Here is a 45185-nt window from a genome sequence, read left to right on the forward strand (position 1 = left end):
GGCTTTTGCTGGTTGCCGGATTTTATGGTGACAGACTATATTGCCCGTGGCACTCTGGTACAACTGAGCCTGAACCAAAGCAGCGAACGCATAGCAACCATATCGCTGGTAGCGCCCAAAGAAGAAACGCTTGGCCCCGGCAGTAAACAATTACGCCAGTTAATTCTGGCCGCTCATCAAAAATCCTGAGGCAATTATGCAACAACAAGAACTGAATAACTTAATGCAGGCCGCGGCCGCAGACGCGGTAAAATATGCCGCAGAAGAGCACCAATTAACGCTGGATCACAGCATAGACAGCCTGCAGCAAATTGATGTTTTGCTGGCAGAATTACACAGCAGGGAACAAAAGCAGCGCCATTCGGCCGAGGTAGTGTTTACCTTATGTAACATTATCGGTGCTTATATTGGCGAGTTATTTATCGCCAATGTTGGCGGCCACTGGCAACATGATCAGAGCGACAGCGAAGCGCCTTTTGTTTATATACGGCTGAATGACAAAGAATTTCCATTTGCTTCAGTGTGTTACCACAAGTTTACCCGCGACAACAGCATCAGTTTATATGACTATGTAAAGCAAGCTATGGCAAATGCTATGCAGTAAGGCTTTTGTCGGCGGCGTTAAGCAGGTAAAATGCCGCCAATTTTTAGCCTTTCCACTTTCAGTCATTCGAGGATTGCCGTGAGCGAGCAGAAAACATCGTTAAGCTACAAAGACGCCGGAGTTGATATTGACGCAGGTAATGCGTTAGTTGAACGTATTAAAGGCGCAGTCAAACGCACACGTCGCCCTGAAGTTATGGGTGGTTTAGGTGGTTTTGGCGCCCTGTGCCAAATTCCGGCCGGTTATAAAGAACCGGTGCTGGTATCAGGCACTGACGGTGTAGGCACCAAGCTGCGCCTGGCGATGGATTTAAAACGCCATGACGGCGTAGGCATTGATCTGGTGGCCATGTGTGTTAACGATCTGGTCGTACAAGGTGCTGAGCCGCTGTTCTTCCTCGACTATTACGCCACAGGTAAGTTGGATGTAGATACTGCCTCAGCAGTCGTTAACGGTATCGCCGAAGGCTGTTATCAGTCCGGCTGTGCGCTGGTAGGCGGCGAAACCGCAGAAATGCCGGGCATGTATCACGGCGAAGATTACGACATCGCCGGTTTCTGTGTTGGTGTGGTGGAAAAAGCAGATATTATCGATGGCAGTAAAGTACAACCGGGCGATCAATTAATCGCCATGGCATCTTCCGGCCCGCATTCCAACGGTTTTTCGTTAATCCGTAAAGTATTGCAAGTCAGCGGTCAGAACCCGGATACTATGCTCGAAGGTAAATCCCTGGCAGATCACCTGCTGGAGCCTACCCGCATTTATGTGAAAAACCTGCTTAGCCTGTTTAAACAAACCCCGGTGCATGCTTTGTGTCATATTACCGGCGGCGGCTTCTGGGAAAATATTCCACGCGTATTGCCGGAAAATACCAAAGCTGTTATTGATGGTAAGAGCTGGCAGTGGCCGGCCATTTTCAACTGGCTGCAACAGCAGGGTAATATCAGCCGCCACGAAATGTACCGCACCTTTAACTGTGGTGTTGGCATGCTGGTAGTGGTACCACAGGACAAACTGCAGCAGGCCATCAGCATACTGCGTGATGCCGGCGAAACAGTGTGGCACCTGGGCGAAATCCAGTCTGCAGCGGCAGGTGATGAGCTGGTTATTATTAACGAATAAGGCAACCGATGAAATCTATCGTAGTACTGATTTCCGGCAGCGGGTCAAACCTGCAGGCCATTATAGACGCCTGCAGCAGTGGTTTTATCCCTGGTAAAGTCAGTGCCGTGATTTCAAATAAAGCTAATGCCTACGGGCTGGTACGCGCCAGTGAAGCCGGTATCAGCACGCAGGTACTAAGCCATAAAAGTTACACCAGCCGCGACAAATATGATTTGGCACTGGCTGATGCTATTGAGCAGCACAAACCAGATTTGGTGATATTAGCCGGCTTTATGCGTATTCTTACGCCGGCTTTTGTACAACATTTTAACGGCCGCCTGCTTAATATTCACCCTTCGCTTTTACCAAAATATCAGGGCTTAACAACTCATCAGCGCGTCATTGATGCCGGTGATACCGAGCATGGTTGCAGTGTACACTTTGTTACCGAGCAGCTTGATGGTGGCCCGGTTATTTTGCAGGCTAAAGTGCCGGTATTTGCCGATGATGATGCGCAAAGCCTTGCCGAGCGGGTACATGAACAGGAGCACCGGATTTATCCGTTGGTTGTACGCTGGTTTTGCCAAAACCGTTTACAACAGCACTCAGATCAGGCATGGTTAGACGGCAATGTATTAGCAGCCAACGGTTATGCCAATGATGAAGACGAAGACTAACTGGCGCTTATGGGCGCCTTTTGTTGTAATAACGACACTCTTTTGCAGCGCAACCCGTGCTGAAACCGTACCGTTAAGCAGTTTTAATGCCGATTACTTAGTGTATCGTGCAGGTAAACAACATGGTGAAGCCAACCGCTATTTAAAAACCACAGAACAAGGCTATCAACTGGGTTACAGCAGTGATATCAGTTGGATGATATTCTCTGATAACCGCCAGGAAATATCTGACTTTACCGTAACCGATGGTGCTATTCAGCCATTGCGCTATGTTATGACACGCTCCGGCACTGGCCCAAACCGCTACTACGAGCTAAACCTCGACCCAGTTGCCAAAGTATTAAGTGAAGGCAAAGCGCGTAAGCCAAAAGCAACACAATGGCAGAGTGACTGGCTGGATCAGATAAGTTATCAGATGCAACTGGTACTGGATTTACGCGCCGGCAAAACCGAGTTTACCTACAACGTGCTAAACCGGCACGGCGACAGCAAGCCTTATCACTATAAAGTGGTGGCCGAAGAAATGCTGCCGCTGCCTTATGGCAATATTAAAACCTTACGTATCGCCCGCATTGAAGAAAACAGCGATAAGCAGATTTACGCCTGGGTAGCGCCAGAGCTGGATTACTTGCTGGTGCGTTTATGGCGCGGTGAAGATAATGTTGAGCAGTTCGACGTACAACTGCACAAATTGGATCTGACACCCTCAGTTCAGGCCAGCGGTTCACCATAGCGAAACAGCTGGCTTTCTCCGGCAGCCATCTTATGTCATTGTTCATTATTGGTCAGTGGCCCGGTAGCAATAATAGTGACCACATCATTCGGTGTGGTTTCAAGGCTAAAATCAATATCCACATCAACATCCGACAGCCGGGAAATACCAAAAGGTGCCCGCCCCGCTCTTTTAAGCCTGTAAAACTAAATCAAATATCCGTTGGCACATTAACCAACATACCAAGTAATTCACACATCCGCGTCCTTAGCTGAGTTAAAGTGCTGCGGCGAAATTGAGCCAAACGGCTATGCTTAAACGTAATAACCTAAGAGTTGCAGCGAAAGTTGACAATCACTTTGTGCAACCACTGCTTTTAGGCTTGCAACTTTAGTTAAAGCGTTTTACTCTAACCGCATAGTGGTCAGACCTCTCACTGGGAGAAAAAAATGGAAGGGTTAGTTCTTTGTGCGGTACTTATCGCCGCAATTGGCATACTGGCGTATAACCGCGCCAGCTTAACAATGTTTACCGCCGTTATCGCAGTAATACTGGCAACAGGCACTGCATTAGATGTTGTTGGCGCAGTAAGCTGGATAGTATTTTTATTGATTGCGCTGCCGCTGAATATTGCCGCAGTGCGCCAGCAATACCTTACTAAACCACTGCTGAAAGTGTACCGGAAAATCATGCCGGAAATGTCCAGCACTGAGAAAGAAGCTATCGACGCCGGTACGACCTGGTGGGAAGCTGATTTATTCCGTGGCAACCCGGACTGGCACAAAATGCATAACTTTCCGGTGCCGCGTTTAAGCGCCGAAGAGCAGGCATTCCTTGATGGCCCTGTAGAAGAAGTACTTGCCATAATGGATGACTGGCACACCACACATGAACGTGCTGACCTAACCCCTGAAGTCTATCAGTATTTAAAAGACAAAGGCTTCTTCGCCATGATCATCAAAAAAGAATATGGTGGCCTGGAGTTTTCGGCTTATGCGCAATCCTGTGTGCTGCAAAAACTGACCAGCAAGAGCATGGTGTTATCCAGCATCGTTGGTGTACCTAATTCATTAGGCCCGGGCGAACTGTTGCAACACTACGGTACTGATGAGCAGAAAAAACATTACTTACCACGCCTGGCTAAAGGCCTGGAAGTGCCCTGTTTTGCCCTGACCAGCCCGGAAGCCGGCTCAGACGCCGGTGCTATTCCTGATACCGGTATTATTTGTAAGGGCCAGTGGGAAGGCGAAGAAGTCATTGGTATGCGCCTGACCTGGGACAAACGCTATATCACGCTGGCGCCTATTGCGACTGTGCTGGGTTTAGCATTTAAACTGTATGACCCGGAAAAACTGCTGGGTGATAAAGAAGAGCTGGGCATTACCTGTGCGCTTATTCCTGTTAGCACGCCGGGCGTAAAAATTGGCCGCCGTCACTTTCCGCTAAACGTGCCGTTTCAAAACGGCCCTACCCAGGGTAAAGATATTTTTGTGCCGCTGGATTACATTATCGGTGGCGCGAAAATGGCCGGTCAGGGCTGGCGTATGCTGGTAGAGTGTTTGTCTGTTGGCCGCGCTATCACCCTGCCATCGAACAGCACCGGCGGTATTAAAGCCGTAGCTATGGCCACTGGCGCTTATGCCCGCATTCGCCGCCAGTTCAGATTGCCGATTGGTAAAATGGAAGGTGTGGAAGAAGCGATGGCCCGTATTGGCGGTTATGCCTATATGGCTGATGCATCTACCACGATGTCAGTTGGCTCAATAGATTTAGGCGAGAAGCCATCAGTAATTTCAGCCATTACCAAATACCATATGACAGAGCGGATGCGCCAGGCCATCATTGATGCGATGGACATCCACGGTGGTAAGGGCATTTGTATGGGCCCTAACAACTATCTGGCGCGCGGTTATCAGGGCGCTCCGGTGGCTATTACGGTTGAAGGCGCCAATATTTTAACCCGTAATATGATTATCTACGGTCAGGGTGCTATTCGTTGCCACCCTTATGTACTGGCCGAACTGCAAGCTGCCCAGTTAGACGATCAGGGCGCAGCAGTAACGGCATTTGATAAAGCGCTGTTTGGCCATATTGGCTTTGCTATCAGTAATTTCTTCCGTACCTTCTGGTTGTCATTAACCGGCGGTGCTTTTAGCAGCGCGCCTTATGGCGATGCAACAGCAAAATATTATAAGCAAATGAACCGCTTTAGTGCCGCATTAGCGCTGATGTCGGATGTTGCTATGGGTACTTTAGGTGGTGATTTAAAACGTCGCGAGCGTATCTCTGCCCGTCTGGGTGATATTTTAAGTATGTTGTATCTGACATCAGCAGTGTTAAAGCGCTACAACGACGAAGGCCGTAAAATTGACGATTTACCGCTGGTACAGTGGGCCTGTGAAGACAATCTGGCTAAAGCCCAGCTGGCACTGAATGAGCTGTTTGATAACTTCCCGAACCGTGTAATCGGTGTGGTATTAAAACGGGTGGTATTCCCGTGGGGCCGCACCTTACGCAAAGCGTCAGATGTTATTGAGCACAAAGTTGCCCGCATTATGCAAACACCGGGCGAAGCACGTTCACGCCTGGGCCACCATTTATACCTGAAAAACGAACCGTTAAACCAGTTAGGTTTAATGGAGCAGGCATTGCTGGATGTTCTGGCGGCTGAACCGGTGTTTGATAAGGTTACCCATGCTGCTGGTAAGCGTATGCCGTTCTATCGTCTGAATGAAGTTGCTGAGTTAGGTTTGCAGCTAAAAGTGATTAGCGAAGCCGAAGCAGAGCAGCTGCGGGTTGCAGAACGTGGCCGTTTATTTGCCATCAATGTTGATGACTTTGACCCTGAATATCTGGCTGCAGATAAAACCCTGACCCAGCAAGGGGCTGGTGCAGTAGAGAAAGATCAGGCTGCCTAAGTTAGTTTTTAATTAATAAAAAACGCCGGTTTTCACACCGGCGTTTTTTATTTGCAGCAATAAACTTAGTTAAAGTTCACCACTAATTCAGCTGAACAGCTGGATGTAGCCTGCTGACAAATTTTATAGGTCACGCTTGGCGCTTCAGAGCGGAAGTTATCGTTAATACGCCCTGGTGCGGTTAAATTACGTACCGCTTCATTGTCACGATACAGAGTTAACCCTGTCGCATCGCCGCTCCAGTTCAGTTGCACTAAGCTCATGCCAAAACGGGCACGCACAGTGCGTAGCAGTTCCAGGTTGGCGTCCAGTGGGGGTAAAGCACCTGCCAAGTTAAACGATACGATTACCGGATCATGATCTGACGAGCGGTATGCATCAGCTGCATAATAGTCAAGTTGCTGCTGGGGTGATTTAAACTCAATGTTATAATCCAGCGCTATTGGCTCGTCGGCATTAATATTCCACTTAGTCGCATCTGCCAGATACTGCAACGCCATATCATTAAGCAAGGCGTGATCCAGTGAGCCCGATAAGCCAGAGAACACATAACCATGGCCAGGCACTTTGCCTAAGGCTTCAAACACGTTGATATAACCGGCCTGTGCCAACTTAGTGATAGGATCTTCTTTGGCATAAGCGTTTAAGTCACCCATTACCACTGCCGGAATATCGGCAAAGTGCTCTGCAGCAAAAATACCGATTGCCTCAGCTGCACGGGTACGTGTCAGGTTGCAGTTACCCTGGCCATCGCCGGTATCCGGATCTGCAGCACCGCACGAAGAGCCTTTAGATTTTAAGTGGTTAACCATCACGGCAAACTCAGCGTTATTCTCTATCAGGTTAAAACGCTGTGCCAGCATAGGCCGGTTACTGCCATCATCAAACAAAGCCACGCCCTGGCCGTCTTTAGCTGAATTTACTGAATCAAGGATCAGCAGCTCGCCTGCAGGTTGTACCTGATCAGCTCGGTAGATTAAACCTACCGCTATTTCATCTGTACCCACCGGGCCTGCTGCACTAACATACTGCCAACTGCTATTGCCGGAAGCTGCACGTAAACCCTGCACCAGATCAGCGATAGCAGACGTTTGGCTGTAACCATCGTTTTCAATTTCCATCAGGCCAATAACGCTGACATCCATTGCCACCATAGCGGCGAGAATTTTAGCCCGCTGGCGTTCAAACTCTACGGTGTCATCCGCACCCCGTGCCGTCGGGAAGCCGCCACCTGTGCCATTACCATTAAAGTAATTCAGCACATTAAAGCTGGCCACTTTAACATTGCCATCGGCAGAAAGTTCCGGCGCGGCAGTGCGGGGGTTGCTGTGGATAAAACTAACGCTTTGCGTTGGCATAATGCGGTATTCATTAAAACCGTAATGCACGGTACCGGTAAGGTTAAGCACCGTATCACCGCTACGCACTACATTTGCCGCCGACAAACCGCCGGTGGGATAAGGCACGGTTTCAGGGTTTTGTGAGCTGTTGGCATCATCTAACACAATTTTATTCAACGCATGCTCTGCCGCCAGTGTAATAGCATCGGCACCCGGAGCTACAACCTGAGTCGGCGTATAGCGGCGGCCATTGGCTAATGTCAGTTCACCAAAGCGGCCCAGAGTAAAGGTATCGTTTACTGTTAATGGCTGCTCAAAGCTAACCAGCATGCCTTCTACGGCTTCAAGCTCAGCCAGGCTGCTAACCGGCAGGCTTAACGGGGTAGGCGCCGGTAATGGGCTGCTACCACAATCAAGACTGGCAGCAACATTGGTCAGTTGCGTGTGGCCGTTAAACTCAGCTACTGTTGCCAGTAAGCGTACACGCTGGCCTTCTGCTACCGCTATATCGGTAGTATTTACATAAACAAACACCCCTTCTGAGCTGGCCGGATCATTATCCTGTTCTGCAGCAAGGGCCTGAATATTGTAGCCGCGTAAACCAGATAGTGTTTGCGTTACCACAGCCTCAACCTGCACCACTTCGCCCACCAACGGGCTTGCCATGCCGGTACCCTGAATAGCATAAATCGGCGTTGCCGGTTCGCCACAGGCTAATATCGGCTCTGGTTCTGGCTCAGGATCCGGCCCGGGGCCCCCGCCTTCACCATTAAATAAGCCGATGTCACTGAAATCGTCCTGGGCAAAGCCCAGCCACTGCTCAGCCGGGTCAAAGCTGTCATTTGGGTTGGCATCATAACTAACGGCGGCACGGCGCAGCGTATCATTCGCGGTGGTAATACTGCCTGAGCCCCAAGCAGAGCCTGGGTCAACGCCTAACTGGCCTATTGAGTCCAGCACGACACCATTTTTTCTCAATATAATAGTATCGTCACCATTCCACAGGCTTTGTGTTACCTGCAAATCCGTTAATGCTAATAACTCTGCTGCCGAGTCGTTATCGGCAATAACAAAAGTTGCCCCTGCAGCAATACTGCCAGTAAGGTTAATTGTCGTACCTGCGCTAGTATTGCCATTAAAATAGACCTGAATACTGTAAGTATCTAATGCAATTGCGCTATTGGTTGGGTTATATAACTCCAACGCTTTATTGTTGCCAGAGCCTTCTACATATTCGGAAATAAACAATTCGGCATTTACTGCCGGTGCCAATAACATGGCAATAGTTGCTGATAGCGTCCTGATTTTCATGTGTTCTCCCTGGAGGTGTTATTAAGGACATCTGAATATAAAGCGCTTTTATGGCAGATTCATTAACTTTATCTGCTTAATTTCGCTTATTTTCTTACATCTAACCGTCAATAAAATTTACACCACACTAACCAACTGTTTTACATCAAGATGTAAATTAAATAGACGTAAAGCCATCTAATTTTAAGGCACTACTTCCATCTGGCGTCAGGATCAGGTTTACTGTGTCAGACCATAATTAACGGAGCCCGATATGTTTAACGTAAATCAATATTTTGATGGCAAAGTTGCCTCTATTGCCTTTCAGGGCGAGCAGTTACCGGCAACAGTGGGTGTAATGGCACCGGGCGAATATGAGTTTGGTACCAGCAAGGATGAAGTGATGACAGTGATAAGCGGAGCGCTTACCGTGTTACTGCCGGGAGCAAACGGCTGGCAAACCTTTAGCCGCGGCCAGCATTTTTCTGTGCCAGCCGACAGTAAGTTTCAGTTGCAGGTAGCAGTAGATACAGCGTACCTTTGCACCTATGCCTGATGAGGTAACAAGGATCAACTATGCGCGGTATGCGCTCTGCTGCAAAACAACCTGAACCCGCGAAAAGACCTGAAGCAACCAGCCTGAAACAGACATTGGCCATGTTATGGCCTTATCTGTGGCAATTTAAATACCGCGTATTGCTGGCTTTATTGGCATTAGTTGCCGCTAAAGCCGCCACCCTGCTAATGCCACTGGCACTGAAACACATTGTCGATGCACTCGATCAGGGCCAGCACAATTTGCTGGTTGTGCCTCTGGCTATGTTATTGCTGTATGGTGGCCTGCGCTTTGCCAGTGTGTTTTTTGGCGAAGTACGCGATGCCCTGTTTGGCCGGGTAACCGAGCATGCCATGCGCAAGCTGGGCCTGCGGGTATTTCAGCATCTGCATAGTTTAGAGCTGGCGTTTCACCTGGACCGGCAAACCGGCGGTATTAGCCGTGATATTGAGCGCGGCACCAATGGCCTGAGTTTCTTAATGCGCTTTTTAATGTTTAATATCGCGCCAACCTTATTTGAAATTCTGGCAGTAGCGCTGATTTTCGCTACCCTGTTCTCGCCGCTTTACTCTGTTGTTACCGTGCTGGCTGTTGCGGTGTATATCTTTTTTACTGTGGTTATTACCGAATGGCGCAACAAATACACCCGCGAAGCCAACCAGGCCGATAACACCACTAACAGCCGCGCCGTTGACAGCCTGCTGAACTATGAAACGGTAAAGTATTTTAATAACGAGCACTACGAAGCACAAACCTATGACAGCTTTCTGGCAAAGTGGGAGCAAGCCCGCTTAAAAAACCGCTTAAGCCTGCTGGCATTAAACTCGGGCCAGGCACTGATTATTGCTGCGGCTATTACCGCACTAATGTGGTTAGCCGCCGATGAAGTGGTTAGTAAACAGCTGACGCTGGGCGATTTAGTGATGGTGAATGCTTATATGATCCAACTATTTTTACCGCTTAACTTTTTGGGTTTTGTTTATCGCGAAATCCGCCGGGCGTTAACAGATTTAGAAAATATGCTCGGCTTACTTAAGCGCAAACCGGATATTACCAACGTAGCGGATGCCACCACTCTCAAGCTTGCTAACGGCAGTATCCGTTTCCAGCAGGTCGATTTTGCTTACCAGAATGAACGCCCTATTTTGCAGCAGTTAAGTTTTACGGTACCACCCGGCAGCAAGGTTGCGATTGTGGGCGCCAGTGGCGCCGGTAAAAGCACTATCGCCCGGCTGCTATACCGCTTTTACCGTATCAGCGGCGGCAGTATCAGCATTGATGATCAGGATATCAGCACAGTTACACTGGACAGCCTGCGCCGTGCTATTGCCATAGTGCCGCAAGACACCGTGCTGTTTAACAGCAGCATACGTGACAATATCCGCTATGGACGCCCCGATGCCAGCGAGCAGGAGGTTGAACAAGCGATAGACTTAGCCCACCTGCGCGGCTTTATCAACAGCCTGCCGCACGGCGATGCTACTCAGGTAGGCGAGCGCGGGCTAAAAGTATCTGGTGGCGAAAAGCAGCGTATAGCTATTGCCCGGGCTATTTTAAAGAAATCGCCGATTCTGGTATTTGATGAGGCCACTTCAGCGCTCGACTCAACGTCCGAGCAAGCCATATTACAAGCCATGCGCGAAGTAGCCCGCAATCATACCAGTGTGGTAATAGCACACCGGTTATCTACTATTACTGATGCCGACAATATCATCGTATTAAAGCACGGCCGGCTGGCTGAGCAAGGCAGCCACAACGAATTGCTGGCCGCCAACGGTGAATATGCACGGATGTGGCAGTTACAACAAAAACAACAAAGCTAATTGTAACTGCCAACAGGCCAGCGCTAATAACTATGCAGTTTTGGGCCCACTGATATAACGATATATCAATGCCCCTGCTATAGCGCCAACTATCGGAGCTAACCAGAACAGCCATAACTGCATAACGGCCCAGTCACCAACAAACACCGCCACACCGGTGCTACGCGCCGGGTTAACCGAGGTGTTAGTTACCGGTATGCTGATCAGGTGAATAAGCGTTAAACACAGCCCTATGGCTATCGGCGCAAAGCCCTGCGGGGCACGTTTATCAGTTGCGCCCATAATGACAACCAAAAATAGCATGGTCAGCACCACTTCCGTCACCAGTGCCGCCTGCAGGCTGTAACCGCCGGGCGAATGCGCGCCATAGCCATTGGAGGCAAAACCTGCCGATACATCAAAACCAGCTTTGCCGGTGGCAATGCAATACAGTACAGCACCAGCAGTTATAGCCCCCAACACCTGTGACACTATATAAGGCAACAACTGATTCGCCGCAAATCGGCCGCCGGCCCATAAGCCAATTGATACAGCAGGGTTTAAATGGCAACCCGAAATATGGCCAATGGCATAAGCCATGGTTAATACCGTTAAACCAAAAGCTAACGACACGCCGGCAAAACCAATACCTAACTCCGGAAAGGCCGCAGCCAATACAGCGCTGCCACACCCGCCCAGCACCAACCAGAAAGTACCGATAAACTCCGCGACATAAGATCTCATAGTGTTTTTCCTTGTTTTAATTAACCATCTTCCAAAATCGCAAACAGCAAACCAGCACACCGAGACAACCTGGTTACTGTCATACAACACATTGAAAATACTCTGAACACTCAGAAACAGCAAGATAGAAACAACTCAGCGGCATCGACTTATCAACCGCAAAACCATGATGACAGATAAAGCAGTCTATCTTGCTGATAGATAAAAGATTGGCCGCTGAGTCGGCCTGAAGAGCGGCTTTATAAACCTGCCAATTCTTTTGTAAGCAGCTTTGCTGAAATCTCTTTGCAGCCGCTTACGTTTTGCCCGGCCCACAAAGGCGAGAAATCGCCGCGGTCCAGGCTCTCAGCCTTCGCACGCAGCGGGGCAATGGCAGCCGATGCTAAAGGAAAATCAGGGGCTATATGATTTATTGGCCCAAGTTCACACATTAAGCGGTTCACGATCCCACGAGCCAGCCCCCCACTAAACAGGTTGGTAAGCGCAGTAACCCGAGCAGAATCTTGTTTTAAGGCTGTGCGATGCACTGCCGTTGTTGTGGCTTCGTCGCACAGTAGATACGCTGTGCCGATCTGTACAGCACTGGCCCCCAGCTTTATAGCAGCGGCAACTCCTTGCGCGTCGGCAATACCACCAGCCGCGATGACCGGAACACTCACCGATCGCACGATCTGCGGAATCAACGCAAAAGTGCCTACCTGGGTAACAATATCTTTTGATAGAAAAAAACCACGATGTCCACCCGCTTCGATCCCTTGAGCTATAATGGCATCAACTCCGTGCGCTTCTAACCACAGAGCTTCATCAACAGTTGTGGCGGTAGACAGGATTTTCCCGCCCCATCCGCGTATCCGTTCAAGCAGCTCAGGTTCTGGCAAGCCAAAGTGAAAACTTACAACCGGTGGCTTAAACTCCTCAAGCACATCGGCAGCTTCAACACTAAATGGTGAGCGCCCCGATTGCCTGGCTATTGTGTTCACATCAATGCCGTACTCACTGAAATACGGCGAAAGTGTCTGCCGCCAGTTTCTTTCGGCTTCATTGTCAGGTGTGGGAGGCTTATGGCAGAAAAAGTTAACGTTGTATGGTTTTGTGGTTTGACTGCGGATTTTTTCCAGTTCATTGCGCAAACTCTCTGTGCTTAGCATCGCACATGGGAGCGATCCGAGGCCTCCGGCATTGGAAACTGCAACGGCGAGCGCATGCCCCTGAACACCTGCCATTGGCGCCTGAATGATCGGCAACTCTATGCCAAGAAGTTTTCGTATGTTCATAGCGTCTCTCAATGATTAGGGTCAGATAAAATTTAAACATAATTTTTCAGGATTTTAGTTTTTATCTGCCCCCGTTTATTAGTCGCCGGCTTATTCCCCGGTATAACTATTCAGAATGGTTTCCAGTATTGCTTTGGCTTCTAATGCCGCATCAAGATTTCCCCCGACATGAGCCGTTGAGATTGCTCCCTCCTTCAGCAAAACCACCAGGTTTCTGATCTCCTTTTTTATTCCCTCTGGAAGGGACAATTTATCAACATGCTCTTGAATCAACTTTGTTATGCCAGCCTTGTGCTCGCCACAGGCCCGGTGGATCGCATTGTCCCGGTCGCCATACTCAGCACAGGCATTGATGAAGAAACAGCCGTGGAAGTGGTCGATATCCGGCACCCGACTGTGAAACCAGTCATCCAGGGCGTTGAAAAGCTCCAGTAAGGCAGATTTGCCCACAGAAACACACTCCAGTCTCGATATAAGCCAAGCCTGGTAGTTACGATCACGGTAGCGGACGGCCGCCTCCACCAGATGCTCTTTGCTGGGAAAATGATGATAAAGCGTCTTCTTGGCTATACCGGATTCCGATAATACCAGGTTCACCCCGACAGCATGGATACCCTGGGTGTAGAACAATTTAAAGGCGGTACGAACCAGCAGTTCTTGTTTATCCATAGTTATACCCAAATCACACCTGACTTTTTGCATCTTGACACAAGTAGACAACACTGTCTACTATAGGTAGACCAATCTGTCTACACATGGAGATTTTACCTATGCACCAACGCCTGACCACTTCACGCTTACTTGTCCCACTGATAGCAGGCCTCGGAGCAATGCTGTGTATTACCGCTCTGAGCAGTCTGGGTGGCGACGACAACTCCACTCTTTGGTTGATGGCTCCTTTTGGCGCAACCATGGTAATCCTATTCGGATTGCCGGAAAGCCCGCTGGCACAGCCCAGAAACATCATCGTCGGTCACCTGTTAACCACTGCGATCGGCCTTTCTGTGGCGGCCTTGGCAGGCGTTTCACCCTGGTCTATGGGGTTGGCAGTAGGACTAGCGGTAGGCTTGATGCTGGCAACCAATAACACTCACCCACCGGCAGGGGCCAATCCTTTGGTCGTAATGCTCGCGGGCGAACAATGGGATTTCCTGGTGATGCCAGTGGCTGCGGGAGCCTTTCTGATTGTGGCGTTCGGGGTGCTATACCATCGGCTTATTTCCGGGCAAAGGTATCCGAATCGGTGGCTGTAAATAGCTCCTTTAAATCAAGCTGAGCTGTTAAATCCGAAATAATACCGGAGCCCGGCTTGCTTATTCACATAACGCTTAAAGCTGCGGCTGCGAAGCAGTCCGGCAGCCTTTACTTGTAATGCTCTTTGTTGAGAGTGTATTCAATTTCACCACTATTAAAGTCTTCGAGAACTGCATGAACAAAATCCATTGCATCTACAGAAATGGATAGCTCTTGTTTATTTAATTGCCACAGAACAGTAACACTTTTGATTTTTAGCTTTTCAGTTGTAGGCAAAACTATATAGGCGTTCTCTGGTTCAATTACTTCAGTATTTGGAGTATTTAGCTGACCCAAGTTAGCTACAATCTTTGAGTCCAGCCATTCCCCAATAAAACTAACTACCCCGCCATCTTTAATTGAAGAGTCGTAAACATTGAATGATATTTGACTGCCGTGCATATCAAAGTATGCCTTTGTATCTGTATCTTTGCCGTCAAAGGCCAGCTTCATATCTAAATATTGATTCTGATACAGTTCACCATTCACATTCACAATTTGGATACATCCATCCCAATCAGAACCTTGTGGAGGCCTAATTTTCTTCAGGTTGATTTCATAATGACAGCAAAAATCAATTACACCGGATTGAAAGCCTTGTGTGGTGACAATTAACCCCTGACTACTAGGGATATCACTTAGCAATCCCAACATATTTCTTGCGTGTATAAGAGAAACAGGCTTTGTATAGTATTTGCATTCGATTAAGACTTTATGGCTTACACCTACGTATCGATACTCCCAGAAAACATCTATTTGATGCTCAACACCAGATTTCCCTTTTATCTTTACATCGTGCCGTACAGCAATATTCTCTACACCTTCGGATTCAAGAATTGCCTTATAAATTTTTTGAGTCAGTAACTCGTAATCTTTAGATGTTTCACAAAGTTCCAATACTTGCTCCTTGAACTTAACATTTTATTCTTGAGCATGCTCATTTCCTCAATTCCTATAGAGGAAACACACCAAGGTAGCGCATTGAAAAATAACTACAAATACCTGACCTTGATTATCATGTTCTAGAAAAATAAGCATGCGTTATATTTCTGCGCCACACTGCATTAAATACCTAACTTATAGGATGTAAATATATTCAGCAACCTGCTTATTAATGTTTGCCAGCACTAAAGTGCTATGGTGCATTTTTCGCCAACTGCTTAGCTTAGTTTGCAACCCAACAGGAGCTAACACCATGTATAACTATAAAAAATATCTGCTTACCACCCTTTTTACCGTTTTGGCCAGTTGCAGCCTTATGCTGCAGGCGGCCTGTGTTGATGCGGTGGTGCTGGTGCATGGCAATACCGCCACGCCAGCAAGCTGGGATAACACCTATAACTACTTACTGACCAAAGGCTACAGCAGCAGCGATATTTACCGGCCGGACTGGGGTTCGAAAAGCTGTGCCGCCTGCAATGACCACAGCGGCAGCGAAGAAACACCGGTACGCAATGCACTGCAACAGGCCTTAGCCAATTCCTGCACCGGCAAAATAGATGTCATCGGCCATTCAATGGGCGCTACCCTGGCGGCACAGCAAATAGACAAGCTGGCGATAGCGTCACAGGTAAACAGTTTTGTTGGTATTGCCGGCGCGTTTCGCGGCTTATTAAGTTGTGGTGTTTACCCGTACAATGTATGGAGTTCTACCTGCGGCAGTGCGGGTTTATCGGTGTCGAGCCCGTTACTGGATAGCTTGTACGGCACAAGCTTTGCTCAGAAAGTGTATTCAATCAAAAGTTACAGCGATCAGGTGGTGTGTGGCAGCGGCAGCTGTTTGGTATACGGTATTCACAGCAGCAGTATATGGGGTGAAAATGCCAGCTATAACTACGTGCTGGGGCATTTGGGCCTGCAAACCGACACCGCGGCACAGCAATACCAGCTGATTAAATAGTGCTCTGAATCAGCCGGGCCGGTTTGCTTTTGCTGCCCCCTAACCTGTCAGCCACTGTTGCAATTGCAGCAGTGAGCTGACTTCATGCTTCGGCGTTATGCCTTGTGGCCGCTGTGCACAATGGCGGTTTAACCAGCAGGTGTCGATGCCGGCGTTAATGCCGCCTTGTATATCTGCATGCGGGTTATCGCCCACCATTAAAATATGCTGTTTTGGCGGGTGACCCATTAAGGCAAAAGCATGGTTAAAAATATCAATATGAGGTTTGGCTACACCCACCTGTTCAGAGATCACCAGCGGTGAAAATACATCGGCAAAACCGGTGCGTTCAAGGCGGATTTGCTGCAACTCAGTAAAACCGTTAGTAATAATACCCAGCTTAACCCGACCTTTTAAGGCCGTTATCAGCTCAGTAGCGCCCGGCAGCGGCGTGCAAATATCCGCCATTGCCAACATAAAGGCGCTGTTCAGCGCTGAAGCACTGGTATTAAGTTTGTCGGCCCAGGGCGTAAAACGGTTCACCTGCAGCTGCTTAGCGCTTATTTCACCTTGCTGGTATTGCTGCCACAGCGGCAGGTTAATTGATTGGTAATACTGGTATTCGTCTGCATTAAACTGATATTGCTGGCGGGAAAACATTAACTGCAACCCTTTGAACGCATCGAAATGAAACAAAGTTTCATCGGCATCAAACAAAATCCACTGGTAACGCACTGCTGCCCCCTTAGCAAAAAATAGCGTCATAGTTTATCAGCTTTACCACTTGCTATATATGCTTTGGCTCATGCCGCAGGATTTGTTACGCCGGTTATAAACACTTACATTTTGTCGCTGGGCAGGCAGTGCTAACGAGGTTATTCTTGCGTTGTATCAAAGCACGCGACATGGCAGTTATATAGTATGCCGGTTGCGTGGTACCTTTTGTGGTAATTGGCCGCTCAGAGTCCCAACCCTTTGAGCGGCCATTTTTTTAGCTGGTGCTATCTTGCTGTAGTTGCAGCACTACCTTTTCACACAGCTGATGGCTGCACAGCGCCGCCTGATTCATCGCCGGGTTAGTACCACCTTGCTGCAACTTCAGCACAAAAGCCTGCAGCATGTTAACAAAACCGCGCTTATACAAGGTATTTTGCCAGTCATTAAAGCCAAGTAACTGCTGCTGGTTATTAGCGGCGTAATGCCCCTGCACCAGATTATCAATTTGCCAGTGCTGATTTGCGCCAAAGTATTCCAGCCGCTCAAAACTATTTCCGGCTATGCGGTTCATTGATACAGAAAACGCCGCGCCCTGATATTGCCAATGTACCTGAACACTAGCCAGTTGCCGGCCGGTATAACTGCCATAAACCTGCGGCTTCAACTGTGCCGGGTTTTGTATACCACCGGCATAAAGCGCAAAGTCCAGCAGATGAATAAAATCATCATAAATAAAAGTGCGGCTATCCGCTGGCAGGTTATAGCGGTTTTTCTGATAGTGCAGTTGTATTGGCGGTGTGGCTAAAGCAGCCTGATATAAGGGTGCATAACGGCGGTTAAAACCAACAAATAATGGCAGGTTTTTCTGCTGCGCCAGTGCCAGCAGTTGCTCACATTCAGCCAGGTTGTAACTGAGCGGTTTATCAATAAACACCGCGATACCGGCCTGCAATAATTGCGTGGCGATAGCAAAATGGCTGTCGGTGCTGCTGTGGATCATTACAGCGTCAGGCTTAGCAGCAATTAGCTGCGTAAGCTCTGTGTAGCCTTCTTTAATACGGTACTGCTGCATTAGCTGGTGCAATACAGCCGCCTGGCGGGTGCACAGCAGTGGTGTAATGCCCGGCATAGCCGCTATTAAGGGTAAATAGGCTTTTTGCGCAATATCGCCAAGCCCCAACAACGCTATTCTCATGCTGTAACCTTGTTTATTTGCTTTGCCGCCAGATTACGCTAAAGCAATAAGCCGCAGCAAGCGCGGCACCAATTACAACAAGCCGTCTGCTTAAAATTGTTTCAGCGGAATTTTTATATAGCTAACACCATTGTGATCTGTCTTTGGTAACTGGCCGCCACGGATATTCACCTGCACAGAGGGATAAATTAACCTTGGTACCGCGAGGGTTTTATCGCGGGCTTCGCGTTTTTGCACAAACTCCTGCTCAGGCGTATCGGCTTTAACATGGATATTCTGTGTTTTTTGCTCCGCCACACTGGTTTGGTATCTTAGTTCGCGGCCATTAGGCTGATAGTCATGACAGATAAAAATACGCGTATCATCCGGCAGCTGATAAATACGCTGCACGGAGCGATATAGAATATGTGCATCGCCACCTGGGAAGTCACAACGGGCGGTACCGGAATCTGGCATAAACAGTGAGTCACCAACAAACAGGTTGTTTGCAATCAAATAACTAACACTGTCGTTGGTATGACCCGGGGTATTCATTACCTGCGCGGTTACACTGCCTATGCTAAAGCGCTCGTTATCTGCAAATAACTTGTCAAAATAGTCACCTTTGGCTAGCAATTCGTCGTCATTAAGGTTAAACACCAGTTTAAAGGTTTGCTGTACTTTGCGAATGCCCTCACCTATTGCCACCGGCGCGCCGGTTTTAACATGCAGATAATGTGCTGCAGATAAATGATCGGCATGGGCATGGGTTTCTAAAATCCACGCTACGGTAAGATTTTTGGCGGCAATATAGGCCAGTATATTGTCAGCGTCTGTTGTGCTAATCAGGCCGGCGGCAGCATCGTAGTTCAGCACAGGGTCAATAATGGCGGCGGCATTAGTGCTGTTATCCGTGACTACATAGCTAAAAGTTGAACTGTCTTTATCGAAAAACATTTCAATATGCACGTTATTAGCAGCCATACTCACCTCATAAATTAGAAATATCTAAATTTCATTGCAGCTTAGCGAAAACCACATTAGAATGCAATTAATGTTATAAGCATATTCCAATAAGTTATATAGGACAAACACATTATGCTGGCCTTACTTGGTGCAATAGTGATTGGTTTAAGCCTGGGTCTGTTTGGCTCCGGCGGCTCTATACTGACTGTGCCAGTATTGTTGTATCTGCTGCATATGTCACCTCAGTTGGCTATTGCCTCTTCGCTGTTGATTGTAGCCGGTATCAGCATGTTTGGCTCAGTGCGTAATGGCTTGCAACGGCTGATTAGCTGGCGTCATGTTATGTGGTTTGGTATTCCGGGAATGGCCGGTACTTATGGCGGCGCCTGGCTGGGCACTTTAGTTGATGCCCGCTGGCAGCTGTTGGTCTTCGCCATGCTGATGCTGGTCGCCGCAGTGATGATGTGGCGTAGCAATATTGGCGGACCTGGCAACGGCAAAGCGTTTAAACCGGTAAAAATTGTTATTGATGGCCTAATTGTCGGGGCAATAACCGGCTTTGTTGGCGTAGGTGGCGGCTTTTTAATAGTACCCGCATTAGTGCTACTGGGCGGTTTATCTATGCCAGTTGGTGTTGCTACCAGCCTGGTTATTATTGCCATGAAGTCCTTTGTCGGTTTTGGTAAATACTATTGGGTGATGGCTGCAGACGGCACCGTATTTGACTGGCACACAATAGCCCTGATGATTGTTGCCGGTATTGCCGGGAGCTATGTTGGTGCTGCCGTTGGCAAACGCTTACCTAAACAGCAGCTTCAACGTGCCTTTGCGGTGTTTTTAGTGATTATGGCGGTAGTAGTAATCTATCAATCTGTTATTTAATTTCAACAAGCAGGAGCGTCAGATGAAAACGTCACAGCAGTTAATAGCCGAGGCAAAAGCAGCCATCAACGAAGTCAGTATTGCAGATCTTAGCAGCGCGCTTAAAACCGATAGCGAAACCGTGCTGATAGATGTACGCGAACCGGCAGAATTTACCCAGCAGCATATAGCGGGTGCGGTAAATTACCCACGCGGTGTGCTGGAAATGAACATTCATAACCACCCGAAAGTAGCGGCCAGTGGCTGTGCGCAGGACATGGCGCTGGCGCAGTTAGCACAAAGCCCGCTGTATTTAATTTGCCGCTCCGGCGCTCGCTCGGCATTAGCGGCAGAAGCATTGCAACGCATGGGGTTTACTCAGGTGTATTCGGTAGCCGGTGGTATACAAGCCTGGCTGGATGCCGGTTTAACTGTTAAATAAGAGCTGGAGCAGACAATGGAAAACTTCACCCCGGTTGAAGCCCTGATTGGCGGCGCCATGATAGGCTTGGGCGCGCTGATTTTATTGGTATTTTATGGCCGTATTGCCGGTATTTCCGGCATCGCCAGTTCAGCCTTATTTACCCGCGAAGGCCGCAGTTGGCGGCTGGCATTTATAGCCGGTATTGTCGCCGGCCCGATACTACTTAGTGCAGTAATAACTGATTTTAGCTACAGCACACCAGAGCTTAGCTGGCAGATTATTGTTGCCGGCTTATTGGTAGGTATTGGCACCGGCTGGGGCAGCGGCTGCACCTCAGGCCATGGTATTTGTGGCGTAAGCCGATTATCGCCACGCTCTATCACTGCTACTGTGCTGTTTATGTTAAGCGGCATGCTGGTTGCCACCCTGCTGCGTTAAGGAGACTGCCATGCCGATTATTTTCGCTTTTATCGCCGGGCTGATGATGTCAGTCGGTGTTGCTTATTCACACATGATAGACCCAAACAAAGTACTGGGCTTTTTAACGCTGAATGCTAACTGGGACCCAAGTTTACTATTGGTAATGGCAGCAGCACTTGCCGTATATAGCTCTGGCTACTGGCTGTTTATCGGCAAAGCCAAACCGGTGTATGCCCAAAGCTTCAGCTTACCCAATAACAAAGCTCTGGATAAACCACTGGTAATCGGTGCCCTGGTGTTTGGCGCAGGTTGGGGTTTGGTGGGTTATTGTCCCGGCCCGGCACTGGCCGCAATCAGCTCTGGCAGCCTTGGCACACTGGCCTTTATTGCCGCTATGGTTACAGGCTGGTTTATTACTAAGTATTGAATATGGCAAAAAAAAATCATAAATTAAGCGGTTAATTTCTTTTACTACCTCACCTTCACTAAATCAGCTGGAAAAAGTGAACTTTATCAACCACACTCTGCAAGCTCCCCCATCCTTGGATTAAGGTGTACCCATGTTCCAAAATATCTCTGTCAGAACAACTCTTTTTACTATTTTAGTGCTTTTTAGTGTGTGTTTGGCATTACTCAGCGGATATTCCTGGTTAACCGCAAAAGCTGGCAAAGATGACATTTCACAACTATATGATCTGTCGGTACGTCAGGTTAACCCGATAAGCGATATTTACAGCCTTACTCTGCGTAGCCGGTTAGCATTGGCAGGCGGTTTTATTGAGCTACAGGCTGGCCAGGCCGACAAGGCAAGTACCAGCGCGCAGCGCGCTGCCGTTTTTCTCAAAGATGCCAGAGAAAAGCTGCCTGCAGTACTATCGGCAGGCAGAGATACTGAGAATCAGGAACTTATTTTAAAATTAGAGCAAGCCTTTCAGCAGTATTTTTCTGCTATCGAAAAAACAGCAACCGAGCTACAAAGTGGTGATCAGGCACGCTATATCACTGCCAATCTGCAGGCCCGCGATACTAATGTAATCTGTTATGAACTGATGAAAACCTTTATGGACCGGGCGCAGATAACCAACAATAATCAAATGGAAGATGCTGCTAAACGTTATAGCACAACTACCTTAATGAGCTTATTTTTCGTAGCCGCTGCAGTGGTAGCGTTATTTATCAGTTGGCTGATTATAAACAGAACCCTGATCCAGCCACTAAGCCTGGCAGGCACTCATTTTGATCGCATGGCAAAAGGTGACTTAACTACCGATATTGCAGTACAAAGCGATAATGAAATTGGTAAACTCTTCTTTGGTTTACGTCATTTACAACAAAGCCAGCGCGAGACAATTGGCGAAATCAGTAACACTGCAACACAACTGGCCTCGGCCGCCGAGGAGTTAAGTGTCATTACCTCTGAAAGCTCTAATGGCCTGGATTTGCAAAATGCTGAGCTACAACAAGCAGCCACCGCAGTAAATGAGATGACAGCCGCGATAGACGAGGTTGCCCGTAATGCGCTAACTACCTCAGAGGCATCTAAACAATCTAACGAGCTGGCAGTAGTGAACTTGGCTGAGATCAAACTAACCATTAAGCAAACTCAGGATATGGCTGCAGAAATGAAAATTTCGGCGCAATTGGTTCAAGACTTATCAGTTCAGGCCAAAAATATTGGCCAGGTGCTTGATGTTATCAGAGCGCTGGCGGAACAAACAAACCTGCTGGCACTTAATGCAGCCATAGAGGCAGCCAGAGCAGGCGATGCGGGCCGCGGCTTTGCCGTAGTTGCTGATGAAGTAAGGGCATTAGCACACAGAACCCAGCATTCAACCAGCCAGATAGAGAGCCTGATCAGTACAATACAGCAAGGCACATCTAAAGCAGTCCAGTCTATTGAGTCCAGTTCAACCTTAGCCGGTAACACGGTACATATGGCAGATAAGGCCGGACAAGCCTTTCAACAAATTTGTGATTCTGTCAGTACTATTAACGACCGGAATCTTCTTATTGCTACGGCCTCAGAAGAGCAAGCCTATGTAGCAAGAGAAGTAGATCGTAGCCTTGTAGCCATAAGAGATTTATCATTGCAAACCGTTGCCGGAGCCACCCAGACAAACGAGGCGAGCCAAAGCTTAACCACCATGGCCAGCCGTCTGATGGACATGGTTAAAAAATTCCGGCTATAACTGTTAACCTCGCTTTGTGACAGTCGTCAAAGCAACATTCAACACAGGCGTAGTTATTAAAGAAAATTACAACTAGAAAACCAAACAGGTGTTTTTATGAAAATGAACAAACTTGCTGCTACCATTCTGATAATCCTGCCGGTCGTGTCTATAGCTCACGCGGCTGACTATAAAATCTATGGCCTGGCACATGTGTCGGTTGATCATCTGGATAACGATCAGAGCAGTGGCCTGAATATCTCCAGCAACTCCAGTCGGTTAGGTGTTCAGGTTAGCCATGAAGTCGAGTCCGGGCTAAAAGTACTGGCACAGATTGAAACACTGGTAAGGATAGAGGAAGGTGATACTGGCAGTGATTACTTTGACGCACGAGACAGTTATGTTGGCCTGCAAGGCCGCTTGGGCTTAATCCGCATTGGTTACTTTGATACACCGATGAAAAAAGTACGCTCTCGTACCGATTTTTTTGGTGATAAGGTTGGTGATGCCCGTAATATTGTCGCCGGTGGAGGCGTTAATCTTGATAAACGCTTCAGAAATGGTATCCACTACCAAAGTCCGGTGCTGCACGATATGACCTTTGATTTGCATTACTCCTCCAACGACTCCACTGGCAGTACTGCTGAAAATGAAGATGACGCCATCAGTAGTTCCATTACCTACAATGCTCATGGCCTGATCCTACTACTGGCTTATGAGCGCCAAAACCAGTTAGCTGATGCCCAAGGTGCTGAAGTGGAGGCATTTAAAGGCCTGCGCGTGGGTGCTCGCTATAAAATAAACGATCTGTGGCAAGTATCTGCATTGGCACAGCAAACAAAAGATTTCAGAGGCGGTGACCGTGATGCCTGGGGCTTCGGTGTGTCATACAAACTAAATGCGTATGATATCTCTGCACAATATTACCGCTCCGGTAATGGAGACACTCCCGACAGCGACGCCAATATGCTGGCTCTTGGCGTGGAACGTGCTTTTGACAAATCGCTGAGTGTATATGCTGCAATTGCCCTAACCGATAACAGTGAAGCGGCTAGTTTTAACGTTTCTGCAGGAGGCCATGGTAAACGTCTGACCATAACCCCTGCCGCCGATCCTTCAGCCATATCGGTAGGCGCAATCTACAGATTTTAATGGTGTTGTTTTGGTAGCAGATAACACTCTGCTACCATTTTTGGTAAAGTTTGTGCCAGATCAACACCAGTGCACAGCAACAGTCGCGGCTGGCAAAAGGCTATGTTATGCTAATTTCTATTATTATATTCTGGCAGGACTTGCGACCTTATGACTGGTTTTACCTCTCTTTACCTGTTTATTGAACGCACTTTCTTTGGCACTTTAAGCCGTAAAATTATTGGTAATATCAGCTTTTTAGCGTTGTTTTTCCTGCTGGCGCTGTATCTGGCGTATCCTGCCTCCGGGGCTGACAGCCACTGGTGGTTATTGCTGGTGCTTGGCGTATCAGCCTTTGTGTTTACTATCGGCTATATGCACTACCTGATTGTACGGCCGGTTAAAGCTCTGGTGTCGGCACTGCATGACACCAACCGTAAAGGCACAGATCTTAACCACCGCCTGCCCGCTTTTACTTATGATGAATTTCGTACTCTGTCAGAAGAGTACAACCAGTTTGTCAGCCAGTTGGGAGTGTTGCTGGGCGATATTCACCAGCAGGCCGGCGAAACCCATTTGGTTAACGAGCAGGTATCCGGTGCGGTAAAAAGTACCCGCAGCCATTTACAGGATACCGAAAAGCGTAGTGGCCAAATTCGCCGTGAAAGTGATGAAGTACTGCAATACTTATCCGATATCGTGCAGCATGGCGATCAGGTGGGCCAGGTTTCCGGCGTCGCCGTAGATAAAGCCAGAGTAGCCAGCAACCAAATGCAGCAACTAACCGGCCAGTTATCAGGCATTGTCACACTGCTTAATAGCTTTGGCAGTACTATCAACGGCTTGCACAAAAACTCAGAAAATGTGCGGCAAATTCTGGTGATGGTAGAAAACTTTTCCGATCAAACCAACCTGCTTGCACTCAATGCCGCAATAGAAGCCGCCCGCGCCGGTGATGCCGGCCGTGGTTTTGCCGTGGTAGCTGACGAGGTGCGCACGCTGGCGGCGAAAGTAAATGACGCCACCAAGCAAATTTCCGGCTTTTTAAATGAAATGGAGCAACTGGTGGGCGACACCCGCACCGAATCGCAAAGCCTGAACCAGCAAGCACAACAAGCACAGCAGCAAATTGATAGCACCAGCGCCGAATTCAGCCAGTTGCAACAAGAACTACAACAAGCCAAAAGCGGTATTCAAAACATTAATAACACCGTACTTGAGCTGGAGCAACGCTACCAGCAAACGCATCAGCACTTATCGGCTATTGAACAGGTTACCGGCGATGCCTATAACCAAATGGCCTCTATTGATCAAGCGGCAAAAGATCTGTTGTCCGGCACCGCCCGTACTCAGCAGCAACTGGCACGTTTTGCCCGCAATCAGCAATAAAACCAGCCATGGTTACATCAGTTTCGGCTACGCCAAACACTTGATTAGCCGTCGTTGTCCGCTGTGATGATAAAACGTTAAGCTGGCTATATTTGCTTACAGTTGCTTACTTGCCGCTATTTATAGCTGCCGGTATATTCCTGTCTAACGCTATACTGCACTGAGTTTATTGTTGCTGCCAAGGATTTTTCATGTTTAAAAAGCTTTCTTTGTCTCCTGTTCTGATTGCCGTAGTTTTAAGTCTGGCTCTTATTTTTTGGCTGTTTAGCGGCGACAATTACAGCGCTAAAGCAGATGCACCTGCTGAGCAGCAAATCCCTGTTGTTGAGTTGTCGCAAGTTGAAGCACGCTGGTCAGATGCCGAGCCCTATCAGGCGAAACAAATTGCCCAGGGACAGGTGTTGCCCTGGCGTACCGTAAGTATTAAATCGCAGCGAGCTGGTACCGTTGAGGCGTTACTTAAACAGCAAGGCGATACCGTTAAACAAGGTGACAAACTGCTGCGCTTGTCAGACGAAGGCCGCACAGCCTTACTGGCGCAAGCGCAGGCTAATCTTAAGCTGCGCAAAAGCGAGCTTGAGAGCGCCCGTACACTGGGTAAATCAAAATTTTTATCGGCCACTGAGCTAACCAGGCTGGAAAGTGAACTGGCTCAGGCTGAAGCTGAACTGCAAACTGCCCGGCTTGCAGTGACACAAACAGAACCTGTCGCGCCGTTTAACGGCGTGGTAGACCGCCGCCATATTGAAGTAGGAGATTTAATTCAAACCGGTACCGAGCTGATGCAACTGGTACAAATTGACCAACTTAAAGTAACAGCCCAAATTCCACAGCAGCATATTTCCGCATTAAAACAGGGCCAGGATGTTACCTTGCGCTTGCTTGAAGGCCGTGAATTAAGCGGCGAGCTTAGCTTTATCAGCTATGCTGCCGACACCGCCACCCGCAGTTTTTATATTGAAGTCACCGTAGCCAACCCCGAGCTACTGCGTATTGCCGGTGGCAGTGCCACGGTTGAAGTACAGCTTGAGCCCGTGCAGGCGCACCGGATCTCCCCCGCCCTGCTGAGCCTGGATACCAGCGGCCATCTTGGTGTGTCAGTTGTCGACGAACAGCAACAGGTGGTGTTTTATCCAGTGGCGATATTAAGTGCTGATAACGACGGCGCCTGGGTTAGTGGCTTGCCACAGCGGGCGCAAATTATCACTCAGGGCGCAGGTTTTGTCCGCACTGGCGATAAGGTTCTGGTTGCCGGAGCCAAGCCATGAACAGCATCATTCAGGCGGCTATTCAGCGCAGCCGCGCCAGCTTAATGCTACTGCTGTTTCTGTTTATTGCCGGTATTACTGCTTACCAGTCTATTCCCAAAGAAGCCAACCCGGATGTGGCTATCCCGATGATGTACGTGTCGATGTCGCTTGATGGCATCAGCCCCGAGGATGGCGAGCGACTGCTGGTAAGGCCTATGGAGCATGAACTGCGCTCATTAGAAGGCATTAAAAAGATGACGTCTACCTCCAGTGAAGGCCATGCCTCAGTAATGCTGGAATTTGATGCCGGTTTTGATGCCGACAAAGCACTGGCCGATGTGCGGGTTAAAGTAGATGCCGCCCGGGCCAAACTGCCCAGCGAAGCTGACGAACCTACAGTAAATGAAATTAACGTTGCCCTGTTTCCGGTGTTGTCCGTCGGCTTATCCGGCCCAATATCAGAAAACCAATTAGTCTTTATTGCCCGTCAGTTACAGGAAAATATTGAAGCTATTCCTGAAGTGCTGGAAGTCGATATCGGCGGCGACCGCGAAGACTTGCTGGAAATAGTGGTAGACCCTCAGGTACTGGAAGGCTATGGTTTGGATTACCAGCAACTGTTCACCTTGGTATCAAACAATAACCGCCTGGTTGCTGCCGGTAGCTTAGATACCGGTGCCGGCCGTATGGCGATGAAAGTGCCAGGTGTTATTGAAAATTTAGACGATGTCTTGTCAATGCCCATTAAGGTAGACGGCGATACCGTGATCACCTTTGGCGATGTGGCAACCATCAGCCGCAGTTTTAAAGATCCGCTCGGTTTTGCCCGTATTAATGGCCAGCCGGCAGTGGTACTGGAAGTAAAAAAACGTAGCGGTGCCAATATCATTTCCACCATAGAGCAAACCAAAGTACTGATTGAGCAAGCCAGCAAAGCCTTTCCTGAAGGCATGCAGGTTGACTACATTATGGATCAGTCTACTGAAGTGAAAAACATGTTGTCCGATCTGCTGAACAACGTGTTAACCGCTGTGGTGCTGGTACTGATCCTGATTGTGGCCACCATGGGTGTGCGCTCTGCAGTATTAGTAGGCATTACAATTCCGGGTGCGTTTTTTGCCGGTATTTTGCTGATTTATGCGCTGGGCTACACCATGAATATTATCGTGCTGTTCGCGCTGATTTTAGTAGCCGGTATGTTGGTAGACGGCGCTATAGTCGTCAGTGAACTGGCTGATCGTAACCTGGCTGAAGGGCAAAAACCGAAGCAAGCCTGGGCCAATGCCGCCGGACGGATGGCCTGGCCTATTATCGCCTCCACCGCCACCACTGTTGTAGTATTTATGCCGCTGCTGTTCTGGCCCGGTGTGGTAGGTCAATTTATGAAATACCTGCCTGCCACTGTAATTTTGTGTTTGCTGGCATCGTTATTTATGGCGCTGATTTTCTTACCGGTAATGGGCGGGCTCAGTAAAGCGCAGCCCCCGGCCCATGAAGTCGCGCAAAGCCGACCGGGTAGAGCCTATCGCGGTCTGCTGGCACGCTTGTTACGCCACCCGGGCCTGACCTTTGCCGGTATGCTTGGCACTATGGTAGTAATCTTTTTTGCTTACGGTAAATATAACCATGGCCTGGAGTTTTTCCCATCGGTAGAGCCTGAATCAGCCCAGGTTTGGGTGCGCGCCCGTGGTGATATGTCTATTTATGAAAAAGATATTTTGCTGCAAAAAGTAGAGCAGCGCCTGCTGGGGCTGTCAGAGGTTAAAGCACTCTATGCCCGCTCACTTGCCAGTAGCAGCGGCGAACTGGCACCCGATGTGGTCGGTACCTTGCAATTTCAATTTATTGACTGGTACGACAGACGCCGCGCGGCAGATATTCTTAGCGAAATGCGCGAGCTGACCAAAGATATCCCAGGCGTTATTCTGGAGTTTCGTCAGCAGCAGGAAGGCCCGGCTTCCGGCAAACCGATAGAGCTGCAGGTCAGTGCAATGGAAGCTGCCGCAACTGAAGAGGCAGTAACACAAATTATCAGCCAAATGCAGCAAATGGGCGGCTTTGTTGATATTGAAGATGACAGGAGCTTACCCGGTATCGAGTGGCGTATAGAAGTTGACCGCGCTGCAGCTGCCCGTTTTGGTGCCGATGTGCTAACCGTAGGTAATGCCGTACAGATGATCAGTAACGGCTTGTTGCTGGCTAAGTTTCGCCCGGAATATGCCAGCGATGAAGTCGATATTCGGGTGCGTTTTCCTGAAAACTGGCGCTCTTTAGATCAGTTGGGCCGGTTAACTATTCAAACTCAGCGTGGTCAGGTACCGCTGAGCAACTTTGTTAAACTGGTACCAGCCCCGAAAACCAGTATCATTAAACGCATTGACGGCAACCGTGCTGTAACGATAAAAAGTGATTTGGTACCAGGAAATCAGGTTGGCGAGCGCTTACAAGCACTGCTGGGCAGTGATATTAAGCTACCCGACAACGTACATATTAAAACCGCCGGTGAAAGTGCTGATCAACAAGAAGCCATGACCTTTCTGATGGGCGCTTTTGCTACCGCTATCTTCCTGATGCTGATGATTTTACTGGTACAATTTAACAGCTGGTATCAAAGCCTGCTGATTTTATCTGCCATTATCTTCTCTACCGCCGGTGTTCTGCTTGGCTTGCTGGTTAACGGCCAGAGCTTTGGCATAGTTATGGTGGGTATGGGTATCATTGGCCTTGCCGGTATAGTGGTAAATAACAATATCGTCTTAATTGACACCTATAATCAACTACGTGACAGCGGCTTGTCAGCTATTGATGCAGCACTGGAAACCGGCTGCCTGCGCTTACGCCCGGTGTTGTTAACGTCAATTACTACAGTATTGGGCTTATTGCCAATGGTACTGGCGGTGAATGTTAACTTACTGGAGCCCAGCCTGGGCTTTGGCGCGCCGTCAACCCAGTGGTGGACACAGTTATCCAGCGCTATTGCCGGCGGGCTAACCTTTGCCACCCTGTTAACTTTGTTTTTAACCCCCTGCATGCTGGTTCTGGGTGAAAAACTGCGGCCACGCAAAACCGAACCAGATGCTGAACCAATCAGTAGCAGTGACGATATTGCGCTATTGCTGAAAAAGCGCGCCTGATACTGCAATAATCACGGTGCCGCGGCGGGCATGTTTATTTTCGCCCGGCACCTTCTTATGGTTGCCGGCTAATCGTTTGCTACCTCTGTGCCAAGGGTTACTGTACCCTCAACGCCGCAGATAATTGCTGTTCAATATCACTAAAGCTGGTTGGCCTGGCATACAGATAGCCCTGACCGAACTCGCAACCAAGCTCAGCCAGCAGATCTTGTTGCTTTGTCGTTTCAATACCCTCCGCTATTACAGCTACACCAATTGCCTGCGCCATAGCCAGCATAGCTTTAACCAGGCTAAGGTTATTACCATTTTCCAGCGCCTGGACAAAGGTTTTATCTATTTTAATAAAATCAATCGGTAAAGATGTAAGGTAAGATAAAGAGGAGTAACCGGTACCAAAATCATCAATCGCAACTTTAATACCGGCACTGCGAAACGCATTCAGGTTTTCCAGAATAGCAGGCGAATTATCCATCGCTACGCCTTCGGTTATTTCAAGTTGCAAACACTTTGCAGGTAACTCCATCAGTTGCAGTTTGGTAATAACATAGCTGTGTAGCGCCGGGTCGGAAAAGTGTTTAGCGGTAATGTTTACTGCAACAGGCTGTGGCTGCAGACCGGCCTGACGCCATAATTTTATTTGCTGTAACGTTCTTTTAATTACCCAGCAATCGAGCTTTTTGCCCAAATTTACCGCCTCGGCCACTGCCACAAAAATGTCTGGTGCAACAAAACCAAGTTCGGCATCATGCCAGCGCACCAGGGCTTCATAGCCCACCAGCTTTTTACTTAATAAATGATACTTTGGTTGCAGCACTACGCTAAGTAAATCCTGCTCCAGCGCACGGCGTAAGCCTTGCTCTATTTCCAGTTGCCGGGTGAGTGCATTGTGAATATCTTCATGATACATCCTCAGCGGCAAGGCTTGCTGTTTGGCTTCAAACATGGCTGACTCAGCCTGGCGGATCAGCACATTTAAATCGGTGTCATCGTCCGGGTAGCAGCTAATGCCAATACACACCGAAGGTGAAATTTTTTGGCTGGCCAACCAGTATGGCTCTGTGCATTTTTCAACCAGATACTGGGCAAAGGGCAACACGCTGCCGGACTCTTCAACGGGCAATAACACGATATAATCGTCTGCCCCTGGTCTGCAGGCAAAAGCCCCCGACGGCAACATACTTTGCAGCCGACTTGCCGCTTCTATCAGCATTAAATCGCCAAAATCATGGCCGTACTTCTCATTAATAAGCCGAAAACGATGGCAGTCAATAAACAGTATCGCGTAAACCTGGGTTTTGTCCTGGCGCCGGTTAAATTGCTCAATTAACCCATCGCGATTTAACAAACCGGTCAACGCATCAAAATTGGTAAGAAACTTAGCATGATTTTTTGCCTTTACCTGCTCGGTAATATCGATGCCGACCCCCTGAATTTCATCAGCAGAATCAACCTTCCCAATTAGCGTGCTAAATGTCCAGTCGATCCAGTGCACGCTATTGTCGGGCCCCAGCATCCGTACTAATAACGAAATTGTTTGTGGCAACCCGGCCTGACGCAGTTGCTCCAGTAGTGACTCAACATTATAGCGCTCGTCTGCATGAATAAATTCAAAGATAGAGATACCCAGCACTTGAATAATCGGCTGATTAAGTTGACGGCAGAAGGCATTATTAACGAAGGTAAGACGCGAATTTTTGCTTAAACGACAGATAAATTCTTTTTGGTTTTCAACTATATCGCGATAACGCTGCTCAGCAGATGTTAAGCGCTGCAATACCGCTTTAAACTCAGATAAATCGTGGCATACTCCGACAAACAAGCGGCCATGCTCAGTACGCGATTCTCCCACCGACAAATGCATTGGAAACACTGAGCCATCTTTGCGCTGCGCCGGCACATCCCGGCCAATGCCAATAATTTTAGCCTTACCACCACCTTTAAAGTTTTGCAGGTAGCTATCATGCTGGTGACCATGCGCCGATGTCATTAGCATGCTGACATTCCGGCCAATCACCTCATGCTTTTTGTAACCAAAAAGCTGTTCAGCACCGCGATTAAAGCTTTGTACTATGCCCCACTCATCAATAGAAATAATACCATCTACTGCAGCCTCAAGCAGCGCATCCTGCATAGACCGTAAACTAAGGTGCGCTTTAACACTGGCCTCATATGCCGTTAAATCATGGCAAATACCAACAAAATAACGTTTAGCGCTGACTTTAGCTTCACCAACAGAAAGGTGCATCGGAAAAATACTGTTGTCTTTACGTTTACCCTTCACATTACGACCGGAGCCAATAATCTTTGCTGCCAGACCGTGCTCGACATAATTAGCCAGATAACCGTCATGCTCACTATGAAACGGTTCCGGCATCAACATACGTACATTATGGCCAATACACTCGACTGAGCTATAACCAAACAGCTTTTCTGCCGAGGGCGAGAAAAAACAAATTAAACCTTGCTGATCAATAACGATAATCGCATCAACAGCAGAATGCACTATTGCATCCTGCAGCTGGCTTAGCTCAAAAGTATCCATACCTGGCGTAACCTTGTTGTTAAGAGCAAATTCAAGAAAAAGCTACTCTACGCTATAGTTTTTTGACAAGTGTTACAACTTTAGAAGTGAAGTGGCTGTTTTTCCACTGTGGCAATAAAAAGAGTATCTCAGCCCATTTCAGGCCGGGGCTACACGGGGAGTTAGCTTTCGCCAGCGGTAATAATTGTGCAGGATGAGACAGAAAAAACGGATTGCCCTGCCAGGCAATCCGTATATCGTATTTAAATATAAGCGACTCTAGAATATACGCTTTTTAAAAAGCGTAGTTAAAACTAACGCTAACATTACGTGGCGTACCGTAGCGATACTGGGTGTAAGCACTGCCGAACGCTGTCATGTAGTTGTAGTACTTTTTATCAAACAGGTTGGCAACGTTAAGCTGCAGGTTCATATTGTCGGCAATATCATAGCGGGCCATCAGGTTTGTTAACGAGTAAGCCTGCTGAGTTAACTGCACACCACCGCCTGCAGCAGAGGTTTCGCTTTGCCAGTTAATACCGCCACCAATGGTCAGCTCTGGCAGTAAATCGACAAACTGATAAGTCGTAAACAGCTTAAACTGCTTACGTGGGCTATCGGTATTCACTTTAGTGCCAAAAGCGTCTTCAGCTTTAAACTGCGAATAACCCGCGCTGATATTCCAGCCTTCCAGTGGCTTACCTACTACTTCGAGTTCAAAACCTTTGCTCTGTGTCCCGTCTGCGCCATAGTAAGCGGTTTGCTGCTCGGCTGTTGGCACAAAGTTTGGGTCTATTACAGCCAGGTTCTCTTGATCAATCTGAAACAGGGATACAGTAGTGTGCAACAAATCATTTAAGAAGGTGCTTTTCAGCCCCACTTCGTAGCTTTTACCTTCAACCGGGTCAAGCAAATTGTTGCTGGCATCCCTTCTGTCCTGTGCTTTAAAAATCTCTGTATAGCTGGCATATAAACGGTGCTGCTCAGTTAGATCGTACAATGCACCTACATAAGGTACAAACACGCTATTGTTGCCGTAATCTTCAGCCGCGCCATACCAAAGTCCTTGCCGATCCCAGCTGGACATACGCCCGCCGACAATAAACTTCAGTTGCTCCGTAACAGACAAACGGGTGGCCGCATAAACCCCTTCCTGCTTAATAGTAACGTCTTCGGCTCTTACCGGATTGGCTTCCCATTCTGGCTCTGCCAGACCACTCCACTGGTAGAAATTGCCCACATCAACGCGATCATAACCACCACTCATATCACCACCGATAGGGGTATACGAGTCAGTTGCAATATCCTGCTTGCTGGAAATGGCACCGATAACAAACTCATGCTGCTGGTTAAACAGCTGATAGTCACCTTTTAGCTGGATGTCAAAACTATCTTGTTCCGTTTCGCCATAGGCACGGTAACGTTGAGCATTGAGTCCTTCGCCGGTTTCTTTATCCATGGCACCATAGAAATATAACAGTTTAGAGTCTTTTTCGTATTCCATGCGGTTGTAGTTGGCTACCAACTGCCAGCCATTACTAAATGCATGATTGAGGTTAACAAAATAGTTGGTATTAGAGGTGTCCCAACGGGTCCAGTCGGTGCCGGTGGTTTTCGACACATCCCAGTCAATAAAAGTACCGTCACTAAAAACAGCAGGTAACGCGCCCCAGGTTGCCGCTTTAGGATCACGATTCTGATAACTTGCGCCTACCCTTAGCAAGGTTGCAGCAGATAAGTCAGCTTCCAGCACGCCGTATAACACGTTGCTGCGCTCTTCATACTGATCCCAGTAAGACTCAGTATTCAGGTATTTACCCACTACACGGCCACGTATAGTGCCACTGCTGTTAAGCCCACCGGCAACATCAGCAGTAACCTGCTTTTTATCCCAGCTGCCAGCAGCGACATTAACATAACCGGTCAGATCGGTACTGTTCGCATGCTTTCTTACCAGGTTAATTGAAGCCGACGGATCGCCAGCGCCTGTTAGCAGGCCTGTGGCACCACGCACAAACTCGACCCGCTCGTAAATAGCAACATCCGCTACGGTCTCACCGGAATCACCGGCCAAACTCCAGGCCAGCGGCACACCGTCAATCTGGTAATTGGTAACTTCAAAACCACGCGATTTAAAAGAGCTGCGTACGTTATCAAGTTCAGTAGAAGATACACCAACGGCATTTTTTACCGTTTCCAGCACGGTATTAATATTCTGATCACGCATCCGTTGCTCTGTGATGATACTCACAGACTGTGGCGTTTCACGCAGTGTCAGCCCAAGGCCGGTAGCAGTATCAACAACTTCATTTACTGTGTAAGAACCTTTAACTTCAAGCCTTTCTATTGCTTTGCTGTTTTGTTCTTCAGCAACAGCAACAGAAGATGTGGCTGCGATTGCCAGAGATACTGCTGTTGCGACTGGCAATAACCGGAATTGAATAGTAGACATGGGAACAAACCTTTGACTGCATGAGGAAGTTGCATTTTATTTTAAATAGCAACGATTATCAATAAGGTTTGTATTAATGATCTGAAAGCGGGCTTAGCGTTAAGAGCAACCCCCGAAGATACAGCTATCAACGGGGCCTGTTTTTTTACTTATAACAATGTAATACGGGCAAATTTGCGTTTACCCACCTGATAAATTTCAGCGCTGCCTTTAACTACTTCCAGTTTGCTATCTTCTATTTTGGTTTCGCCATTCAGTTTTACCGCACCTTGCTTAATCATGCGGATAGCTTCAGAAGTACTGTCGACCAAACCAGCTTCTTTTAGCAGGTTGGCAATCGGCATAGAGCTGGCATCACAGCTTACCGTAACGTCGGGAATATCTTCCGGCAAGGCGTTTTTACTAAAGCGCTGGGTAAAATCCTGATGCGCAGCTTCTGCTGCAGCATCATTGTGAAAGCGGGCAATAATTTCTTTTGCCAGCATAATTTTAATATCACGCGGATTAGCACCGTCTGCAACCTGCTGTTTTAACGCAGTTATTTCCTCAACCGGTTTAAAGCTAAGCAAATCGTAGTAACGCCACATCAGCTCGTCTGAAACAGACATAATTTTGCCAAACATATCGTTAGGTGCATCGGTAATGCCGATATAGTTACCCAAAGACTTCGACATTTTCTGCACGCCGTCCAGGCCTTCCAGTAATGGCACCATCATTACTGTTTGCGGGCGCTGGCCTTCGTCTTTTTGTAACTCACGGCCCATCAGCAGGTTAAAGCGCTGATCGGTTCCGCCCATTTCAACATCGGCCTGTAAAGCAACAGAATCCCAGCCTTGTACCAGCGGATATAAAAACTCATGAATAGCAATTGACTGATTATTACCAAAACGCTTTTTAAAATCATCACGTTCCAGCATACGCGCAACGGTCTGGCGCGATGCCAGCTTAATCATACCGGCTGCGCCAAGCTCACCCATCCACTGTGAATTAAAGGCCACCCGGGTTTTGGCCGGGTCGAGAATTTTAAACACCTGCTCTTTATAGGTTTCAGCATTGGCTAACACATCTTCACGGCTTAACGGCTTGCGGGTCACGTTTTTACCGCTCGGATCGCCAATCATGCCGGTGAAATCACCAATCAGAAAAATCACTTCGTGGCCTAACTGCTGAAAAGCACGCAATTTGTTGATCAAAACGGTATGGCCAAGGTGTAAATCTGGTGCAGTTGGGTCAAAGCCTGCCTTTATTTTCAATGGCTTGCCTTCTTTCAACTTGGCTATTAGCTCTTCTTCCAGCAGAATTTCTTCGCAGCCGCGTTTTAACTCAGCTAAAGCCTGCTCCCAATCTGCCATTTTAGTCTCCTGATTTTTAACCTGATTGCGCAAAGAAACCGCATTCTATAGCATGTTCAGCCTTGGGGAAACGCACAAAAGTCTGGTGTCAGGCAAAAAAACCGTATATGCTCGGTTTTTGTGCATTTCCTGAGCCAAGATAAGTATTATGCGCCAATTAGTAACCAAAATACCCAAACAACACCGCGTCTTAATTGTCGCCACTTCGGTGTTCTTATCCATTATTTTATTACTGCCCTCAGAACAAGCCTCTGCATCTAAAGGCAGTAAAAGCGAAAGCCTGGAAATAGGTAAACGCTACAGCCTGGATGTTCCGCAAAGCGTTGAAGATTTAACTCTTGAGCAAGCTATCTCTGAGTTACCTGCTCTGCCGGAAGAAGATCTGTCATTAAACTGGTCGGTACTGCAAGTACAAAAAGGTGATGCGCTGTCAGCTTTGTTCAAAAAAGCTAATATCAGCCAACAGGTTATGCTGGACGTTCTGGCACTGGGCAACAGCGTAAAAACCCTGACCCGGTTGTTTCCGGGCGAGCAACTTGAATTTGGTTTAAATGAAAACGGTGAGTTAGAGGAACTGCGTTATGCGCTGAACCATTTAACTACCCTGCGTGTTAGCCGTAACAGCGACGGCAGTTTTATCGCAGAAGAGCTGAAAAAAGAAGTTGAGCTGCGCAGCCAGTTTGCCAGTGCAGAAATTCGCAGCAACTTCTGGAGTGCAGGCATAGAAGCAGGCCTGAGCGAAGCACAAATTATGAGCCTGGCTGGTATTTTCGGCTGGGATATCGACTTTGGTTTGGATATCCGCGGCGGCGACAGCTTCAGTGTGCTGTACGAAACCCAATATGTTGATGGTGAGTTTATCAGTAACGGCAATATTGTTGCTGCCCAGTTCCAGAATCAGGGGCATGTGTATCAGGCCGTACGCCATACCGATGGTAACTACTACAAACCCGATGGCGCCAGTATGCGCCAGGCGTTTTTACGTGCACCGGTCAGTTTTCAGTATGTTAGCTCAAACTTTAACCCACGCCGCCTGCACCCTGTGCTGGGCACTGTTCGCGCCCATAATGGCGTAGATTACGTTGCCCCGGTAGGTACGCCAATAATGGCAGCAGGTGATGGCCGTGTTATTGCCTCAGCCTACAATAAACTGAACGGCCATTATGTATTTGTCCAGCATGCGAATAATATCGTCACTAAATACCTGCACTTATCCAAGCGTTTAGTCGCTAACGGCGCTAAAGTGCGTCAGGGTGAAGCCATTGGCCGCTTAGGTGCCACTGGCCGCGTTACCGGCGCGCATTTACATTATGAATTCTTAGTGTCTGGTGTGCACCGCAACCCCAGAACAGTTAAGTTGCCACAAGCTACACCGCTGCAAGGCCAGGAAAAACAACTGTTCAGCCAGCAAGCACAGCAAATAATTGCACAGTTGGCGACTAAAGAGCGGGTGTTACTGGCGAAAACTGCCACAGACGCTACCGCAGCACCTTAATCTGATAACTATTAAAAAAGCCCGGTCAATAAACCGGGCTTTTTATTTGCGCTTATCCTAACCAACCAGTGCCAATAAAATACCAGCTGCAACGGCAGAGCCGATTACACCTGCCACATTAGGCCCCATCGCATGCATCAGTAAGAAGTTGTGCGGGTTGGCTTCTAACCCTACCTTGTTTACTACCCGCGCTGCCATTGGCACCGCAGATACACCCGCCGCACCAATTAACGGGTTAATTGGCTGCTTGGAAAACTTAGCCATAATCTTTGCCATAATAACGCCCGACGCAGTACCTATAGCAAAGGCAACCGCACCCAACACCAGAATACCCAGTGTTTGCAGCGTTAAGAACTTATCAGCACTAAGCCTGGACCCTACGGCAAGGCCAAGAAAGATGGTCACAATATTAATCAGCTCGTTTTGGGCTGTTTTACTTAAGCGGTCTACTACGCCGGATTCACGCATCAGATTGCCCAGACAAAACATACCGATTAGCGGCGCAGCACTTGGCAGCAATAAAATAGTCAGCAGCAAGACCGCCAGCGGAAAAATAATTTTTTCTTTCTTGCTGACAGTACGCAATTGCACCATCTGGATATTGCGTTCGGCTTTAGTGGTTAAGGCCCGCATAATCGGCGGCTGAATAATAGGCACCAGCGCCATATAAGAATAAGCCGCTACTGCAATTGCGCCGAGTAGATCAGGCGCCAGCCTTGAGGCAAGGAAAATGGCAGTAGGGCCGTCGGCACCACCGATAATAGCAATGGCAGAGGCTTCTTTGAGGGTAAAACTTAAACCTGGTACTGCATTTAGCGCAACAGCGCCTAATAAGGTAGCAAAAATACCAAACTGCGCAGCCGCACCTAATAGTAGCATTCTGGGGTTGGCAATTAAGGCACCAAAATCAGTTAATGCGCCAACGCCCATAAAAATCAGCAACGGAAAAATACCAGTGCCAATACCCACCTCGTAAATCATATACAGCAAACCACCCGGATCCCCCATACCGGCCAGCGGAATATTTGTCAGTACAGCACCAAAGCCAATAGGCAGCAGCAACAGGGGCTCAAAGCCCCGAGCGATAGCCAGATAGAGTAATAAAAACCCGACCAGCATCATTACTACCTGACCGGCAGTAAAATTAACCAAACCGGTAGAAGCAATTAGGGTTGCAACAGCGTCCATGAAAATTCCTCAGTTCAGTTTAGTCAAAGCTAATCAGCACATCGCCAGTGCTAACTGCATCACCGGCCGCAACATGAATATTGACTACAGTACCGTCAGACACTGCCCGCACTTCGGTTTCCATTTTCATTGCTTCCATAATAATCACCACATCACCGCGCTTAACCTCTGCGCCAACTTTGGTGACAATTTTCCAGATATTACCCGCCAGTGGTGCATTTAACGTTGCACTGCCGGTAACGGAGGCACTGCCGGGGATATTTTCTGACACCACAGGTTTAACTGAGCTCAGCTCACCGGTTGGTGCCACCTCAACTTCATATACCTTGCCATCAACCCGTACGCTGTAGCTGGCAGGACCACTCTGCACTGTCTTGGCTTTGCTGGCCGCCTTTTTGCTATCAGTACTTTCAACCTCTGGCACCGGTTCAAACGCCGCCGGGTTGTCGCGATTTTTCAAAAACTTTAAGCCTACCTGTGGAAATAACGCATAGGTCAGCACATCATCAATCTGCTGATCTGCCAGGCGGATATTTTCGCTTTTCGCCAGGCTGCTAAGTTCATCCTGCAGTTTATCCAATTCTGGCTGCAGCAAATCAGCCGGACGGCAGGTAATGGCTTTGGCGCCAGCTAATACACGCGCCTGCAGCTCTGCATTCATAGGGGCTGGCGTAGCGCCATATTCGCCTTTTAAAACGCCGGCTGTTTCTTTGGTAATACTTTTATAACGCTCACCGGTAAGGACGTTTAACACAGCCTGGGTGCCAACAATTTGTGATGTTGGCGTAACCAGCGGTAAGAACCCCAGATCTTCGCGCACATGGGGAATTTCTTTTAGCACGGCATCCAGCTTATCCAGTGCGCCTTGCTCTTTTAGCTGGCTTTCCATATTGGTTAGCATGCCACCTGGTACCTGCGCCAGTAAAATACGGGCATCCACGCCTTTTAGTGAACCTTCAAACTGAGCATATTTTTTCCGCACATCACGAAAATAAGCGGCAATCTCAGCCAACAGTTCTAAATTCAGCCCGGTGTCGCGCTCGGTACCTTCCACAATCGCGACCATGGTTTCAGTAGCGCTATGACCATAAGTCATACTCATTGACGATATCGCTGTATCCAGCATATCAATGCCGGCGTCTATCGCTTTTTGGTAAGTGGCTGTGCTTAAACCTGTAGTTGCATGGCACTGCATGGCCAACGGAATTTTGGTGGCTTCTTTAATACGGGTAACCAGCTCTTCACACTCGTAGGGTTTCAGCAAACCGGCCATATCTTTAATGCATACCGAATGACAACCCATGTCTTCCAGTTGCCGCGCCATATCTACCCACATATCAATAGTGTGTACCGGGCTGACCGTGTAAGAAATAGTGCCCTGGGCATGAGCCCCCACCTTAATAGCGGCCTGCACCGCAGTTTGCAGATTACGGATGTCGTTCATGGCGTCGAAGATACGAAACACATCAACACCATTTTCATGTGCACGCTCTACAAAGGCAGTTACTACGTCATCAGCATAGTGGCGGTAGCCCAATAAGTTTTGCCCACGCAGCAGCATTTGCTGTTTGGTGTTTGGCATGGCTTTTTTCAATTCGCGGATACGATGCCAGGGGTCTTCGCCAAGATAACGGATACAGGCATCAAAGGTAGCGCCGCCCCATGATTCCATTGACCAATAGCCCACTTTATCCAGCTTGGCTGCAATAGGCAGCATATCTTCCAGCCGTAACCGGGTTGCCAGTAATGACTGATGCGCGTCACGCAGCACAAGTTCAGTAAGTAATAATGGCTTGCTCATGCCTGAGTCCTCTTATTGTTGTTGGCGATATTGATGTATAGCACCTGAAATAGCGGCAATAACTGCCGGGCTTGGGCCATTGCTGCCACTCTCTGCTCTGGCAGTTTTATCGGTTGGTTTTACCGGGAAATAACGCTGCATCACGCTGCTTATTATCTGGACAACAAACACCAGCAATAATAAGAATGCAAACACCGCCACCATGCCAATTAGCATCAGGCTTGCGGCTTCCCATAATAATTCTGCGACCATAGCCGATTCTCCTTCAGTTGGCTGCACCTTGCTGACAAAACACAGGTATAGTCAGAATAGTTGAACACTGCCGGCTCAGCCTGATTTTCTCCGGCCGACCCAGCATTATGCGCAGTTAACTTTAGTAAGCTAAATAAAACTCAGTGATAGCTGCTATTTATGCTAACAATTTGCATAACATTACTACACTACACGTAAAGACATTCAAATGTCTAGACATCTGAAAACAATTGATAGCAGTTGCTTACCACACTACGGTAATAAGCAACTGTGAATTATGCTGCAACAGCAAGTTGCCGGCTGATTTGTTGGCTAAGCTGTTGCACTGCCTGCCCCAGCGCTTGCACCAAAGCAGGATAGCCATCATCGGCTAACGCGATACGAATAGTAAATGGTTGTGAGCCTGGCTGAGCACTTACAGCAAAGCGGCCACTTACAATGGCATGGCCATCAGCCAGACCATGAAACTGATCCAAGTGCACAGAAACACGCACGGTGTCGGGCCGGGCCTGCAGTACAGCAGTATAACCTGAAGCTTGCGCAACTATTCTGTCGCGCAGCTGACGCTGCAATTGCTGATCCAGCGCCTCTGCCCACAAGTGTTGGCGTGCTGTTACCATTTCAACCTCAGATAACTGCAACACCAAGCCACGGCCATTCAGGTAACTGGCTACCTGCACCGGTTCAACATAAAGAGATTTCGCTTCAGCCTCTGCACTACCTGCCATTACCGGCGCCGCGGGCAACTGATAATAGCTGCTGCCAGGCTGGCTGGAACAACCTGTTAAAAGTAAAAACAGCGCCGCTGTAATATACCTCATTGTTTTGCCCTCTTCGGTTCAGGATCAGTAGGAGTATCAGCTTCAAACACCAGAGCATTACTTTGTTGATTTAACGTATGTAATACCGGTTGCAGCTCGCGCAGCACCTGATCTAATGTTTGCAGGTTACCGTTGAGTCTGTCGTAAGCCACTGAACCAGGACTTAACCCGGCCAGCATCTGCTGTAAATCCTGCAGGCTTTGCTGCAGCTGTGCCGGTAACTGTTGCACCTGTGGGCTGGACACCAACGCATCAAGCTGAGCAATCATTTTGCTGGCGTTTTGCAGTAACACCTCGGTGCTTTGCATAGTTTGTTCACTTTGCACCAGCAACTGTTCAACCGGCAGGTTGTTAATTTTATCCAGCGCCATCAGTACTTTCTGTTCAATATTACTCAGGCCGCTACGGGCAGTTGGCAGCATCGGGTAACCGGCACTCTGGCTCAGCGCCAGTTGCTGTGCCTGCATGGCCTGTTGCTCAACATCTATTATCGTATCCTGATTGATATCCAGATCAATATAGAGCGCGCCGGTTAACAGGTTGCCGGTTTTTAATGTCGCATGCATACCTTGTTGTACCGCCTTCTCCAGTTCCTTACGCAGTTGCGCTAAGCTAAGATTCTCATATAACCGCCCGGCTTCAATGCGAATAAGCACCGGTATACCCTGCTGCAGCGACACCTCAAACGGTTTATCAATAGAAAAAAAGAATGGCACGCTGGTAACCGTACCCACCCGCACTCCACGGTATTCTACCGGTGCTCCGGTTTTTAAACCCCGCACTGATTCTTCAAAAAACAGCAGGTATTCAACAAATTCACTGTATAAACCTTCCTGAATACTTTGTTTATTCGGAAACAGCTGAAATTCGCTGCCATTCTCAACCGCCCCACCGGCAGGCCAACCCTGCATTAAATCAAAGCTGACGCCGCCACTGAGCAAAGTAGTAGCTGAGCCCACATCAACCTGTAGGCCTTCAGCAGACAAATCTAAAGAAAAACCACTACTAAGCCAGAAACGCACATTCTCTGATACCAGTACATCAAAAGGTGCGCGGATATATAACTGATATTGTGTACGGCGCAGCGCCAGATCAAATTCACTGTCTTCTACGGTGCCAACCTCATAACCGCGGTACAACACCGGATCGCCAACGGCAAGGCCACCGCTATCGGCTGTAGTTAACACCACCCGCACGCCTGGCGCATCAGCCGGAGCGATGGGTGGCGCATCCAGCAAGGGGTACTCAAGCTGCTCTTTTTGTGCATCGCCTGGTTGCAGCTCTATATACACACCCGACAACAGGGTATTGAGCCCGGTAATGCCGCCGCGGCCAACCTGTGGCTTTACCACCCAAAACTGTGAACCGGTATTTAGCAACGGGCTAACATTGGGCTTCATCCGCGCTTTAATGATAACTTGCTTTAAATCATCGCTAAGCTCAACCGACACCACCTGGCCTACATCGACGCTACGGCTTTTAATCTGGGTTTTCCCCGCAACAATACCCTCAGCGTCAGCCGTTAATAAGGTTAGTAAAGCGCCTTGCTGCTGATAATGGTTATACAGCATCCAGATACCTATCAGCACCGCCGCTATTGGCACTACCCAGATTGGCGACCACTGTTTTATCCGGCTTACCTGTGCACTATGTTGTTGCGTCAAAACGGGCTTCCTTTTGTTCGGTCAATGGGTCCCATAGTAATCTGGGGTCAAAACTCAGTGCCGCCAACATGGTCAGGATCACCACTGCAGCGAACACTAAAGCCCCGACACCGGGATATACACTCATTAATAAATCAAAGCGTACCAAGGCTGCCATAATGGCGACAACCAATACATCCACCATAGACCAGCGCCCTACCCAGTCAACCAAACGGTAAATCTGGCTGGAATGACGCTGGCGGCGTGAAAACGGCAAACGGGTTAAATAGCACAACCAAAACATAATCAGTATTTTAGCTACCGGCACTATAACACTGGCGATCAGTATAATAATGGCGACCGGGTAAGCGCCATCCTGCCACATTAATATCAGGCCACTGATAATAGTAGAATCGGTGACCTCACCAAATGAGACGGTACGCATTATCGGTAGCAAATTTGCCGGTATATATAATATCGTTGCGGCGACTAACAAGGCTATCGTGTTTTGAATACTGGCAGGCTGGCGTATCCGTACCTTGGTGTTACACCGGCTGCAATGACTTTGTGCCAAGGGTACTAAGGCAGTACACACCTGGCACAGTTTTAAATTTTGCTGTAGCCCGGTTTTGCCGGCACGCGCCTCAACCAGCGGTATAGGATAAGGTGCAATTTTCGACCACAGCTCGCACCGGTCAATCACCTGAAAAGTGCGTAAATGCAGCAGACAAAACAGACAAAAAGCCCAAAAACTGGGCCCCAGTGAAATATCAGCATCAGCCACCAGTTTAACAAAACTGATAATCAACCCCATCAGAAAAATATCGACCATGCTCCAGGGCTTTAGCATGTATAGCACCCGAGCCACCCAGGTACGGGCCGGCAGCGTATACAACATCCCCAATTTCAAATACAACACCGCCAGCATGCAGGTAGCAGGTACCGCCTGAATTAACAACCAGATCAGAATAGCCAACCACTGATGATGTTCAGAAAACAATACCGAGGACGTATCGAAAAAACTCATTTCGTTGCTGTTGCCGGCTGCAAACATGCTGACAAAGGGGAAAAAATTGGCCAGCAGTAACATAAATAATGCGCTACCGGCATACAGCACCGGCCGCAATACCGGTTGCGGATGACGCGCGTCCAGATGCAGGCCACAGCGGGAGCAGCAGGCTTCTTCCCCCGGTGCCAACTCAGGCTTTACCTGAACCAAATCACAATGCCGGCATAATGCCAGCTCGCCCTGCAGCGGTTGCTGCGCTGCCGGTGGTACCGGTTGTGATAAAGGTACTGCTGCAATATCAGATATCATCACGTGTCAGGCTTACCTGTTATAACGCGGTGACATGGTTCTAGCAAAATAAAGCTGAACTCTGCCTGAGCGAAAACCATATAAATTCGGACACAATTTATAGCATAATCACAAGCACTTAGCGATGCAGCCAAGGCAGATAAAGGTCGTAAATATTAGTTGCTACTTAGCAGACAGTTGGCATACAAATCCTGCTGAAACAGATGAACATTGCTGCAGCTATAAATGGGGTTAACAAAATTGCAGAAGCTGAAATGAAAAAACCCGCTACGGCGTTAGCCGTAGCGGGTTCTTCGTATATGGTGGACGCAGGAGGATTCGAACCTCCGACCGCTCGGTTCGTAGCCGAGTACTCTATCCAGCTGAGCTATGCGTCCAGGGTGTAACTGTTACAGCACAATTATTTTAAAGCACAGTGCACGATGCTTCCCAAATCAGATGGTGGACGCAGGAGGATTCGAACCTCCGACCGCTCGGTTCGTAGCCGAGTACTCTATCCAGCTGAGCTATGCGTC

37 protein-coding genes, 1 tRNA gene and 1 pseudogene (1 of these 39 cut by a window edge) are annotated in these 45185 nt (G+C 48.3%); 20 read left to right on the forward strand and 19 right to left on the reverse strand.

The features are described from left to right. The 5 genes from MJX74_RS14015 to MJX74_RS14035 all read left to right on the forward strand — a co-directional run. A protein-coding gene (locus MJX74_RS14015; RefSeq protein WP_240223439.1) for a LysR family transcriptional regulator crosses the window boundary here: on the forward strand, positions 1 to 189 show its 3' portion. 708 nt of this gene lie to the left of the window's left edge; 189 of the gene's 897 nt are visible here — the last part of the coding sequence; the start codon falls outside the window, past its left edge; the stop codon is at positions 187 to 189. A 7-nt stretch (positions 190 to 196) separates the two neighbouring features. Next, positions 197 to 604, forward strand: a complete 408-nt coding sequence (locus MJX74_RS14020; protein WP_240223440.1) for a hypothetical protein — start codon at positions 197 to 199, stop codon at positions 602 to 604. A 78-nt stretch (positions 605 to 682) separates the two neighbouring features. Beyond that, positions 683 to 1726 carry a phosphoribosylformylglycinamidine cyclo-ligase gene (gene purM / locus MJX74_RS14025; protein ID WP_240223441.1) on the forward strand — a complete coding sequence of 348 codons (1044 nt, stop codon included), beginning with the start codon at positions 683 to 685 and terminating at the stop codon, positions 1724 to 1726. An 8-nt stretch (positions 1727 to 1734) separates the two neighbouring features. Beyond that, on the forward strand, positions 1735 to 2385 hold the full coding sequence (gene purN / locus MJX74_RS14030) for a phosphoribosylglycinamide formyltransferase (protein ID WP_240223442.1): 651 nt from the start codon (positions 1735 to 1737) through the stop codon (positions 2383 to 2385). Beyond that, positions 2366 to 3118 carry a DUF3108 domain-containing protein gene (locus MJX74_RS14035; protein ID WP_240223443.1) on the forward strand — a complete coding sequence of 251 codons (753 nt, stop codon included), beginning with the start codon at positions 2366 to 2368 and terminating at the stop codon, positions 3116 to 3118. The genes purN and MJX74_RS14035 overlap by 20 nt, the downstream gene beginning before the upstream one ends. A 35-nt stretch (positions 3119 to 3153) precedes the next feature. Here MJX74_RS14035 and MJX74_RS21780 read toward each other — a convergent pair. Beyond that, a pseudogene (locus MJX74_RS21780) lies at positions 3154 to 3267 on the reverse strand (class II glutamine amidotransferase); the annotation flags it as partial. A 279-nt stretch (positions 3268 to 3546) separates the two neighbouring features. On the opposite strand from MJX74_RS21780, the gene fadE reads away from it, so the two are divergent. Further along, positions 3547 to 6015 carry an acyl-CoA dehydrogenase FadE gene (gene fadE, locus MJX74_RS14040; RefSeq protein ID WP_240223444.1) on the forward strand — a complete coding sequence of 823 codons (2469 nt, stop codon included), beginning with the start codon at positions 3547 to 3549 and terminating at the stop codon, positions 6013 to 6015. 65 nt (positions 6016 to 6080) lie between these two features. Here the strand turns inward: fadE and MJX74_RS14045 are convergent, their stop codons facing one another. Beyond that, a complete protein-coding gene (locus MJX74_RS14045) occupies positions 6081 to 8666 on the reverse strand; it encodes an ExeM/NucH family extracellular endonuclease (RefSeq protein WP_240223445.1) in 2586 nt (861 codons plus the stop codon). Positions 8667 to 8919: 253 nt separating this feature from the next. Here MJX74_RS14045 and ppnP point away from each other — a divergent pair, with 253 nt between their 5' ends. Further along, positions 8920 to 9201: a pyrimidine/purine nucleoside phosphorylase gene (gene ppnP, locus MJX74_RS14050; protein ID WP_240223446.1), complete on the forward strand. Its 282-nt coding sequence runs from the start codon at positions 8920 to 8922 to the stop codon at positions 9199 to 9201. A gap of 20 nt (positions 9202 to 9221) precedes the next feature. Continuing rightward, entirely contained in the window at positions 9222 to 11024 is a 1803-nt protein-coding gene (locus MJX74_RS14055; RefSeq protein ID WP_420851409.1) for an ABCB family ABC transporter ATP-binding protein/permease, read from the forward strand. A 30-nt stretch (positions 11025 to 11054) separates the two neighbouring features. Here the strand turns inward: MJX74_RS14055 and aqpZ are convergent, their stop codons facing one another. The 3 genes from aqpZ to MJX74_RS14070 form a co-directional block, all read right to left on the reverse strand. After that, positions 11055 to 11747 (reverse strand): aquaporin Z, encoded by a 693-nt coding sequence (gene aqpZ, locus MJX74_RS14060; protein ID WP_240223447.1) that lies wholly within the window; start codon positions 11745 to 11747, stop codon positions 11055 to 11057. A 239-nt stretch (positions 11748 to 11986) separates the two neighbouring features. Next, complete coding sequence (locus tag MJX74_RS14065) at positions 11987 to 13021, reverse strand: NAD(P)H-dependent flavin oxidoreductase (protein ID WP_240223448.1); 1035 nt, start codon at positions 13019 to 13021, stop codon at positions 11987 to 11989. A gap of 90 nt (positions 13022 to 13111) precedes the next feature. Next, positions 13112 to 13690: a TetR/AcrR family transcriptional regulator gene (locus MJX74_RS14070; RefSeq protein WP_240223449.1), complete on the reverse strand. Its 579-nt coding sequence runs from the start codon at positions 13688 to 13690 to the stop codon at positions 13112 to 13114. A 101-nt stretch (positions 13691 to 13791) separates the two neighbouring features. Here MJX74_RS14070 and MJX74_RS14075 point away from each other — a divergent pair, with 101 nt between their 5' ends. Then, on the forward strand, positions 13792 to 14274 hold the full coding sequence (locus MJX74_RS14075) for an HPP family protein (protein WP_240223450.1): 483 nt from the start codon (positions 13792 to 13794) through the stop codon (positions 14272 to 14274). Positions 14275 to 14383: 109 nt separating this feature from the next. On the opposite strand, the gene MJX74_RS14080 is transcribed toward MJX74_RS14075, so the two are convergent. Then, positions 14384 to 15211, reverse strand: a complete 828-nt coding sequence (locus MJX74_RS14080; protein WP_240223451.1) for a restriction endonuclease — start codon at positions 15209 to 15211, stop codon at positions 14384 to 14386. A 298-nt stretch (positions 15212 to 15509) separates the two neighbouring features. On the opposite strand from MJX74_RS14080, the gene MJX74_RS14085 reads away from it, so the two are divergent. Next, positions 15510 to 16214, forward strand: coding sequence for an esterase/lipase family protein (locus MJX74_RS14085; RefSeq protein WP_240223452.1), 705 nt, complete (start codon positions 15510 to 15512; stop codon positions 16212 to 16214). Between the two features lie 39 nt (positions 16215 to 16253). Here MJX74_RS14085 and yjjG read toward each other — a convergent pair whose 3' ends face one another. From yjjG to MJX74_RS14100, 3 genes are all read right to left on the reverse strand, one after another. Then, a complete protein-coding gene (gene yjjG / locus MJX74_RS14090) occupies positions 16254 to 16958 on the reverse strand; it encodes a pyrimidine 5'-nucleotidase (RefSeq protein ID WP_240223453.1) in 705 nt (234 codons plus the stop codon). A gap of 226 nt (positions 16959 to 17184) precedes the next feature. Next, a complete protein-coding gene (locus MJX74_RS14095; RefSeq protein ID WP_240223454.1) occupies positions 17185 to 18105 on the reverse strand; it encodes a Gfo/Idh/MocA family protein in 921 nt (306 codons plus the stop codon). A 90-nt stretch (positions 18106 to 18195) separates the two neighbouring features. After that, positions 18196 to 19068, reverse strand: a complete 873-nt coding sequence (locus MJX74_RS14100) for an MBL fold metallo-hydrolase (protein WP_240223455.1) — start codon at positions 19066 to 19068, stop codon at positions 18196 to 18198. 114 nt (positions 19069 to 19182) lie between these two features. Here MJX74_RS14100 and MJX74_RS14105 point away from each other — a divergent pair, with 114 nt between their 5' ends. The 9 genes from MJX74_RS14105 to MJX74_RS14145 all read left to right on the forward strand — a co-directional run bounded on the left by MJX74_RS14105 (position 19183) and on the right by MJX74_RS14145 (position 29827). Further along, positions 19183 to 19932, forward strand: coding sequence for a sulfite exporter TauE/SafE family protein (locus tag MJX74_RS14105; protein WP_240223456.1), 750 nt, complete (start codon positions 19183 to 19185; stop codon positions 19930 to 19932). A 22-nt stretch (positions 19933 to 19954) separates the two neighbouring features. After that, positions 19955 to 20353: a rhodanese-like domain-containing protein gene (locus tag MJX74_RS14110; protein WP_240223457.1), complete on the forward strand. Its 399-nt coding sequence runs from the start codon at positions 19955 to 19957 to the stop codon at positions 20351 to 20353. Positions 20354 to 20368: 15 nt separating this feature from the next. After that, complete coding sequence (locus MJX74_RS14115; protein ID WP_240223458.1) at positions 20369 to 20773, forward strand: YeeE/YedE family protein; 405 nt, start codon at positions 20369 to 20371, stop codon at positions 20771 to 20773. A gap of 10 nt (positions 20774 to 20783) precedes the next feature. After that, positions 20784 to 21182, forward strand: coding sequence for a DUF6691 family protein (locus MJX74_RS14120; protein ID WP_240223459.1), 399 nt, complete (start codon positions 20784 to 20786; stop codon positions 21180 to 21182). Between the two features lie 133 nt (positions 21183 to 21315). After that, positions 21316 to 22944, forward strand: coding sequence for a methyl-accepting chemotaxis protein (locus tag MJX74_RS14125; protein ID WP_240223460.1), 1629 nt, complete (start codon positions 21316 to 21318; stop codon positions 22942 to 22944). 96 nt (positions 22945 to 23040) lie between these two features. Beyond that, positions 23041 to 24075: a porin gene (locus MJX74_RS14130; protein ID WP_240223461.1), complete on the forward strand. Its 1035-nt coding sequence runs from the start codon at positions 23041 to 23043 to the stop codon at positions 24073 to 24075. Between the two features lie 150 nt (positions 24076 to 24225). After that, entirely contained in the window at positions 24226 to 25443 is a 1218-nt protein-coding gene (locus tag MJX74_RS14135; RefSeq protein ID WP_240223462.1) for a methyl-accepting chemotaxis protein, read from the forward strand. A gap of 191 nt (positions 25444 to 25634) precedes the next feature. Continuing rightward, on the forward strand, positions 25635 to 26711 hold the full coding sequence (locus MJX74_RS14140) for an efflux RND transporter periplasmic adaptor subunit (RefSeq protein WP_240223463.1): 1077 nt from the start codon (positions 25635 to 25637) through the stop codon (positions 26709 to 26711). Beyond that, positions 26708 to 29827, forward strand: coding sequence for an efflux RND transporter permease subunit (locus MJX74_RS14145; RefSeq protein ID WP_240223464.1), 3120 nt, complete (start codon positions 26708 to 26710; stop codon positions 29825 to 29827). The genes MJX74_RS14140 and MJX74_RS14145 overlap by 4 nt, the downstream gene beginning before the upstream one ends. 97 nt (positions 29828 to 29924) lie before the next feature. Here the strand turns inward: MJX74_RS14145 and MJX74_RS14150 are convergent, their stop codons facing one another. The 3 genes from MJX74_RS14150 to tyrS all read right to left on the reverse strand — a co-directional run bounded on the left by MJX74_RS14150 (position 29925) and on the right by tyrS (position 36152). After that, positions 29925 to 32369: a sensor domain-containing protein gene (locus MJX74_RS14150; RefSeq protein ID WP_240223465.1), complete on the reverse strand. Its 2445-nt coding sequence runs from the start codon at positions 32367 to 32369 to the stop codon at positions 29925 to 29927. A 274-nt stretch (positions 32370 to 32643) separates the two neighbouring features. Beyond that, a complete protein-coding gene (locus tag MJX74_RS14155) occupies positions 32644 to 34800 on the reverse strand; it encodes a TonB-dependent siderophore receptor (RefSeq protein WP_240223466.1) in 2157 nt (718 codons plus the stop codon). Between the two features lie 149 nt (positions 34801 to 34949). Then, a complete protein-coding gene (gene tyrS, locus MJX74_RS14160; RefSeq protein ID WP_240223467.1) occupies positions 34950 to 36152 on the reverse strand; it encodes a tyrosine--tRNA ligase in 1203 nt (400 codons plus the stop codon). 148 nt (positions 36153 to 36300) lie between these two features. Between tyrS and MJX74_RS14165 the strand changes: the two genes are divergently transcribed. Beyond that, a complete protein-coding gene (locus MJX74_RS14165) occupies positions 36301 to 37647 on the forward strand; it encodes a peptidoglycan DD-metalloendopeptidase family protein (RefSeq protein WP_240223468.1) in 1347 nt (448 codons plus the stop codon). Between the two features lie 57 nt (positions 37648 to 37704). Here the strand turns inward: MJX74_RS14165 and MJX74_RS14170 are convergent, their stop codons facing one another. The 7 genes from MJX74_RS14170 to MJX74_RS14200 all read right to left on the reverse strand — a co-directional run bounded on the left by MJX74_RS14170 (position 37705) and on the right by MJX74_RS14200 (position 45047). Continuing rightward, positions 37705 to 38835, reverse strand: a complete 1131-nt coding sequence (locus MJX74_RS14170) for a sodium ion-translocating decarboxylase subunit beta (protein WP_240223469.1) — start codon at positions 38833 to 38835, stop codon at positions 37705 to 37707. Positions 38836 to 38854: 19 nt separating this feature from the next. Next, positions 38855 to 40636: a sodium-extruding oxaloacetate decarboxylase subunit alpha gene (gene oadA / locus MJX74_RS14175; protein ID WP_240223470.1), complete on the reverse strand. Its 1782-nt coding sequence runs from the start codon at positions 40634 to 40636 to the stop codon at positions 38855 to 38857. 12 nt (positions 40637 to 40648) lie between these two features. Next, the gene (locus MJX74_RS14180; protein ID WP_068229514.1) at positions 40649 to 40888 is read right to left on the reverse strand and encodes an OadG family protein; all 240 of its coding nucleotides are present in this window, start codon (positions 40886 to 40888) and stop codon (positions 40649 to 40651) included. A gap of 275 nt (positions 40889 to 41163) precedes the next feature. Continuing rightward, the gene (locus MJX74_RS14185; protein WP_240223471.1) at positions 41164 to 41709 is read right to left on the reverse strand and encodes a PqiC family protein; all 546 of its coding nucleotides are present in this window, start codon (positions 41707 to 41709) and stop codon (positions 41164 to 41166) included. Next, a complete protein-coding gene (gene pqiB, locus MJX74_RS14190; protein ID WP_240223472.1) occupies positions 41706 to 43373 on the reverse strand; it encodes an intermembrane transport protein PqiB in 1668 nt (555 codons plus the stop codon). The genes MJX74_RS14185 and pqiB overlap by 4 nt, the downstream gene beginning before the upstream one ends. Beyond that, positions 43357 to 44670 carry a PqiA/YebS family transporter subunit gene (locus MJX74_RS14195; RefSeq protein WP_240223780.1) on the reverse strand — a complete coding sequence of 438 codons (1314 nt, stop codon included), beginning with the start codon at positions 44668 to 44670 and terminating at the stop codon, positions 43357 to 43359. Before MJX74_RS14195 ends, pqiB begins: the two co-directional genes overlap by 17 nt. 300 nt (positions 44671 to 44970) lie before the next feature. Beyond that, positions 44971 to 45047, reverse strand: a tRNA-Arg gene (locus tag MJX74_RS14200). Positions 45048 to 45185 lie beyond the last annotated feature (138 nt).

Origin of the sequence: Rheinheimera hassiensis, assembly GCF_022436675.1 — a bacterium.
GTDB lineage: Bacteria > Pseudomonadota > Gammaproteobacteria > Enterobacterales > Alteromonadaceae > Alishewanella > Alishewanella hassiensis.

Coding starts and splice junctions, on each gene's coding strand:
- MJX74_RS14130 (WP_240223461.1), top strand. CDS start 23,041: ATGAAAATGAACAAACTTGCTGCTACCATTCTGATAATCCTGCCGGTC.
- aqpZ (WP_240223447.1), bottom strand. CDS start 11,747: ATGAGATCTTATGTCGCGGAGTTTATCGGTACTTTCTGGTTGGTGCTG.
- MJX74_RS14075 (WP_240223450.1), top strand. CDS start 13,792: ATGCACCAACGCCTGACCACTTCACGCTTACTTGTCCCACTGATAGCA.
- MJX74_RS14195 (WP_240223780.1), bottom strand. CDS start 44,670: ATGATATCTGATATTGCAGCAGTACCTTTATCACAACCGGTACCACCG.
- oadA (WP_240223470.1), bottom strand. CDS start 40,636: ATGAGCAAGCCATTATTACTTACTGAACTTGTGCTGCGTGACGCGCAT.
- tyrS (WP_240223467.1), bottom strand. CDS start 36,152: ATGGCAGATTGGGAGCAGGCTTTAGCTGAGTTAAAACGCGGCTGCGAA.
- MJX74_RS14180 (WP_068229514.1), bottom strand. CDS start 40,888: ATGGTCGCAGAATTATTATGGGAAGCCGCAAGCCTGATGCTAATTGGC.
- MJX74_RS14155 (WP_240223466.1), bottom strand. CDS start 34,800: ATGTCTACTATTCAATTCCGGTTATTGCCAGTCGCAACAGCAGTATCT.
- MJX74_RS14150 (WP_240223465.1), bottom strand. CDS start 32,369: ATGGATACTTTTGAGCTAAGCCAGCTGCAGGATGCAATAGTGCATTCT.
- MJX74_RS14125 (WP_240223460.1), top strand. CDS start 21,316: ATGTTCCAAAATATCTCTGTCAGAACAACTCTTTTTACTATTTTAGTG.
- yjjG (WP_240223453.1), bottom strand. CDS start 16,958: ATGACGCTATTTTTTGCTAAGGGGGCAGCAGTGCGTTACCAGTGGATT.
- MJX74_RS14140 (WP_240223463.1), top strand. CDS start 25,635: ATGTTTAAAAAGCTTTCTTTGTCTCCTGTTCTGATTGCCGTAGTTTTA.
- ppnP (WP_240223446.1), top strand. CDS start 8,920: ATGTTTAACGTAAATCAATATTTTGATGGCAAAGTTGCCTCTATTGCC.
- fadE (WP_240223444.1), top strand. CDS start 3,547: ATGGAAGGGTTAGTTCTTTGTGCGGTACTTATCGCCGCAATTGGCATA.
- MJX74_RS14055 (WP_420851409.1), top strand. CDS start 9,222: ATGCGCGGTATGCGCTCTGCTGCAAAACAACCTGAACCCGCGAAAAGA.
- MJX74_RS14110 (WP_240223457.1), top strand. CDS start 19,955: ATGAAAACGTCACAGCAGTTAATAGCCGAGGCAAAAGCAGCCATCAAC.
- MJX74_RS14185 (WP_240223471.1), bottom strand. CDS start 41,709: ATGAGGTATATTACAGCGGCGCTGTTTTTACTTTTAACAGGTTGTTCC.
- MJX74_RS14035 (WP_240223443.1), top strand. CDS start 2,366: ATGATGAAGACGAAGACTAACTGGCGCTTATGGGCGCCTTTTGTTGTA.
- MJX74_RS14170 (WP_240223469.1), bottom strand. CDS start 38,835: ATGGACGCTGTTGCAACCCTAATTGCTTCTACCGGTTTGGTTAATTTT.
- purN (WP_240223442.1), top strand. CDS start 1,735: ATGAAATCTATCGTAGTACTGATTTCCGGCAGCGGGTCAAACCTGCAG.
- MJX74_RS14135 (WP_240223462.1), top strand. CDS start 24,226: ATGACTGGTTTTACCTCTCTTTACCTGTTTATTGAACGCACTTTCTTT.
- MJX74_RS14105 (WP_240223456.1), top strand. CDS start 19,183: ATGCTGGCCTTACTTGGTGCAATAGTGATTGGTTTAAGCCTGGGTCTG.
- MJX74_RS14145 (WP_240223464.1), top strand. CDS start 26,708: ATGAACAGCATCATTCAGGCGGCTATTCAGCGCAGCCGCGCCAGCTTA.
- MJX74_RS14095 (WP_240223454.1), bottom strand. CDS start 18,105: ATGAGAATAGCGTTGTTGGGGCTTGGCGATATTGCGCAAAAAGCCTAT.
- MJX74_RS14020 (WP_240223440.1), top strand. CDS start 197: ATGCAACAACAAGAACTGAATAACTTAATGCAGGCCGCGGCCGCAGAC.
- MJX74_RS14115 (WP_240223458.1), top strand. CDS start 20,369: ATGGAAAACTTCACCCCGGTTGAAGCCCTGATTGGCGGCGCCATGATA.
- MJX74_RS14120 (WP_240223459.1), top strand. CDS start 20,784: ATGCCGATTATTTTCGCTTTTATCGCCGGGCTGATGATGTCAGTCGGT.
- MJX74_RS14045 (WP_240223445.1), bottom strand. CDS start 8,666: ATGAAAATCAGGACGCTATCAGCAACTATTGCCATGTTATTGGCACCG.
- MJX74_RS14070 (WP_240223449.1), bottom strand. CDS start 13,690: ATGGATAAACAAGAACTGCTGGTTCGTACCGCCTTTAAATTGTTCTAC.
- MJX74_RS14085 (WP_240223452.1), top strand. CDS start 15,510: ATGTATAACTATAAAAAATATCTGCTTACCACCCTTTTTACCGTTTTG.
- MJX74_RS14165 (WP_240223468.1), top strand. CDS start 36,301: ATGCGCCAATTAGTAACCAAAATACCCAAACAACACCGCGTCTTAATT.
- MJX74_RS14065 (WP_240223448.1), bottom strand. CDS start 13,021: ATGAACATACGAAAACTTCTTGGCATAGAGTTGCCGATCATTCAGGCG.
- MJX74_RS14100 (WP_240223455.1), bottom strand. CDS start 19,068: ATGGCTGCTAATAACGTGCATATTGAAATGTTTTTCGATAAAGACAGT.